The sequence below is a fragment of the Paraburkholderia sp. RL17-347-BIC-D genome (assembly GCF_046027915.1).
Lineage (GTDB): Bacteria > Pseudomonadota > Gammaproteobacteria > Burkholderiales > Burkholderiaceae > Paraburkholderia.
In genome coordinates, this window is the sequence record NZ_JARESS010000012.1 from 113,570 (window position 1) to 169,501 (window position 55,932).

Here is a 55,932-nt window from a genome sequence, read left to right on the forward strand (position 1 = left end):
CGGCACCGGCAGCTTATCGAGCATCGTCACGCGCACGAAGTCCCCGCGCAAACCCGCTTCGATCGCGCCGCGGTCGTGCAAACCGGCGGTGCGCGCCGGTTCGGCGGAGACCGTCGCCATCGCTCGCGGCAAGGTCCAGCCGGCTTTGTCGACCAGTTCGAACACGGCGGTCATCAGGCTCGACGGCACGTAATCCGACGACAGGATATCGAGCAAGCCGGCTCGCGCCAGTTCGAGCGCCGAGACGTTGCCCGAATGCGAGCCGCCGCGCACGATGTTCGGCGCGCCCATGATGGTCGAAATGCCGTGTGCGCGCGCGGCCTCGGCGGCGATGCGGGTGGTCGGGAATTCGGCGAGCACGATGCCTTCCTCCTTGGCCTGCTCGACGTGTTCGATCAGCGTGTCGTCGTGGCTCGCCACCGGAATGCCGAGGCGGTTGCAGCGCGCGACGATCTCGCGGCGGTGCGCATCGGCGTAACGCGCCTGTTCGACCGACAGTTCGGCCAGCGCGGTCGCGACGTGTTCGTCGCTCAGCTTGCCGTTGCGTTCCTGGAAGCGGCGCCATTGCTCGCGGTCGTGCCACTGACGCTGACCCGGCGTGTGATCCATCACCGAGGCGAGCCGCAGCAACGGATGCGCGCACAGCGAGTCGAACACTTCCACGACGTCGGCGGTGGCGATTTCACAGCGCAGATGCAGGAAGTGTTCGGCGCGCAGCAGCTTGCGCTCGGAAAACCGTGTGAGCGATGCCGCGCATTGCGTCTGCAAGTCGCGGCCCCGCAGTCCCACGTTCGTGCGCGAGCCGATGGCAAGCGCATCGAACACGGTGGTAATGCCGGCCGCGGCCACTTGCGCGTCGTGGATCACGAAGGCGGCATCCGTATTCCATTGCACGCCCGGACGCGGCGCGAGATGCTTCTCGAGATTGTCCGTGTGCAGTTCGATCAGACCGGGCAACAGATAGTCGCCGTCCCAATCTTCGGCTTCGCGCGCGCTGGTCGTGCCGCGCTCGACGTCGCGAAGCACGCCGTCTTCGACGCGTAGCACGCCGGTGAATACTTCGTCTCGCGTCACGATGCGAGCGTTCCTGATCAACATCGACTTGCTCCGTAGTCAGTCAGACTTGAGTGTGGCTGTGTGGTTGCTGTGTTGACGCCGCATGCGTCAGTGTAGTGCCGTTTGGTGTCACTTAGTGACGCAGTGGCGGCTGCAGTTCCAGGCGGCGCGTGGCCACCTTGCTGCGCGTATCTTCGTCGTGAAAGATCCCGACGATCGCCGCGCCGCGCTCGCGCGCTTCGACGATCAGATCGGCGACCACGTCGCGGTTTTCCGCGTCGAGCGAGGCCGTCGGTTCATCGAGCAACAGTAGCGGATGCTCCGCGATCAGACCACGCGCGATATTCACGCGCTGCTGTTCGCCGCCGGAGAACGTGGCGGGCGCGAGCGACCACAGACGTTCCGGCACATTCAATCTGGCCAGCAGCGCGGCGGCGCGCGAGCGCGCTTCGTCTTCAGGGACGCCGCGCGAGAGTAGCGGTTCGGCGACGAGCGTGAGCGTCGGCACGCGCGGAATCACGCGCAAAAACTGGCTCACGTAACCGACCACGCCACGGCGCAGGCGCAACACGTCGTGCGGTTCGGCGCCGGTGATCGACACGGGCTGGCCGTCATTCGCCGCATCGCGAATCGCAATCGAGCCGCGGCTTGCCAGGTAATTGCCGTACAGGCAGCGCAGCAGCGTGCTCTTGCCCGCGCCCGACGGTCCGACCAACACCACGCACTCGCCGCGCTCGACTTCGAGCGAGACGCCCGCGAGCGCTTCGATCTGCACGCCGCCCTGGCCATGCAAGATAAACGTCTTACCGATGCCGACCGCGCGCAGCATCAGCGCCGCGTTGTCGATGAACGCGCGCTCGCCGGCGCGCGCTTCACTGCTTGTTTCAATGGATCGCATTGTGAGCCTCAAACCGGCAGAACCGAGGAAACCAGCGTTTGCGTGTATGGGTGCTGCGGATCGTCGAGCACCTGATCCGTCAGGCCCGCCTCGACGACTTCGCCACCCTGCATCACCATCAACCGATGCGCGAGCAAACGCGCGACGCCGATATCGTGCGTGACGATCAGCACCGACAGATGCAGCGTGGATGTCAGCGTGCGCAGCAGATCGAGCAGACGCGCCTGCACCGACACGTCGAGACCGGCGGTGGGTTCGTCCATGAAGACGAGCCGCGGACTGGTGACGAGATTGCGCGCGATCTGCAAGCGCTGCTGCATGCCGCCCGAAAACGCAGCGGGAAATTCGTCGATGCGCGAAGCGTCGAGTTCGACGCGCTCCATCCACTGCGTGGCCGCGTAACGGATATCGCCATAGTGACGCGCGCCGACGGCCATCAACGGCTCGCCGATATTCGCGCCGGCCGAGACGCCGCTGCGCAGTCCGTCGCGCGGATTCTGCTGGACGAAGCCCCACTCGGTGCGCATCAGCAAGCGGCGGCGCGGTTCGGACAACGCGAGCAGATCGAGCTGGTCGCCATGCGTGGCCGTGTAGTGAAGCGAGCCGCTGTCGGCCGCGGTTTTGAGCGCGAGCGTGTTGAGCAGTGTGGTCTTGCCCGAGCCGGATTCACCGACAATGCACAACACTTCGCCCGGATACAGATCGAAGCTGACGTTTCTGCAGCCGTTGCGGCCGCCGTATTGTTTGGTGAGCGAGCGGGCGCTCAGAAGCGGCGTCATGCGGGCTCTCCTTTGCGTGCTTCGCGTGCCGGCAGATCGAGATCCGCGTCGCCGCGGCGTTCGTGGCAGTAGTCGCTATCGGAGCAGACGAACATGCGTTTGCCGGCGTCGTCCACGATCATTTCGTCGAGAAAGCTCTCCGTCGATCCGCACAGCGCGCACGCGTGCTGCCACTTCTGCACTTCGAACGGGTGATCGTCGAAGTCGAGGCTGCGCACCGGCGTGTACGGCGGAATTGCGTGAATGCGCCGTTCGCGGCCGGCGCCGAACAATTGCAGCGCGGGGTTCATATGCATCTTCGGATTGTCGAACTTCGGAATCGGCGAGGGCGAGGCGAGGTAGCGATGGTTGACGATCACGGGATAGTCGTAGGTGGTCGCGATGCTGCCGTGATGCACGATATCCTCGTAAAGCTTCACGCTGATCAGACCGTAGTCGGCGAGCGCATGCAGCTTCTTGCATTCGGCGACCCGCGGTTCGAGTCGAAACAGCGGCTCGGGCATCGGCACCTGATAGACGAGAATCTGCTTGTCGGTGAGCGGCGCTTCGGGAATGCGGTGACGGGTCTGGATGATCGTCGCGTCGACCGTGCGGCGCGTGGTCGCCACGCCGGTGGTGCGCGCGAAGAAGCGGCGGATGTTGACCGCGTTGGTGGTTTCGTCGGAGCCCTGATCGATCACCTTCAGCGTGTCGTGTTTGCCGATGATCGCCGCGGTCACCTGAATGCCGCCGGTGCCCCAGCCGAACGGCAGCGGCATTTCACGCGAGGCGAACGGCACCTGATAACCCGGCACGGCGACGGCCTTGAGCAAGGCGCGCCGCAGCATGCGCTTGGTCTGTTCGTCGAGGTACGCGAAGTTGTAGCCGTCGGCAGCGCTGTCGTATGACGCGGTGGACGCGGTGGCGAGAGATGTGTCGGGCGCGTTCATGCTGCCTGCTCCTGCTGAGCGTTGGGTTGGTCCTCACTCTGCATGGCGTGCTGCGCACGCAAACGGCGCACGAGTTCCAGCTCCGATTGGAAGTCGACATAGTGCGGCAGCTTCAGGTGCTGCACGAAACCGGACGCTTCGACGTTATCGCTATGCGAGAGCATGAATTCGATGTCCTGCGTCGGCGAGGCAAGCGTTTCGCCGAGTTCTTCGGCGCGCAACGCGCGGTCGACAAGCGCCATCGCCATCGCCTTGCGCTCCGAGTGGCCGAACGCGAGACCGTAGCCTTGCGTGAAGGTTGGCGGCACCGCGCCGCTGCCGGCGAACTGGTTGATCATCTGGCATTCGGTAATGTCGATGTCGCCGATTTCGACCGCTTCGCCTAGTTCGTCGAGTTCCATTTCCACGGCGATCGTACCGAAGCGGATCTCGCCCGCGAACGGATGGGAGTGCGCATAGCCGCGCTGCGTCGCGTAACCCATCGCGAGTAGGAAACCTTCGTCGCCGCGCGCGAGATTTTGCAGGCGTGTGGCGCGGCTCGCGGGAAAGGCGAGCGGCTCGCGCGACAGATCGCCGGGTTCAGGCGCATTCGGCGTGGGACGTTCCTGTTCGATCAACCCTTCCTTGTCGAGCAGACTGACGACGCGCGGCATCGCTTCCGTTTCCACTGCGGCGACTTGATTCGAAGGTGACGGCGCTACGCTAACAGCCCCATCGCTTTCAGCGAGCAACGCGAAATCCAGCAGACGCTGCGTGTAATCGTACGTCGCGCCCAGCAACTGCCCGCCGGGCACGTCCTTGAAGGTCGCCGAAATGCGGCGCTCCACCTGCATCGCTTCGGTATCGATCGGCTGCGTGTAGCCGAAACGCGGAAGTGTGGTGCGATAGGCGCGCAGCAGGAAGATCGCTTCCACCAGATCGCCGGCGGCTTGCTTGATCGCGAGCGCGGCGAGTTCCTCATCGTAGACCGAGCCTTCGGTCATCACGCGCGCCACTGCGAGGCGCAATTGTTCGCGAATCTGCGCGACGCTGAGTTCGGCCAGCCGCCTGTCACCGCGGCGTGCCTTGTCGAGCAGACGCCACGACGCTTCGATCGCGCGTTCTCCACCCTTGACGGCAACGTACATCAGTTCACCTTCGCTTGAGTTGTGCGCGGCAGGCCGATCAGGCGCGCGCCGCAGACGAGATAACAATCGACGCCGCAAGGAAAGAGCGGCGCGAGCGCGGCGCGTTCGCGCCAGAAATGCTCGGGCAGGCCGACCGGCGCAATCGTCGCCGTGTGCTGGATGCCGGGGCCGCTCAGCACGATCGGCGCGCCGCCCGTCAGCGCGTCGACGCGGATCAGCAGCGTGACCGATTGCTCGGGCGATTCCGCCGCGCCGAGCGCGAAGCTTTCCAGCGGCGGCAACGCGCTTGCGTCGTGGATATAGGCAAACGCGGCTTGGCCCGGTTCGTCGACGAGCGGCGCGCCGGTGTGAAAGCGCAATGCCGAACCCAGTGCCGTATCGGGTTGCGCGAGCCACACGGGCGTCGCGTAGTCGCAGAGCGCGAGCAGCGCGGCGAAGGCGGCGAGCTCGGCGCGTGTGGCCCGCCCTTCGGGCAGCACGTTCTCGATCACGCCGACCGTGCCCGGCCGCGACAGCGCGTCGAGCAGGGTGCGAAACACCGCCTGGGTGTCGTGCACCGGGTCGGCGAAACCCGGCGCTAAGGTGGATAACGCGGTAGACAATGCAATCTGTGAGTTTTCCATCAGTCGCCCCGGACCATCGTAAAGAATTCGACGCGCGTGGCCGCGGCGTCCTGTTGCCGCCCGGCGCGTTTCGCGGCCTGCTGCGTGGCAAACGGCTCGATCAGTTGCTTATGCAAGACGGCGTGATGCTCAGGCATTTGCAGGAGCGCGTCTGCGAACGCAGCCAATTCGGCGCGGCGGCGGTCGCGGCCCAGATGGCACGCCACGCCGACAGCAGCGGCGGCGTCGCCCGACACGCGCAGACGCAAGGTGGCGCGCGTTACCGTGGCTTCGCCGAGATTGAACGGATCGCCGCTGCCGCCGACGCGCCCGCGCACCATCGCAAGGCCGATCTCGGGTGGGCGCAGCCAGTCATACGTCGGAGTGGGGATGTCCCGCAGTGCGCGTTCGAGCGCGGCTTCGAGATCGGCGCGCGGCGTGCGGGCCAGGACGGCCATCCATGCGCGCCGGACAGCCGGTGGCGGAGCGGAGGAAGGCGAGGCGGAAGTGGCACTCATCGAATTTCCTGTTGATCCAGCGAGTAGACATTTGACCATCTATTCATCTAAACGTCTAGACGTTTAGGGGTATGCTTGTCGAGCCGTGTAGCGCATGCCGGCCGTTTCACATTTCCATCACGGCTTGCGCACTACAATGCACGTCATAGAGAATATTTGAACCCAAGGGAATGACAGCACCATGACATCGAACGACAACGCGACGCCGGGCACGATGCTCGAACGCGGCGCGGGCGTTGCCGTGTGGCGGCAGATCGAGCAGATCCTGGCGGCGGAGATCGCCGCCAGCGGTTTCGGCGAAGAAGGGCGCCTGCCGAGCGAGGGCGAACTCGCGAAACGCTTCGACGTGAACCGGCATACCGTGCGCCGGGCCATGCTGGGTCTCGCGGCGTTGGGCCTCGTCAGCGTCGAGCAGGGGCGCGGCACCTTCGTGCAGCCCGGCGCCATCGACTATACGATTGGCCGCCGCACGCGGTTTACAGAAAACTTGCGCCAGCAGCATCACGCCGCGGCGGGCACGATGTTGTCGGCCGCGCGCGTGAAGGCCGAGCCGAGCGTCGCGAAGGCGTTGAGCCTGCGGGCCGGCGCGTCGGTCTACCGGATCGAATCGCTGCATGAATCCGACGGCGTGCCGCTCACGTTCGCGCGCAACTGGTATCCCGCGGTGCGTTTCGCGGACCTGCCGGAGGTGCTGGAGCGCACCGGCGGCATCACCAAGGCCATGGCGGAATTCGGCGTGAACGACTATCTGCGCAAGTGGAGCCGTATAGGCAGCGTGCTGCCCGAGCCGGAGGTGGCGCGGCGTTTGAATATCAACCGTCAGCAACCGGTGCTGTGGGTCGAAAACGTCGATGTCGATCTGCAAGGCACGCCGGTCAAATACGGCTTCACGCACTTTGCCGCGGACCGTGTGCAACTGCTGGTGGAGCACGACTTATGAGCGGCGCCGCATGGGGTGCCGAAGCTCGTTTCGCTGTGTATTACGCGCCGTCGCGTGAATCGGCGTGGTGGCAGGCCGGCTCGGCGTGGCTCGCGCGCGACGCGGAAAGCGGCGAGCGCTGCGAATCTCCTCAACCTCCCGAGTTGTCGCGTCCACTCGCAGAACTCACCGAAGCGCCGCGCCGCTATGGTTGGCACGGCACATTGGTCGCGCCGTTTCGACTCGCCGACGGCGTGACGCAGGCACACGTATTGCAAGCCACGCGTGAGTGGGCGCGGAACCAAAGCGCATTCGCGTTGCCGGTGGAAGCCGCGACGCTCGGCGATTTCGTGGCATTGCGGCCCGCCGATGCGCAAGGCGAAGCCAGCATCCGCGACGTGGCCACGAGCGCGCTGCAAACGCTCGATGCCTTGCGCGCGCGGCAGTCCGCGGCCGATCTGGCACGCCGTTTGGCGGCCCCGCTCAGCGAACGGCAACGCGCGTTGCTGATCGAATGGGGTTATCCGTACGTGTTCGACGAATTCCGATTTCACATGACGCTTTCCAGTTCACTCGCCGACGCGCAGGAGCGCGCCACGCTGGTCGCATGGTGGCAGGCGCGAACGGCCGCGCTCGGGCCGCTGCTTGTCGATCACGCCGCGCTCTTCGTCGAACCGGCTCCCGGCGAGCCGTTCGTGCTGTGGCAACGTATGCCGTTCCGGACCGACGAGGTGAAATAACAATGACAGGTCGTTTGATCTATGTAATGGGGCCGTCCGGCGCGGGCAAGGATTCGTTGCTGGAGTTCGCGCGCAAGCACTTGATGGGCGAGCCGATTCTGTTTGCGCATCGCTACATCACGCGGCCGAGCGGCAATGGCGAGGCACACGTGGCGTTGAGCGTCGAAGAGTTCGCGGCGCGTTCCGTGCTCGGCCTGTTCGCGCTCGAATGGTCGAGCCACTCGCTGCGCTATGGCATCGGTATCGAACTAGATGTGTGGCTGGCACGCGGCTGCACGGTAGTCGTCAACGGCTCGCGTCAGCATTTGCAGCATGTGCTGGCGCGTTATCCGAATACGGAAGTGGTGCACGTGGACGCCGCGCCGCATATTCTCGAAGCCCGGCTCGGCGCGCGGGCACGCGAATCGGCGGAACAGGTGGCGGCGCGGCTCGCGCGCCGCGCGCCGTTCTCGTTGCCGGATGGCGTGCGCTGCACCACGATCGACAATTCCGGCGAGCTGAACGAAGCCGGGCATGCGTTGATTGCGTTCCTCAAGGCGGAAGCCGACGTTCAGTAAGCCGTATTATTCGGCCATCGCCATGCGTTCCCGCGTGGCGTCCTGCAGGCAGGACACGAACTGCAGGACGGCCGGCGTCGGCAGCAGGCCGCGCCGCGAAATGATGCTGAGATCGTAGTTCGGCAGCGCCTCTTCGATCTGCGCGACGCGGATGCCGAGCGGCGCGACCATCTGCGCGAGCGGCCGCGTGAAGCAGCCGATCACATCGGTTTGCGACACCAGTCCGAGCGTCACCGCGAACGACGACGGCGCGCGCACCAGCCGCTTCGGCACCGGCAGGCCGTGCGCGTTGAACATCGCCATCATCACGCTGTGCGGGAAGTGATCGGCGCCCACGGTCACGATCCACTCCGCGTCGAGCAGTTCATGCAGGCGCGTCACGTTGGCCAGCGGATGCCCCGCGCGCATGGCGACGACGAACTGCGTCGAATAGAGCGGCGCTTGCACCAGATCGCTGTCGAGCGCCTGCACGTGATGGATCGCCGCGATATCCAGCGCGCCGTTGCGCAAACGCGCGACGGCGTCCGGGATCGTCACTTCTTCCAGATGCAGATTGACCAGCGGCATCGCGCGGCGAAACTTCGAGACCGCATGCGGCAGCGCCGTGAGCGCGATCGACGGCATGGTGCCCACGCTGACCTTGCCGGCCAGTTCTCCCTTCACCTGTTCGACGGCTTCGACCGTGCGCCGCATGTCGCCCAGCAACTGCTCGGCGCGCGGCAGCAGCGCAAGCCCGCATGCCGTCAATTCGATGCCGCGCACGCTGCGCACCATCAACTCGGCATTCAGCGCGCTTTCGAGCTCGCGAATCGTATGGGTGACGGCCGGTTGCGTCACGCCGAGCTCGCGCGCGGCGGCGCGCAGACTGCGGTGATGGGCGGCGGCGACGAACGCCTGCAACTGCTGCGGTTTCATTGGGGTAATCCCGTATATAACGCTTGTTAATCGGGGTGAAAAAAACAGCATCTTATTCGAACAAAACGGCGTGGCTATAGTGCTCGCCTGTTGGCCGCGTTTTGATGCGGCCATGAATCCATGGAGTCCTAGAGATGAGCGAAGCCGCGCGTTTTACCGAAGTGTCCGACCTGGCGCCCGCCGCCGACAGCCTGCGCGAGATTCGCCATCACATTCACCACCACCCGGAACTGGCCTACGAGGAACACCAGACGAGCGCGCTGGTCGCCGAGAAGCTCGAGCAATGGGGCTGGCAGGTCACGCGCGGCGTCGGCCAGACGGGTGTGGTGGGCACGCTGAAGGTGGGCGACGGCAAGCGCAGCATCGGCATTCGCGCCGACATGGACGCGCTGCCGATCGTCGAGCAAACCGGCCTGCCGTATGCGAGCGGCACGCACGGCAAGATGCACGCATGCGGCCACGACGGCCACACGACGATGCTGCTCGGCGCCGCGCAACGGCTCGCGGCCACGCGCAATTTTTCCGGCACGGTGCATCTGTACTTCCAGCCGGCCGAGGAGAGTGGCATCGACAGCGGCGCGCTGAAGATGATCAACGACGGCCTGTTCGAGCGCTTCCCCTGTGACGCCGTGTTCGGCGTGCACAACCATCCGGGCGAAGAGCCGGGCGTGCTGCTGTTCCGCAAAGGGCCGTTCATGTCGGCGGGCGACAAGGCGATCATCACGATTGAAGGCGTCGGCGGCCACGCGGCGCGTCCGCATCTCACGGTCGATCCGGTGGTGGTGGCGGCGAGCATCGTGATGGCGTTGCAGACCATCGTCGCGCGCAACGTCGATCCGTCGCAACCGGCGGTGGTGACAGTCGGCTCGATGCATGCGGGCACCGCGAACAACGTGATTTCGAGCAGCGCGAAGCTGGAGCTGAGCGTGCGCTCGTTCAGCCCGGAAGTACGCGCGTTGTTGAAGAAACGCATTACCGAGCTCGCCGAAAGCCAGGCTGCGAGCTACGGCGGCAAGGCGGTGGTGGAGTACATCGAAGGCTATCCGGTGGTGGTCAATTCGGATGCCGAAACGGACTTCGCGGTGGAGGTGGCGCGCGAACTGGTCGGCGACGACAAGGTGGTCGCGCAGACCGACATCCTGATGGGCAGCGAAGACTTCGCCTTCATGCTACAGAAGCGGCCGGGCACGTTCCTGCGCATCGGCAACGGCGCGGGCGAAGACGGCTGCATGGTGCACAACCCGCACTACGACTTCAACGACCGCAATTTGCCGGTCGGCGCGGCGTTCTGGACGCGGCTGGTGGAGCGCTATCTCGGCCAGTGATCCGGTGCGGCGAGCCGCGCCTGAGTCGAGTCCCACAATCATAACGACGAGGAAGACCACGCGATGAGTACCACGACCAATGCGAGCCACGCCGTTCAGGCGAGCCGGCCCGCCAGCCGCGGCGCGATCGCCGCCGCGGTGATCGGCAACTGGCTCGAGTTCTTCGACTTCACCGTGTACGGTTTTTTTGCCGTGATCATCGGCAAGCTGTATTTCCCGTCGGCGGATCCGACTACGTCGTTGCTGCTGTCGGTGGCGACCTTCGCGGCGGGCTTCATCACGCGGCCGCTCGGCAGCGTCATGCTTGGCGTGTACGCGGACCGCAAGGGCCGCAAAGCCGCGCTCAATCTGACCATCATGCTGATGGCGGTGAGCACGGGCCTGATCGCGATCGCGCCGACCTATGCGCAGATCGGTCTCGCCGCGCCTTTGCTGATCGTGCTGGCGCGTCTCGTGCAAGGCTTCTCGCAAGGCGGCGAGTTCGGCGCGGCCACGTCCACGCTGCTCGAACAGGGCGGCGGCACGCGGCGCGGCTTTCGCGCGAGCTGGCAACTGGCCACGCAAGGCGGCGCCGCGCTGATGGGCTCGGGCATCGCGGCGGCATTGTCCGGCGCGTTGCCGAAAGACTCGCTGGAGAGCTGGGGCTGGCGCATTCCGTTCCTGCTCGGCGTGCTGATCGCGCCGGTCGGCATGTACCTGCGCCGCCGCTTGGCCGACGACGCCGCCAGCGCGCACAGCCACGCCATCGAGCGCGGCGTGCTGCATGAACTCTTCACTAGCCATTTGCGCCCGCTCATCCTGATCACGTTGACGGTGATGGGCGGCACGGTCTCGACCTACATCCTGACCTTCTACATGCCGACCTACGCGATCCACACGCTCGGCCTGCCAATGTCGCTGTCGATGCTGGTGGGCGTCGCCTCGGGCTTCGTGATGCTGATCACGTGTCCGCTCTTCGGCATGCTGTCGGATCGCATTGGTAGCCGCAAGCGGCCGATCCTGTTCGGACGCGGCGTGCTGGTGCTGCTGCTGTTTCCGGCTTTCATGCTGATCAACCGCTTTCCGCAGTTGCCCGTCATCATGTCGCTGACCGCGCTGATGCTGCTGTTCTACTCGATGGGCTCGGCGTCGGAATTCGCCTTGATGTGCGAGTCGTTTCCGCGGCGCGTGCGCGCCACCGGCATTTCGATCGCGTATGCGTTGAGCGTGTGCGTGTTCGGCGGGACCGCGCAACTCGTCGCGACCTGGCTGATCAAGCTGACCGGCAGCAAGCTGGCGCCGGCCGGGTATGTCGCCGCGTGCGTCGTGGTGTCGTTGATCGCGGTCTCGATGCTGAAGGAAACGGCGGACAAGCCGATCGATTGATTGCTCGAACAGGGCGCCGTCATGACGCGGCGCCCACGACCGGAATTACCCGCGCCGTGCCACCATCTCCGAGACGGTTTGCGCGGCGTGCTGCAGCGGCTCCAGAAACGCCTTCACCATCTGCTTGGCCGAATTGCGCTGCGCATTGCCGCTGATATTCATCGCGGCGATCACGCGTCCCTGGCGATTGCGGATCGGCGCGGACAGCGAAATCAGTCCGCCTTCCAGTTCCTGATCGACGATCGCCCAGCCCTGGCGGCGCACCTGCGCGATCAGCTTCTTCAACTCTTCCTTGTCGGTGACCGTGCGCGGCGTGTGCGCGTAGAGCGGCGCCGAGTTCAGGGTCGTCTCGAGCGTTTCCTCGTCGAGCGCGGCGAGCAGCACGCGGCCCATCGACGTGCAATAGGCCGGCAGCCGGCTGCCGATCGACAGGTTGATCGTCATGATCTTGTGAGTCGGCACGCGCAGCACGTAGACGATCTCGGTGCGGTCGAGCACGGCCGCCGAGCAGCTCTCGTGGACCTGCGCCGACAGTTGTTCCATCACCGGCTCGGCGAGGTTCCAGAACGGCATGGAGGTCAGATACGCGAAGCCGAGATCGAGAATCTTCGGCGTGAGGCGGAACAGGCGCCCTTCGGCCTCCACATAGCCGAGCGTTTGCAGGGTCAGCAAAATGCGGCGTGCGCCGGCGCGTGTGAGGCCGGTGGCGGCGGCGACGTCTGTGAGCGTCTGTTCGGGGCGCGTGGCGTCGAACGCGCGGATCACCGCGAGGCCGCGCGCGAACGACTGCACATATGAGTCGCCCGGTTTGTCCGGGGCCGGTTCGGCGCTGACGGGAACGGCGGAAGACGGCGGCAGGGCTTTGCTCATGGGCCTTGAAGGATGCATTCGAGGAAGGGCGGACCCGCGCCACGCTTGAATCCCCCGCGCGGCGCGCTAAAGGCGTGACGATAGCTTAAGCCTTCTGTTTCGCCAACTTTGCCGCCCGATGCACAAAAATCCCAGGGTTTGCATGGATGCAACCGGCATCTAAAATTTGTATGATGACCCGATAACATGATCAATCGAGGCATCGATGTTCGACAAGATTCCTGCGAGAGCGTTGAGCGACACCGTCGCGCAGCAGCTTCTCAAGCAGATCGACAAAGGCACCTTCGAGCGCGGCGGCAAGCTGCCGACCGAGGCCGTGCTCGCCCAGCAGTTCGGGGTGAGCCGCACGGTGATCCGCGAGGCGATCTCGCGGCTGAAGAACGAGGGCGTGGTCGAGCCGCGCCAGGGCAGCGGCGTGTTCGTCGCCGCGCACGGCACGGTCCGGCCGCTGCGGATCGACTACGCGGAAGCGGTCGAACCCGGCTCGGTGGTGCAGATTCTCGCGTTGCGGCGCGCGATCGAAGCGGAAGTCGCGTCGGAAGCCGCCATGCGTCGCAGCGACGCCGACATGATGTCGATCGACGCGGCGCTCGCGAAGATCGACGCGGCGGTGGCCGAAGGCGAGGACGGCGTGGCTGAAGACGTCGCGTTCCATCGCGCGATCGCGGCGGCCACCGGCAATCCGTATTTCCTCAAAACCCTCACGTTCCTGAATCAATACCTCGAAGCCGGCACAGTCGTCACGCGCCGCAACGAGGCGCTGCGCGAAGACTTTTCGCGTCAGGTGCGCGAAGAGCATGCGGCGATCGCTGCCGCGATTCGCGCAGGCGATCCGATGGCGGCGCGCAATGCGGCGCGAACTCATATGTACAACGCGGCACGGCGTCTCGCGGAAGCGGGGATTTGCTGAGCTTCATTGCTCAGATTCAGTGCTCAGTTTCAGGCGCGAGCGCCCAACGAATTCATAGAGGTCAAGCATGTCCAGAAATGTCGGTGTCATCGGTCTTGGTGCAATGGGCCTAGGTGTCGCGCGCTCGCTGCTGCGCGCGGGTCTGCGGGTCCATGCGTGCGATCTGCGGAGCGAGATCCTGAATGCGTTCGTCGCGCAAGGCGGCGTGGGTTGTGCGACGCCTGCCGAACTCGGCGCGCAGTGCGAGGTGGTCGTCACGCTGGTGGTTAATGCCGCGCAAACCGAGGCCGTGCTGTTCGGCGAGCAGGGCGCGGTCCCAGCGATGAAAAAGGGCGGCGTGGTGATCGCCAGCGCGACCGTGGCGCCGGACTTCGCGATCGAACTCGGCAAGCGGATCGAGGCGGCCGGTTTGCAGATGCTCGACGCGCCGGTCTCGGGCGGCGCGGCGCGCGCGGCCTCCGGCGAGATGACCATGATGACGTCCGGTCCTGCTGCGGCCTATGCCGCGTGCGAGGACGTGCTGGCCGCGATGGCCGGCAAGGTGTACCGCCTCGGCTCCGAGCACGGCGCCGGGTCGAAGGTGAAGATCATCAATCAGTTGCTGGCCGGCGTGCATATCGCGGTGGCCGCCGAGGCGATGGCGCTCGGCCTGCGCGAAGGTGTCGATCCGGATGCGTTGTACGAGGTCATCACGCACAGCGCGGGCAATTCGTGGATGTTCGAGAACCGCGTGCCGCACATTCTGAACGGCGACTACACGCCGCTGTCGGCCGTCGATATTTTCGTCAAGGATCTCGGCCTCGTGCTCGATACCGCGCGTCGCTCCAAATTCCCGCTGCCGCTGTCGGCGGCGGCGCATCAGATGTTCATGATGGCGTCCACGGCCGGTCACGGTGGTGAAGACGATTCCGCGGTGATCAAGATTTTCCCCGGCATCGACGTGCCGGCGGCGAAGTAAGCAGGAGACCGTCATGACGGCAAACACGAAACGCGCGCTACTCGGCTGCATCGCCGACGACTTCACCGGCGCCACCGATCTCGCCAACATGCTGGTGCGCGGCGGCATGCGCACCGTGCAAACCATCGGCGTGCCCGCATCGAGCGAAACGCTCGAAGCCGACGCACTGGTGGTCGCGCTGAAATCGCGCACCATTCCCGCCGCCGATGCGGTCGCGCAATCGCTCGCCGCGCTCGACTGGCTGCGTGCGCAAGGCTGCCGGCAGTTCTTCTTCAAATACTGCTCGACATTCGATTCGACCGACGCGGGCAACATCGGCCCGGTCACGGATGCGCTGCTCGACGCGTTATCCGCGAACGGCAACGTCAATGCGTTCACGATCGCGTGTCCGGCATTTCCTGAGAACGGCCGCACGATCTTTCGCGGCCATCTGTTTGTCGGCGACACGTTGCTCAACGCGTCGGGCATGGAAAACCATCCGCTCACACCGATGCGCGATGCCAACCTCGTGAGCGTGCTGCAACGGCAGACCCGATCGAAAGTCGGTCTCGTGCGTTATGACGCTGTAGCGCGAGGCGTGGCGGCCGTGCGCGAATCGTTCGATACGTTGCGCGATGAAGGCGTGCGCATGGCGATTGCCGACGCGGTGTCCGACGCCGACCTCTACGTACTCGGCGAAGCTTGCGCCGACCTCACGCTGATTACCGGAGGTTCCGGCGTCGCGTTGGGTTTGCCGGCCAACTTTCGCCGTGCAGGTTTGCTCGAAGAACAGGCCGACGCCGCGCAGTTGCCGCCGGTGGACGGACTGTCGGCGGTGCTGGCCGGCAGCGCATCGAAAGCGACCAACGCCCAGGTCGCGGAGTGGCGCGCCACACGGCCCGCATTTCGCATCGATCCGCTTGCCGCGGCGCGTGGTGAGAACGTCGTCGAACAGGCACTGGCTTTTGCGCAGCCGTACCTCGACAAAGCCGAGCCCATGCTGATCTATGCCACTGCCACGCCCGACGAAGTCAAGGCGGTGCAGCGCGAACTCGGTGTGAATGAAGCAGGACATCTGGTCGAATCCACGTTGGCCGCGATTGCTCGCGGTCTGCGCGAGCGCGGCGTGCGCAAGTTCGTGGTAGCGGGCGGCGAGACCTCGGGCGCCGTCGTGCAGGCGCTCGACGTGCACACGCTGCGGATCGGCGCGCAGATCGATCCCGGCGTGCCGGCCACCGCCACGACCGGCGCCGAACCGCTGGCGCTCGCACTGAAATCCGGCAACTTCGGCACGACCGACTTCTTCGAAAAAGCGCTGCGTCATCTGAGCGGAGCCGCGCAATGACCGGCACGCCCGCACTCCATACGACCGACGAAGCGCGCGTTCGCGAAGAAATCTGCGTGACCGGCGCGAGTCTTTATCAACGCGGCTACACGGTGGGCACCGCCGGCAATATCAGCGCGCGGCTCGACGACGGCTGGCTGATCACGCCGACCGATGCCTGTCTCGGCCGGCTCGATCCCGCCGATATCGCCAAGGTCGATCTCGACGGCAACGCGGTGTCCGGCAGCCGGCCGTCGAAAACGCTGGCGCTGCATCGCGGCATCTATGCGCGCAACGGCGAGACACGCGGAGTCGTCCACACTCATTCGACGCATCTGGTCGCGCTGACGCTCGCGGGCGTCTGGCGCGAAACCGACGTGCTGCCGCCTATCACGCCGTACTACGTGATGAAAGTGGGCCACGTCCCCCTGATTCGCTACAAGCGGCCCGGCGATCCGCAGGTCGCAGAACAGATCGCCGCGCTCGCCGACAGCGTTCGCGCCGTGCTGCTCGAACGTCTCGGTCCGGTGGTGTGGGAGCGGTCAGTGGCGCAAGCCGCGTATGCGCTCGAAGAACTCGAAGAGACCGCGCGTTTATGGTTGATGACGACCCCGCGGCCCGCACCGCTCGACGAAGCCGCACTCGAAGAACTGCGCACCGTGTTCGGCGCGCGCTGGTAGGGAAACCGACATAACAAAGCCCGGCTGCGCTCGTTGCGCCGCGTCGGGCCATTCATCAAGGAGACAATGCATGAGTTCGTATCAGGCCACACCCAGCCAACCAATTGCAGCCGACGCCGCCGGACAACCCGGCGCCGCCGAAGTCGAGCGCACGTATAAGAAAGTGTTCTGGCGCATCGTGCCGTTTCTGATGCTGTGCTATGTGGTCGCCTATCTGGACCGCGTGAATGTCGGTTTCGCGAAACTGCAGATGTCGCAGGACCTGGCGTTCAGCGAAACGGTGTTCGGCCTCGGCGCCGGTGTGTTCTTCATCGGCTATTTCCTGTTCGAGTTGCCGAGCAACATACTGATGCACAAGCTCGGCGCGCGGATCTGGATCGCGCGGATCATGATCACGTGGGGCTTGCTCTCGGCAGTGTTCGTGTTCGTGAAGACGCCGATGCAGTTCTACATCTTGCGCTTCTTTCTCGGCCTCGCCGAAGCCGGTTTCTATCCCGGCGTGATCCTGTACCTGACCTACTGGTTCCCGTCGCATCGGCGCGCGAAGATCATCGCGGTGTTCATGTCGGCGATTCCGGTGTCGGGCATCTTCGGCAATCCGCTGTCCGGCTGGATCATGCAGACGTTCCACAACAGCTCGGGTTTCGCGGGCTGGCAATGGATGTTCCTGATCGAAGCGATCCCCGCCATCGTGATCGGCATCGCCACGATCCTGTATCTCGACAACGGCATCTCCGCCGCGAAGTGGCTGAGCGAACGCGAAAAGCGCCTGCTCACCGATGAAATCGCCGCCGCGCAGCCGAAGGAGCAAACCCAGAAGCATTCGCTTGGCGCGGTGTTCCGCGATCCGCGCACGTGGTGGATGTCGCTGATCTATTTCGCGTTCGTCACCGGGCAATACGGCCTGACGTTCTGGATGCCGACGCTCGTCAAATCGACGGGTGTGACTGGTGCATTCAATATTGGTCTGCTGAGCGCGATTCCGTTTCTGTGCGCGATCGTCGTGATGAATCTGATGGGGCACAGCGCCGACAAGCGCCGTGAGCGCCGCTGGCATCTGATCGTGCCGGCGTTGTTCGGCGCGGTCGGCTTCACGGTGGCGGCTTCGTTTGCGGATAACACGGTGGTGTCGATCGCGTTTCTCTCGCTCGCCGCCGCCGGTGTGCTGACCTGCGCGCCGCTCTTCTGGTCGCTGCCCACCGCGTTCATGTCGGGCGCGACCGCTGCGGCTGGCATCGCGATCATCAATTCGATCGGCAATCTCGCGGGTTTCGCGAGCCCTTACATGATCGGCTATCTGAAGGACCTCACGCATAGCACGCAGACCGGTATGTACGTGCTGGCCGGCATGCTGGTGATCGGCGCGATCGCCACGTGGCTCACGCCGGCCAAACTGGTCAACCGATAAATCGACATTCACGCGCGGCATGGGTCGCTGCCGCGCGCCGCATCAAACCGTTTTTAAGGAGTCGCCGCCATGCCTCGCTTCGCCGCCAACCTCTCGATGATGTACAACGAGCACGCTTTCCTCGACCGTTTCGCCGCCGCGGCGCAAGACGGTTTCGAAGCGGTCGAGTTTCTGTTCCCCTACGATTTCCGCGCCGACGAGATCAAGGCGCGGCTCGATGCCAGCGGTCTCACACAAGCGCTCTTCAATGCGCCGCCCGGCGACTGGGCTGGCGGCGAGCGCGGCATTGCCTCGCTGCCCGGCCGCGAAGACGAATTCCGGCGCGGCGTCCAGACCGCGCTCGACTACGCGCGCGTGATCGGCAATCGCAAGCTGCATGTGATGGCCGGCCTGATCGGCGCGGATCAGCCGCGCGCGAAACATCGCGAGGTGTATCTGAGCAATCTCGCGTATGCCGCCAAGGCCGCGCAAGCCGAAGGCATCACGGTCGTGATCGAGCCGATCAATACGCGCGACATGCCAGGCTTCTTTCTGACCCGTCAGGACGAGGCGCAAGCGATCTGCGCGGAAGTCGGTGCGCCGAATCTGAAAGTGCAGTTCGACTGCTACCACTGCCAGATCGTCGAAGGCGACCTCGCGGTGAAACTCAAACGCGATATGGGCGGCATCGGCCACATTCAGATCGCGGGCGTGCCGGAACGGCATGAACCCGATACGGGTGAGCTGAACTACCCGTATCTGCTCGAACTGATCGACTCGCTCGGCTACGACGGCTACATCGGCTGCGAATACCGGCCGCGCGCGGGCACTTCGGCCGGCCTCGGCTGGTTCAAACCGTATCTGAACGCGACCCGCTAACAAGGACGAAACTCATCATGAAAGTACTGATTACCGGCGGCGCGGGTTTTCTCGGCCAGCGTCTCGCGCGTGAACTGCTCGCGCGCGGCTCCCTGAAAGACACGCAAGGCACGCCGCAAGCGATCACCGAACTGGTGTTGCTCGACGTGGTGCAAGCCAACGATTTCGGCGACAGCCGCGTACGCACGGAAGTGGGCGACATCGCCGAGCGCAGCGTGCTCGAGCTCGTGATCGACGACAAGACTTCGGCGATCTTCCATCTGGCCGCGATCGTGAGCGGTCAGGCCGAAGCGGATTTCGATCTCGGCATGCGTATCAATCTGGATGCGTCGCGGCTGCTGCTCGAAACCTGCCGGCAGCGTGGCCACCGGCCGCGCGTGCTGTTCACGAGTTCCGTGGCGGTCTATGGCGGCGAACTGCCCGCGGTCGTGCAGAACGATACCGCGTTGAATCCGCAGTCCTCGTATGGCGCGCAGAAGGCGATCGCCGAGTTGCTGCTCAACGATTACGCGCGGCGCGGTTTCGTCGACGGCCGCGTGTTGCGCCTGCCCACCATCAGCGTGCGGCCGGGCAAGCCGAATGCGGCGGCGTCGTCGTTCGCGAGCGGCATCATTCGCGAGCCGTTGAACGGCGAAGCGGCGGTGTGCCCGGTCGCGGGCTCGACGCGCCTGTGGCTGCTGTCGCCGCGCAAGGCGATCGAGAGTCTGATCGCCGGACTCGAACTCGATTCCGCCGCGCTCGGTAACCAGCGTGTGCTGAACTTGCCGGGTATTTCGGTAAGCGTCGACGAAATGGTCGCCGCGCTGCGCGAGGTGGCGGGCGATGCGGTTGCCGGGCGGATCGTGTGGGAACCGGATGCGCGCGTCGAAAAGATCGTGGGTAGCTGGCCGGGACGGTGGGATACGTCGCGCGCCGAAGGGCTGGGGTTGAGCGGCGAGCGCAATTTTGCCGACGTGATCCGCAGCTATATCGAGGACGAGCACATCCAGCTCCGCTAGAAACACCCCCACGCAGTCTCCAGCCCCGTGCCCGAGCCTTGGAAACAGGGCTGCGGGCACGGGCGCGTCATTCGTCTGATCCTTGGCAAGAACGGCCGCGGCTTGCACGTATTCCCTGGTGCGGGCCTGGCCGCGCTTGACATGCTTTCGGCCACACGCATATTATCGTGTCTAGTTGTTCGATACATGACCGTATGTTCGTATCAAGAACAAATTGCGGAATTCTCGAGCCCATCGTTCATCGTCCTGCGCTAAGCTGAATCGATGCGACGGCTGCCTTGCAGCCGCTTCCCGTCGCGCTTGCCGGTGCGTCCGGTGCGCGCCACGCCGGCAATCCGGCCGCGGCGCAGCGCATGCAGCACATCAACTGGAGACATCACATGACCGAAGCATTCCTGTGCGACGCGATTCGCACCCCCATCGGCCGCTATGCGGGTTCGCTGTCGTCGGTGCGCGCCGACGATCTGGGCGCCGTGCCGCTCAAGGCGCTGATGGAGCGCAACAAGGACGTCGACTGGAACGCAATCGACGACGTGATCTACGGCTGCGCGAATCAGGCCGGCGAGGACAACCGCAACGTCGCGCGCATGTCGCTGTTGCTGGCCGGTTTGCCGCAAGGCGTGCCGGGCTCGACGGTGAACCGCCTGTGCGGTTCGGGCATGGATGCGGTCGGCATTGCGGCGCGCGCCATCAAATCGGGCGAGGCCGCATTGATGGTGGCCGGCGGCGTGGAAAGCATGAGCCGTGCGCCGTTCGTGATGGGCAAGGCGCCCACCGCGTTTTCGCGTCAGGCGGACATCTACGACACGACCATCGGCTGGCGTTTCGTTAACCCGCTGATGAAGAAAATGTACGGCGTCGATTCGATGCCGGAAACGGGCGAGAACGTTGCGACCGACTACAACATCAGCCGTGCCGATCAGGACGCGTTCGCCGTGCGCAGCCAGCAGAAAGCGGCGCGCGCGCAACGCGACGGCACGCTCGCGCAGGAAATCGTCGGCGTGACGATCGCCCAGAAGAAGGGCGATCCGATCACGGTGCTGCAAGACGAGCATCCGCGTGAGACGAGCCTCGAAACGCTCGCCAAGCTCAAGGGCGTGGTGCGTCCGGACGGCACCGTTACGGCAGGCAACGCGTCGGGCGTGAACGACGGCGCTGCGGCACTGTTGCTCGCGAATGAAGAAACGGCGAAGCGCTTCGGTCTCACGCCGCGCGCCCGCGTGCTGGGTATCGCCACCGCCGGCGTCGCGCCGCGCGTGATGGGCATCGGCCCGGCGCCCGCCACGCAAAAACTGCTGGCGCGTCTGAACATGACCATCGATCAATTCGACGTGATCGAACTGAACGAAGCGTTCGCGTCGCAAGGTCTCGCGGTGCTGCGCGCACTCGGCGTGGCCGACGACGACGCCCGCGTCAATCCGAACGGCGGCGCGATCGCGTTGGGCCACCCGCTCGGCATGAGCGGCGCGCGTCTGGTGACCACCGCGATGTATCAACTGCATCGCACGCAAGGCCGGTTTGCGCTGTGCACGATGTGTATCGGCGTCGGCCAGGGCATTGCGATCGCGATCGAGCGGGTGTGATGGTTTAGCGGCTTGGTCCGCGCTACGGTTGAAGCTGGATGAACAGCCTCGTCGCTCATGCGACGAGGCTGTTTCTTTTTGTGCGGCGAGTATATCGAATGCGTGTCTAATTCGATCTAAAGACGCTTTTGATTATGGCGGAATACCGGAAAACATCGATTGCCAATTCGGCCGCCACACAGTCTGCATTTAATGCTGTCTGCATTTAAGAATGGGCGTGAGAATATCCTTGCTCGGCCGGCTGGCAGGATGCCGCTGTGACGCGATGCCGCGGCGCTTTAATGGCCGCGCGCATTCATTTGAAAATCACAATTCAATCAATTGCGGGTTGTTGTCAGGCATGTAAAATCGTTTGCGTCGTACCTTTTGAAAACTACCATCCTGAAGATATACAGGCACTCATGGCGTTAAGAGTCCGCATTCCGCGGTTTCAGCTCGCCGTTACGCTGGATCGAACAAACTCTCAAGGAGCATGCAAATGAAGGCAGCGACGATTGGAGCAGCGTTGATGGTCGCGGCGTTTGCCGCAGCCCAGCCGGCATGGGCGCAAGATGCCATGGCCAGTGCCGCGCAAGGCATCGTCGGCGCGGTGGAGCCGGTGCATATGAAGGCGCAGATCGTCGGAATTGATCCGGGCACCCGCACGCTCACGCTCAAGGGGCAGGGCGGCAACGTGGTGGTCGTGCTCGTGAGCCAGCAGGTGGAGGGATTCGACAAGCTGACGGTGGGTGACCAGGTGGACGTGCTCTACAAGAATGCGCTCCTTGTGAAGGCCGAGAAGGTCACCGGCAAGGACAAGGGCATTCGCGCGCGTGTCGACACGCAGGTGTACGCCCCGGCCTCGGGCGGCTTCGAATCGGCGCGCCAGATCGAAGTGCTCGCTACCGTGCAGAAGATCGACCGCAAGAAGCGTCTGGTCACGCTGCGCGGCGCGTACCAGACGCAAACGCTCGAAGCCGGTCCCGACGTCGATCTGAAGGACGTCAAGGTCGGCGATACGATCCACGCGGTATTCGTGTCGGCGGCGGCCGTGCAGGTGACGCCGAAATAACGTCGGGCAATCGGCAGCCACAAAAACACCCCTTGTATTAAGGGGTGTTTTGCTTTTTTTGCCACGAACACAGCTCGCCTTCACGTGCGCGGCTAACGCGGCGCAGGCGGCCCCAGACTCAACCACGCGAGCCGTCCCAGCCAGCGTCTGAGCAGGCCGCCTCGCGCCGGGAGCGCGTAGCTCAGCGACACGCGCGCGGCGCATTCGCCATCCGTACTGAGCCACACACGCTCGCCGCGTTGCAGCTGGAATGTGTGGCCCGGATCGAGCCAATGATCGTAAGGTGAACTGACGCGTGTGAGCCAGAGGCGCGCGCCTTGCACGGCGAGCGTGCCATCGGCTTCGACACGCCAGGTCAGCGTCGCGCCTGGCATGACTGAAAAATGCAGCACCAGCTTCGGCAGACGGTCGTCGTGCCGATACGCCACCAGACTCGATTCATCATCCATGCACTGCGGGCTTGCCTGATCCATCTCGTTCTCCGTCATCAAGCCGGCTGACGGAGGCGCCCACAAAACAAAAGGCCCCTTCCGTTACCGGCGGGGCCTTGGGGATGTCTTACGCAGATTCAGACTGCTAACGCGCACGCACTCCCAATGGCCAGCCGATGATGGCTCGCTTCGGGTGTGTAATCGCATTTGCGATGGAGATGTGCGTCAACATGAGATCGAGTGTGCCGTTTTGCCGCAGGTCTTGTCAATCAAAAAATCGCCATTCATTTGAACGGGTGTGCGAACCGCTCGGGATCCTTCGCAATGCGTAGTGCTTGCGTCGCCAGCCTATGAGGCGACATCCCATGCCTGCGTTCATGGTGGGTTACGAGATCACGTAGTGAAGACGTCGACCACGCGTCGACGCTACGGATCACGCTGACAGCCGGCGCTTCAGCGTCGATGCGGCGCGACGATACCCAGCGACGCAATGCGTCGATACAAGGTGGCGCGCGACATGCCGAGCGCTTGCGCCGCCGCGTTCGGCCGCCATTGATGGCGCGTGAGCGCATCGATAATGCGTGCGCGCTCTTCACGCGGGTCCTGCCGCGCATCCCGTTGCCGGCCGTCATGTGGGTGAATCCGCAATAACGCCGGTTTGTGCGCGGCTTCAGGCGCGAGCAACGCCGCTATATCCGGCGCGACATGGCGCAATTCCACCCGTGCGCCGTCGCAGATCGCGCACGCGTAGCGCAGCACATTGCGCAACTGGCGAATGTTGCCCGGCCATGCGAACCCCATCAGGCGCTCGGCAAGGTATGGGTCCAGCGTGAGCACGTGGCCGGCCATTTGCGCTTCTTCGTCGAAGACCGCGTCGATCACGTCGCGGATATCCGCGCGCTCGCGCAGCGGCGGCATCGGTAAAGACGCGCCGCTCAACCGGTAATAGAGGTCTTCGCGGAACGTGCCGGCCGCGACCATCTGCGCGAGACCGCGGTGCGTAGCGCAAATCACGTCGATATTCACGCGCACGGGCGCATCGCCGCCGAGCGGCGTCACTTCGTCTTCGGCCAACACGCGCAGTAGCCGCGTTTGCAGATCGAGCGGCATGTCGCCGATTTCATCGAGAAACAGCGTACCTGTATGCGCCTGCGCAATCTTGCCGCGTGCGCCGCGGCTGCGTGCGCCGGTGAAGGCACCGGGTGCGTAGCCGAACAATTCGCTTTCGATCAGCGATTCCGGAATCGCGCCGCAATTCACCGCGATAAACGGCCTCGCGCGCCGTGCGCCCGAATCATGCACCGCGCGCGCGAACACTTCCTTGCCGACGCCGGTCTCGCCGAGAATCAGAATCGGCAGACGTTTGCCCATCACGCGCAAAGCAACGGCCGCGTTATGCGCGATCTGCGGATCCGCGCTGTGTAGAAAACATCCGAGCGCACCGAGTTGCAGATCGTTTTGCGACGCGGTTTGCGCCGATCTTGCGGCGCCATCGTGCATCGTGGACGCCGAGCGCGGCATACGCCTGAGCGGCGCGCGAATACGCGCATACAACGTCGTCCCGGTCGCGCGCAGGCGCAAGCCGACAATCGCATCCGTGCGCGCGACGTCGTGCAGGTGCGAGCCCGACGTGTCGAATACGTCGTCGATGTGACGCGGGCCGTTCAGCGCCGGAATGCACTCGCGCGCCTTGCGATTGGCGGCAACGAGATTGCCGCATTCGTCGAAGGCGATCAGCACTTCGGGCTGCGCCTCGACAAAGTTGCGGCTCGAATGGCCGAACAGAATCCAGTGCTGGGTCGTTTGATTGAGGAAGTAGCCGTCTTCGATCAGGCCAGCGCTTTGCCGCACCAGTTGAAACACGAGCCGCTGACTGTCGCGGTTATCCGGCGACTGCACGGCGGAGGCATCGAGCACGCCGATCATCTCGCCGGTCGGCGCGAAGATCGGCGCCGCGCTGCAGGTGAGCGTGGTGAACGCCGCGCGGAAATGATCGGTCTTGTGCACGATGATCGGCGCGAGATCGGTCAGCACGTTCGCCACGCCGCACGTGCCTTCTTCGCGCTCGGACCAGCACGACCCGATATACAGGCCCGCATGCTTGAAATCGCTGCGACGTTCGCGATCGATCCGGTAGTCGATGGTGACGCCGTGCGCGTCGGTGAGCATCACGCAATAGTCGGCGACGCGAATCATGTCGTGCAGACGTGTCAGGCATTGGCCCGATGCACGCAGAAAGGCTTCTTCCTTGCCTTGCACTTCGCGCAATTCCGCCGACGTCAGCACGCGCGGTCCGATCACGGCGCCGGGGTCGAGCCGGTACTGTTCGAACGAACGCTGCCACGACGATACGAGCCGCGGAGAATCGGCGGGCGCGGGCAGGCGTCCTTCAATGGCGCCACGCACGCGGTCGATGTGCTGGGTCTGCGAGACGTAAGGCATGGTCGGCTCCAGGCGAGCGACACACAGTGAGATCAGGGTGTTCTTGTATCACATCCCGGTTGATGAATCACATTGCAATGCAGCACGCGAGACGCGTGAGACGATTGTCTCAGTCTCAGGTGAGACGGTTGACCTTGTCGCGCAGATCGAGACGGGTAAAGGGTTTGCGACGTGTCTTCGTATTGCTCGGCCACGCTGCGAACGTTGCACGCGCCGGGCGTGAGACGCCTGGAACGCTGCGTCGCGTGGTGCCGGCTCACCATCCAGATTTGCATCTCGATGCGAAAAGCCCTTTAAACAGGGCACTTTCGCGCGGCGGTGTGATTTCTCAGCAGATTGGCACACCCTTTGCAGTGTCCTACGCATGACAAAGCGCCATCGTTTGACGACGGCGAAACAGGAGACAAGCACAGTGCCATCGCCCATCACCGTCGGCGTGATCGCGAACCCTGCGTCGGGTCGCGACATTCGCCGCCTCACTTCCTATGCGTCGGTGTTTCCGACCTCCGAAAAAGCCAACATGGTGGTGCGCTTGCTGGCCGGGCTCGGCACGCTCGGAGTAACGCGCGTGCTGTGTCTGCGCGACCGGACCGGCGTGGCGGCGCTGCTGCTGCGCGCGCTCGACACGCACGACGCCGTCGCCGCGCAACAGCGCTGGCCGGAAGTCGAGTTCATCGAACAGCCGATCACCGACAGCGTCGCCGATACCCACGCGGGGGTCGCCGCGATGCTGCGGGCGGGCGTCGAGTTGATCGCCGTGCTCGGTGGCGACGGCACGCACCGCGCCGTGGCCGCGCATTGCGCAAGAGTGCCGCTGCTGACTTTGTCCACCGGCACCAACAACGCCTTTCCGGATTTGCGCGAAGCCACCGTGGCCGGCCTCGCCGGCGCGCTCGTCGCGTCGGGCGCGGTGCCGCCGGATGTCGCGCTGATGCGCAACAAGCGGCTCGTGGTGCGCTGCACGGCCGGGCCGAATCGCGGCCGCGAGGAGATCGCGCTGGTCGATGTCTGCGTGAGCCGTCAGCGCTTCGTCGGCGCGCGGGCCGTCTCCGATCCGGCCGATATCGAAGAACTCTTTCTCACGTTCGCCGCGCCCGACGGCATCGGCCTCTCGTCGATCGGCGGAGCGTGGGCGCCCGTGGAGCGCACCGCGTCGCACGGTTTGCATCTGCGCTTTGCAGCACCCGGCGAATCCGGCGTGCCGCTAGTGGCGCCCATTGCGCCGGGCCGCGTCGAGCGCGTGCTGATGCGCACGTGCGAACGCTTCGAAGTCGGCGTGTGGAGGACGCTGGAAACCGAGCACGGCACGCTCGCCTTCGACGGCGAGCGCGAAATCGAACTGGAGCGTGGCGACCGCTATGAGATCGCGCTGGATTGGGAAGGGCCGCTGACCGTCGACGTCGAACGCACGCTGCGTTTCGCGGCGTCGCGTCAACTGGTGCGGGAAGTGGCGAACGTGGTTGCGCATCAAGGGTAGGTAGTGGGCAGGCAGTGCATTTATTCCAAGGAGACACACCATGTCGGTTTCAACTGAGTTGAGCAAGGAAGAGCTACTGAAGGCGTATCGCATGATGCGCACGATCCGCGAGTTCGAGGAGCGTCTGCACGTTGAATTCGCGACCGGCGAAATTCCCGGCTTCGTGCATCTGTACGCGGGCGAAGAAGCGTCGGCGGTCGGCACGATGCTGCATCTGAACGACGCCGACTATGTGGCGACCACGCACCGCGGCCACGGTCATTGCATCGCCAAGGGCGTGGATGTGCGCGGCATGATGGCCGAGATCTACGGACGCAAGACCGGTGTGTGCCACGGCAAGGGCGGTTCGATGCATATCGCCGACCTGTCGAAAGGGATGTTAGGTGCGAACGGCATCGTCGGCGCGGGCGGCCCATTGATTTGCGGCGCGGCGCTGGCGGCGAAGTACAAGAAGTCGGGCGGCGTCGGCGTGTGCTTCTTCGGCGACGGCGCGTCGAATCAGGGCGTGATTTTCGAATCGTTGAACCTGGCCTCGGTATGGCGGCTGCCGGCGATTTTCGTGGCGGAGAACAATGGCTACGCAGAGGCGACATCTTCGACGTGGTCGGTGGCGACCGACAACATCGCGGATCGCGCGAGCGGCTTCGGCATGCCGGGCGTGATCGTGGACGGGTTCGACTTCTTCGCCGTGCATGAAGCGCTCGGTGAAGCGATCGAACGGGCGCGCAAAGGCGGCGGTCCGACGCTCGTCGAAGTGAAGTTCTCGCGCTATTTCGGCCACTTCGAAGGCGACGCGCAAACCTATCGCGCGCCCGGCGAAGTGCAGAAACTGCGCGACGAGAAGGATTGCCTGAAGCGTTTCGAAGAGCGCGTGGTGCGCGCCGAAATGCTGAGCGCGGATCAGTTGCGTGGTGTGGATGCCGAGGTGAAGAGTTTGATCGAGAGTGCGGTGACGGAAGCCAAGGCTGCGCCGTTGCCGACTGCTGAAGACCTGCTGAGCGACGTCTACGTGTCCTATCCGTAACGCACGCGTTGCATACCTAAACGATTGGAGACAGACATGGCACGCAAGATCACATTCTCTCAGGCAATCAACGAAGCACTGAGTCAGGAAATGGCCCGCGATGAAACCGTCATCGTGATGGGCGAGGACAACGCGGGCGGCGCGGGATCGCCCGGTGAACAGGACGCGTGGGGCGGCGTTCTCGGTGTTACGAAGGGACTGTTTCACAAGTATCCAGGACGTGTGCTGGACACGCCGCTCTCCGAAGGCGGCTATATCGGCGCAGCAGTCGGCGCGGCGGCCTGCGGCATGCGGCCGGTCGCGGAGTTGATGTTCATCGACTTCATGGGCGTGTGTTTCGACCAGATCTTCAACCAGGCCGCCAAGTTCCGCTACATGTTCGGCGGCAAGGCGGTCACGCCGGTCGTGATTCGCGCGATGCAGGGTGCGGGCTTGCGCGCGGCGGCCCAGCATTCGCAGATGCTGACTTCGTTGTTCACGCACATCCCCGGACTGAAAGTGGTCTGCCCGTCGACGCCATACGACGCCAAGGGACTGCTGATCCAGGCGATCCGCGACAACGACCCGGTCATATTCTGCGAGCACAAATTGCTCTATAGCCGCGAGGGCGACGTGCCCGAAGAGTCGTATGCGATTCCGTTCGGCGAGGCGAACGTGGTGCGCGACGGCGACGACGCCACCATCATCACCTACGGACGCATGGTGCATTACGCCACCGAAGCCGCCGAAAAACTCGCCAAGGACGGCATCCAGGTCGAGGTGATCGACTTGCGGACGACCTCGCCGCTCGACGAGGAAACGATCCTCGAGAGCGCGAACCGCACCGGGCGCGTGGTCGTGGTCGACGAAGCGAATCCGCGCTGCTCGATCGCCACCGACATTTCCGCGCTGATCGCGCAGCGCGCGTTCCACTCGCTCAAGGCGCCGATCGAAATGGTGACCGCGCCGCATACGCCCACGCCGTTTGCCGGTGTGCTCGAAGACATGTATATCCCGTCGGCCGCGCAGATCGCCGATGCTGTGATGAAAGTGAGGGCTTGAGCGATGCCGATCCATATGATCACGATGCCCAAATGGGGCTTGTCGATGGAGCAGGGGCAGGTCAACGGGTGGCTCAAGGCCATCGGCGACAAGGTAGTGAAGGGCGACGAGATTCTCGACGTGGAAACGGACAAGATATCGTCAGGCGTCGAGTGTGCGTTCGAAGGCATCCTGCGCCGGCAGATCGCCCAGGAGGGCGACACGCTGCCGATCGGCGCATTGCTGGCAGTGGTGGCGGACGCGGAGACGCCGGACGCGCAGATCGACGCCGAGGTCGAAGCGTTCCAGCGCGACTTCGTGCCGGCCACGTCGGCGGCGGGCGACAGTGGCCCGCAACCGGAGAAAACGCAGATCGGCGGACGCACCGTGCGCTATCTGAAACTCGGCGAAGGCGGTACGCCCGCGCTGCTGATTCACGGCTTCGGCGGCGATCTGAACAACTGGTTGTTCAATCACGCCGACCTTGCCGCGCATCGGGCAGTGTGGGCGCTGGATCTGCCGGGTCACGGCGAATCGGGCAAGACGCTCGACACCGGCAGTGCCGACGAACTCGCGGACAGCGTGATCGCCTTCATGGACGATCGCGGCATCGACAAAGTGCATCTGATCGGACACTCCATGGGCGCACTGATCGCGATGACCGTGGCGGCGCAAGCGCCGGGGCGGGTAGCGTCGCTGGCGTTGATCTCGGGCGCGGGTCTGGGCAAGGAGATCAACGGCGACTACATCCAGGGCTTCACTGAAGGCAGCAATCGCAATGCGCTCAAGCCGCAGTTGGCGAAACTCTTCGCCGACCCGAGTCTCGTGACGCGTCAACTGGTGGAGGACATCGTGAAGTACAAGCGGCTCGAAGGCGTGCCCGAGGCGCTGCGCAAGATCGCGGCGTCGGCCTTCGACGGCAACGTGCAACGCGCGAGCTATCGGGACCGGCTGGCGGAACTCGCGCCGCGCAGTCTGGTGATCTGGGGCGCCGGCGATCAGATCATCCCGGCCGGGCATGCGCAGGGTCTGCCAGGCGACATCCGCGTTCATGTGCTCGACGGCAACGGGCATATGGTGCAGATGGAGGCGGCCTCCGAAGTGAATCGTCTGCTCAACGATTTTCTGGGAGGCTGAGATGGACGCCGCATTGCATGCTGACAGCGTCACCGCGCTCGGTCAGCACGGTAAGCGCAGCGCTGACAAGCTCGCGCGGATTCCGGTGAAGATCGTGCCGGCCACGCACGGCGAAGTCCTGCCGAAGCCGCCGTGGCTGCGCGCGAAACCGATGATGAGCGAGACCGTCGCCGGCATTGCGGCGATCCTGCGCGAGCACCGTTTGCATTCGGTCTGCGAGGAGGCAATGTGCCCGAACATCGGCGAATGTTTTGCGCGGCGCACCGCGACGTTCATGATCATGGGCGGTATCTGTACGCGGCGCTGTGCGTTCTGCGACGTCGCGCATGGCCGCCCGGCGCCGCTCGACGAGGCCGAGCCCGCACGGCTTGCCGATGCCGTGGCGGCGCTCGGGTTGCGCTATGTCGTGTTGACGTCGGTGGATCGCGATGATCTGCGCGACGGCGGCGCGGCGCATTTTGCGCGCTGCGTGACGTTGCTGCGCGAGCGCGTGCCGGGCATTCGGGTCGAAGTGCTGACGCCGGATTTTCGTGGCCGTATTGAGCGGGCGTTGCAGGCGCTCTCGGGCGCGTGGCCGGATGTGTTCAATCACAACCTCGAAACGGTGCCCGCTCTCTATCGTGCCGCGCGTGCGGGCTCGGACTATCAGGGCTCGCTGCAACTGCTCGCGCGCGTCAAAGAGGCGAACGAGGCGATGCTGACCAAATCAGGATTGATGGCCGGATTGGGGGAATCCGACGAAGAACTGCTCGGCGCAATGCGCGATCTGCGCGCGCATCGCGTGGACATCCTGACGATCGGGCAGTACCTCGCGCCATCGCGTTTTCATATGCCGGTGCGGCGGTATGTGACGCCACAACAGTTCGACGCCTGGCGCGAGGCCGGCTTGGAGATGGGCTTTCGCGAAGTGGTGGCGGGGCCGCTGGTGCGCTCGTCGTATCGAGCGGACCAAATTGCCGATATCGCCATGGCACGCGCAACGCAATGATATGAAGAACGGTTGCCGCCCTCGCTTGTCGTTATAGACGACAGCGAGGAGCGGCACCGTCGCCGTTTAAAAGCAGGCGCGGCTCGTCATTTCGCTTGCAACAATCTATGTCGGAATATGTCACGCAGCGCGAAAAACGCCCACAAACCCTTGTCGCGCGGGCCTTCCTCGTGGTGAAACAGGGTGACATATCTTCCCTGTCGATTGTGTCGGTGCGTCCTTCTATAGTCCGTTCTGTCGCCACGCAGCAGTGACAGAAGTGGCCCGAATCCAAGAAGGACATACCGTGAAAAATCATTCGTTCGTCGTCCCGGCCGCCGCCTCTGCCTTTGCCTCTGCGACCGACTCAGTGTCGAGCGCCTCATCCGCACGCGGCGCGCTGCGCAAGCTCGTCCTCTCCGCCACGGTCGCCGTGCTCGCGCTCGGTAGCGCATCGGCGTTCGCCTGGTCGCAACACGGCACGGCGTACACCTCGCGCGGCACCTATAACGGCGCGCGTTACGGCTCGTGCGGCGGCAGCAGCTGTTCGCATGCGGGTGGCGTTGCCGGCCCTTACGGTGGCCTCGCGACCAACACCGGCACGGTGACGCGCGATGCGCCGGGCCAGTTCTCGAATTCGGGCACCGCGACGGGGCGCTACGGCAACTCCGTCCAGCATGCAGGCGACACCAACTGCGCCGGTGGCACGTGCTCGCACACCGGGACGTTGACGGGCCCGGATGGCAAGACGGCCACCACTTCCGGCGATGTCACGAAGACCGGCACGGGGCAGTATTCGTCGTCGGGATCGGTGACGGGTTCGAACGGCAACACGGTCAACCATTCGGCGTCGACGAATTGCTCCGGCTGGACGTGCTCGCGTTCGGGCACCGTGACGGGTTCGGATGGCGGAACCGTCAACCACTCCGGCTCGGCCACGCGTGTGGCACCGGGTGTCGTGACGACTTCGACGAGCGTGACGGGCACGCACGGCAATACGGTGACGTCCAGCGGGACGGTCGTGGCGACCACGGGTGTCGTCGCGACGGGCGGCACGAGGGTGGTGGTCGCGCCGAAGCCGGTTGTGGTTGCGCCGCCGGTTGTGTACGTGCCGCCGCCTCCGGTCGTGGTGACACCTGCGCCAGTTGTCGTGACGCCTGCTCCGGTGGTGGTTGCGCCTAAGCCTGTCGTGGTCACGCCGCCGGTTGTCTACGCACCGCCGCCCCCGCCGCCCGCCGTGTATGTCGCTCCGCGGGTCGTGTATGTCGCGCCGGCGCCGCGTCCGGTCGTGTGGGTGCCGGGTCACTGGATTGGGCGCGTCTGGGTGCCGGCGCATTGGTCCTGATGGGCGCGGCCATGCGAGTCAAATCCCGCGTGACAGTAGTGCAAGGTGGGGACATGGTGCGCCGATCGTCTTTCGATGCTTCATCGACACGGCGGTTTTATCAAGCAGGCGCGTTGGCAGCGATGGTGGTTGCCGCGGGGGTGGCGATTGCAATGAGCCGCTTCGTGGCACCAGCGGATACGCGCGGGGCGAGTGGATCGTCGCAAGAATGTTCCACTCGCTACGCCGCGTTGCTCGATCTTGCGGAACTGGCGAGACGCGACGGCAAATCATCCGAGGTGGTCGTGCGCGGGCTGCGCGACAGAGGCGGTGTGATGAGCGGATGTTTGTTGGTGGGCGGCAGGGCTAATGCGGATTAGCGTTCTGATTGCTGCTCACGCTGCTCACGCCACTCACGCCACTCACGCTACTCACGCCACAAAAAAAGCGCTCCCGGTTCCAGAACCGGGAGCGCTTTTTGCCATGCGCGGCGTAGTGGCGCTTCCGCGCTACCGCCCTTGCTGCTGCAAATACTGCCTGACATCGCTCAGCGTCACGCTGCCTTTATGGCTCGTGTCGATCTGATCGAAGTGCTTCGCCACAAAGCCGAGACCCTGGGTTTGCGCCTGCGCTTTGGTGACCGACGCGCCATTGCTGAGCGCCGAGTTCGCCCCGAGACGCGCCTCGAGCCGTTGTTGCGCTTGCTGCTGCAATGCCGTGCCGGTCGATGGCGCAATCGGTGCCGCCCGGTTTTGCGGGAAGAACGGACCGTCGACGCCGCGTGCGCCATTGGGCGGCGTCGCGGGCGCCACCGCTTGCGGCGGCAACGCATATGCACTGCCGACCAGGCAGCCGAGAGCAATCAACGGGGAGACACGCCGTAACTTATCGATAAGAGACATGATGACTCGCATGGATTGAGTGAATAGGGTATCGCGAACGAGGTTCATCCGATCGGTTCCTTGAACGTTCCATGAGTGCGCGGTCAGGGCGCCGTCACTTGCGCCGTGGCCGTGGCGGTCGGCTCGCTGGCGGGACTTTCGTCGCGCCACGGCGCCGGCAGCGTCCAGAGCGCGAGCGCATCGGGCAGCGGCGTGCCGCGATAGAAGCGCACGAGGTCGCGCTTCATCAGCGGACGGGCGACGTCGTCGAGATAGATCATGTGGCCACCCTGGAAGAAATTGACCTGCAAGTCAGGATTCAGGCCGGGCACGGTCTGCAACCGCGCCAACTGCTTCTCGGTATTGAGGAACGGCGTGGCCAGATCGTGGAAGCCGTTTTCCGAGAGCACCCTGAGTTGCGGATTGAGCGTCAGCGCACCGAGCAGGTCGGGGATCGTGTCGGGCAACGCCTGTCCGTCGTGCGAGAAATCCCACAGCTCGATGATGTTGTCGTTCAGCGGCATATAAGTCGCGTTCGGCGCCGTGTACCCGAGATAGTCCGGCATCTGGGTGGCGAGCGCCGTGGTGAATGGCTGCGAGATCAGGATGTCGGACGGATCGGAATCGCTCTGCAGACGCGGATCCGAATTCGGCAACGACACGCGCCCGTCATAGCGGCCAATCGTCGTGCCGGGCAGCAGGCTCGTCGAGAACGGATTGCGGTTGAAATAGCCCTGCAATGCCTGCACGGTCAAACCCGACGGCAGGGTCCAGGAGTCGAGCGTTTTCGCATTGGGGAAGACGGGCTTGCCCAACGCGTCGGGTATGCCGAGCTGGCTGAGCACCCATGATTGCGAGTAACGCCTGAACTTCTTATATTCCGCCGTGACGAACAGGCTGGTCTGCAACGCATAAAGATCCTGATTGAGCGGCGCGGGCGACGCCTGGTTGTAGTACGCCGCGACCTCCGCATAGCCGGGGAAATAGCCCGCCAGCGTATCCGTATCGAGCGCCAGCTCTTCCGACGACGCCGTGATGGCGACGGCTTCGATCGCATCGGCGAAATAGTTCAGGATTGCCGATTGCAGCACGATGCCGGTCAGATGCACGCCGGCGGATTCGAGCGCCAGCGCCAGCATGTCGGTACGCGGCGTGCCGTACGACTCGCCATACAGATAGATCGGCGAGCCGCTGCGATTGTTGACGGCTAGATAGCGCTGGATGAAGTCGCGCATGATGTTGACGTCGGCGTCGGTCGTCCAGTACTTCTTGTTCGTGTTCGGCAGAATCGCTTCGGAAAGCCCGGTTCCGGGCGGGTCGATGAAGACCATGTCCGTGGTGTCGATCAGGCTCTCCTTGTTATCCACGAGCGGATAGTTCGGCCAGTTGCCGAACACCGGGTCGGGCGTGGCCACGCGCGTCGGCGCGAATGAGCCGAGCCGCAGCCAGATCGAGGAAGAGCCCGGGCCGCCGTTATAGACGAACGTGACGGGGCGCGCCGCGCCGTTCACGCCCGGCGCGGTGTACGCCACATACGACATGGTGGCTTCGGGGTTGCCGTTCGCATCGGCCGCCGTCAGATGGCCGGTGGTGGTGGTGTAGTTGATCGGCGTCTTGCCGAGCGTCCACTGGTAGTGCATGACCGCCGCCTTCTCCGCGGCCTGGGCCGGCGCGAGACCGTCGTTGGCTTTGGCCGAATAGGCGACCAGGTCGATATAGGTTTGATTGGCGGTCGGCGCCTGCGGCTGCGAAGCGGCCTGGGCGCTGAGTTGCTGATTCGCAGCGGTCTGCTGCATGCTCACGGCCGTGCCGGAGGACGAACTGCCGTCCCCGCCGCCGCATCCGCCGAGCAGCATGACCGTTGCTGCCATTGCCATTGTCAGGGTTCCTGGAGCCGGCAGCTTGCGCTGACGAAAAGGGCTATTGCCTCGAAGACGCTCGTCTCGTTTCATCTCTATCCTCGGTGGTGGATTCAGATACCTTTTCACAAAGGCCGCTGTAGCGGATGAAGATGCATCGGAGTTCGAAATATTCTGGATGCATCGCCGCAATGCAGCGGTGGAGACCAATTTTGTTAAAAATGCATAGTCATTTCCCTGCTATGCGGGATGCGTAGAATAACTAAATATTGTGATTGAATATTCCGGTTATCTCGGCATGTTTTTCCGTTTTTCCGCAATCGAATATTCGTATATTGGCGGCAGATAAAAAATAGGTGACGCCGTAGCCCTTTGTCAAGGACGCGACGAATTTCCGTAATGACGGCTTCGGAATGCTACGCGTGGATTCGTGCGGAAGTGAGTGCGTACGGGCTTTACGGCGCAATTAATTCGCTGATTATTTATTACAAAATGGAAGTTTTTGTTTGCTAAACGTAATGATTAATTTGTGTGGATTGCCCGGTTATGCCAATTGATTTTCCGGGTGAATCAGATTGAGTTCCAGAAATACCGCGCCGGCAATCGGATTGAAGACATAAGCCGGAATCCGTTCGAAACCCAGCGATGCATAAAGCTCGAGCGCGGCTCGCATGGTCGGCAGCGAGTCGAGGCGAATGCGGTGATATCCCGAGTCTCTCGCGATATCGCAAATGCGCGTCGCCAATTGCCTGCCGGCCTGCAGACCGCGTCCCGCTGGACGAACATAGAGCCGTTTCATTTCGCACGTCGTGTCGTCGAGAGGCCGCATGGCGACGCAGCCAACGAGTTCTTCATCGTTGTGCGCGAGAAGCACCCGGCCTCGCGGTGTCGCGAATGTGCCGGGCAAGTCGGCGAGTTCGGACTCGAAGTTCTGGAAGCCGAGATCGATGCCCAGGCTCTCGGCGTATTCGCGGAAGATGGCCCGGACCGCTTCCAGTTGCTGTGGGAATTGGGCGGTCGTGATCTGGATCATGGGTATTCGTGGGTCGTGCGGTCCTATTGCGGTTCCACTAGCACCAGCGGGAAACGGATCTCGAACGTAGTCCCCACCCCTTCGCGCGAGACGAAATGGATGTGTCCGTTCAACACGCGGCACAGTTCCTTGACGATGGCGAGACCGAGGCCCGTGCCGGGAATATCTTCACCCGCGGCGCGCTCGAATTCGTCGAACACGCGGTCCGCATCCGAAGGCGCGATGCCCACGCCGGTATCCGCGACGCGAATCGACCAGTGCTCCGCGTCGGCCATTGCGAAGTTCAATTCGATTTCCCCCGACTTCGTGTACTTGGTCGCGTTGGAGAGCAGATTGACGGCGATCTGTTTGAGCTTGAGACGATTGGATGTGACCGCCGTCAACGCAGGATCGAATGCCGCGCGCAACGTGAGTCCTTTTGCCTCGATCGAAGGACGCGACGAGGTGACGAGCTCGTCGTACAGCTCGCGCAGTTCAACCTGTTCGAATGCGAACGGGGCGCCGTCGCCGAGCACCATGGAATACTCGACCATCTGCTCGACGAGCTGTTTCATATCGGCCGCCTGGCGGTTCGCCAGCGTCAACGCCGTTTCGGCCCTGGCAGGCGCACGCGAGATCAATTGCAGCGCGATGGAAAACGTGTTCAGAAAATTGCGCAGATCGTGGACCACGCTGCGTGTGATCTGCATGCGCGACTCGTACAGGTCGCTCACCAGCCGCTGCTTCAGCATCAACTCGTGATTGGCGCGCTCGAGCCGGCCGGTGTACTCGTCGATCTTGCGGTCCCGTTCGCTGACCACTTCCCTGATCGACGTGAGCGTGACCATGCTGAAGGTTTCGGCGATCAGGCGCCGTGCGCGGCTCTCATGGCGGCGCGTGAAGGTGCTGTCGAGACTGGCGAATTCCTCGAGCGCTTCGGCCAGCACCTGATCGAAGAGATCGAGTTCGCGCACCAGTTCCTCGATACGATAGCCCTGGCGCCAGCGGACCTTGCCGTGTTTTCTCGCATTGCGCTCGATGGTCGTCTCGACCCGTTCGAGATCTTCGACATCGAGCGCCGCGCACAGTCCTTCGAGAATCTCCGGCAGATGATCCGCCAGTTGCTGATAAGTGAGTTTGTCCGCTTCGACGAGGTCGGTGTCGCCGAATACGGCGTTCATCCATTGCTCGGTGAGTCGGGTCCGTTCCGCGCGAACGAAGTCAGCAAAATTGCGCAGCGGGCTAACACGTGTGTCGGTCATGATGGCGCATTGGGGTGAAGTTTCTACAACGTACAAAGGCGCGAACTACCCACGCGCGTCGGACCGGAGGCGCATGGCGTGCCTCACAGGACAGGTACGTTCGGCTGGAGTCAATTAAAGGCCTGGCCGGCAAGCTCTCTGCCCTCGCGTGTCCCGAAAGCGTCGCCGCAGCCGATTATTCGCACCATTATCGCCGCAATCGCGGATTGTGGAACACCTCTTGCGGCGCTGTAGTCGGATGACAATAACGCTAACTCGAACGTTTAACCCGGCGGCCTCTGATGCACTCAATCTTGCTGGTGGACGACGAGCCGGAAATCCTGGCGGCGTGGCGCCTGATACTCGAGAACGAAGGTTACGAAGTCGGTTGCGCGAGCAACGGCGCGGAGGCGGTCGCGCGTGCCGCAACCAGCGTTCCCGCCCTGATCATCACCGACTGGATGATGCCCCTAGTGGACGGCGCTGAATTGTGCCGTCGACTGAAGGCGATACCGGAACTCGCCAACGTGCCGATTCTCGTGCATACCGCTGTTCCGCCGCCCGAGGGCGCGGTCAAGAACTGGGATGTCTGCCTGAGAAAGCCGGTAGGCGCGGAGCTTTTTCTGACGACGGTCGCGCAACTGTGCAAGCAGCGGTATTAGCTGTTGATCGTTTGAGCGCACAACGGGCAGTTTCTTCCGATTCTCGCGTGCCGCACTTTGATGACCGGCAATATTGTCTCGCGCATTTCTCTGCGCCTCGCATCAATCCGAATTGAGCACCTTCAAAAAATCGACGAATGCGCGCAACGGCGCCGGCAAATGACGATGCCCCGGATAGTAGAGAAACGGCCCTGAAAAACGCTGCCACCACGGCTCCAGAATCGGCTCCAATGCGCCGCTGTCGAGATGCGGGCGAAGCATGTCTTCGAACAGATGAATGACACCCACGCCCGCGACGGCCGCGCTGACCGCGAGATCGATTGCCGCGCCGGGCCGCACCAGCAGCGGTCCCGATGGATTCAACTGCAACACTTCGCCATCGCGCTCGAAATACCAGATCGGCATGGCGCCGCCGGCGAACTGTCCGCGCAGGCACGCATGCGAGAGCAACTCGCTGGGATGATCGGGACGGCCGTACGCGTCGAGATAGCCCGGCGCTGCCGCCGTGGCGAAGCGTTGCACGCGCGGTCCGATCGGAATCGCGATCATGTCCTGTTCGAGCCGCTCGTCATAGCGAATGCCGGCGTCGCAGCCGATCGACAGCACATCGACGAAACCATCCTCGACCACGACCTCGACGCGGATGTCCGGATACGTCTTCAGGAAGGCAGCGACGATGCTCGGCAAGACGATCCGGGCGGCGCTCGACGGTACGTTCAGTTTGAGCGTGCCGGCCGGCTTGTCCCTGAACACGTTCAGCACGTCCAGCGCCGCTTCCATCTCGCTGAAGAGCGGCGTCAGCTTCTCGATGAGACGCAAGCCGGCCTCGGTCGGCGCCACGCTGCGCGTGGTGCGGTTGAGCAGGCGCAGACCGAGCTTGGCCTCGAGGCGGCGCACGGCGATGCTCAGACTCGACGCCGACACGCCGCTGATGCGTGCCGCGTCGCGAAAGCCGCCCGCGCGGGTGACCGAGACGAAGGCGGCCAGATCGTTCAATTCCATGGCGATTGTGCAGAATTTTAAACAACCCGTACACGTTAGACGGCTTTATTTAACAATGCAACCACGTCCATACTGGCGTTCAACCACTCACCAAGGAGCGCGTCATGTCGAATCTCATCACCACGGACACCTTTCCGCTCGCCGGCCGCTCGGTACGCCGCATGGGCTACGGCGCCATGCAACTGGCCGGCCCCGGCGTATTCGGGCCGCCGAAGGATCGCGATGCAGCGCTCGCCGTGTTGCGCGAAGCGGTGGCGTCGGGCGTCAACCACATCGATACGAGCGACTTTTACGGGCCGCACGTCACCAACCAGTTGATCCGCGAAGCGCTGCATCCTTATCCCGGCGACCTCGTGATCGTCACCAAGGTGGGCGCGGTGCGCGGCAGCGACGGCGCGTGGCTGCCGGCATTCGAACCGGACGATATCGAGCGCGGCGTGCACGACAACCTGCGCAATCTCGGCCTCGATGTGCTCGAGGTCGTGAACATGCGGATAATGGGCAGCGTGCATGCGCCCGCCGAGGGTTCGATCGAAAAGCAGGTCACGGCACTGGCCGAACTTCAGCGACGTGGACTCGTGCGTCATATCGGCTTGAGCAACGTGACGGCGACGCAGATAACGGAGGCGCAGCGCATTGCCGAGATCGTCTGTGTGCAGAATCACTACAACCTGGTGCACCGGGAAGACGACGCACTGATCGAGGAACTCGCGGGGAAGGGGATCGCGTATGTGCCGTTCTTCCCGCTTGGCGGGTTCACGCCGATTCAGTCGTCAGCGCTGTCGGACATTGCACAAACACTCGGCGCCACGCCGATGCAAGTCGCGCTCGCTTGGCTGTTGCAGCGGGCACCGAACATTCTGCTGATTCCCGGCACGTCGAGCGTCGGGCATCTGCGTGAAAATCTGCGGGCGTCGCAACTGAAATTGTCCGCCGAGGTGTGCGCGAAACTGGATGCGATCGGTCTCGCCAACGGCGAAGCGTGATCGCAAAGCATTGCGATTTCACACCGAATTCGCGATGGTCTCCCGCAGCCACTGATGTGCCGGATCGCGGTGTGAGCGCTCATGCCAGAGCATCGCGATCTCGTAGCCCGGCACATCCAGTGGCGGCTCCACCACCCGCAGCGCGCTGTTGTCGCGTACCAGCCGTTCCGGAAGCATGCCCACCAGGTCGGTGCTTGCAAGAGCCGACAGCATGAACAAAAAGTGCGGCACGGACAGCACGACCCGACGCGTCATGCCGGCCTTCGCGAGCGCTTCGTCCGTCGCGCCGGCAAACCCGCCGCCGTCCGGCGATACGATCACGTGCTCCAGTTTGCAGAACTGCGCGAGCGTCGGCCGGCGCTTCAGACGCGGGTGACCCGCGCGGCCCACTAGAACATAGCGCTCGGCGAACAGCACCCGGTGGCGCAATCCTTCTGGCGCGCCTTCGCTGGTATGAAATCCCAGATCGATCTCCCCTTGTTCTGCTTGCCGCGCAATACGTGGCGGAGCCAATTCGACGACGGCGAGGCGCGTGCCCGGCGCCGCCGCGCGCAAGCCGGCCAGCGCGGGCAGGATGATCGTCAATTCGACGTAGTCGGTCGCGGCAATGCGCCAGCTTTGCGTTGCTTCGGCGGGATCGAAAGGGCGCGCCGGCGCCACCGCGCGTTCGAGTGCTTCGAGCGCTTCGCGCAAGGGTTCGCGCAACGCCTCGGCGCGCGCGGTGGGCCGCATGCCGCGCGGTCCGGGCAGCAACAGCGGGTCGCCAAGGACATCGCGCAGTTTGGCCAGATGCACGCTGACCGACGGCTGCGAGAAGTTCAGCCGCTCCGCCGCGCGCGTGACATTGTGCTCCGACAGCAGCACGTCGAGCGTGACGAGCAGGTTGAGGTCGAGTCTCCTGAGATTATTCATGGCTATACCTGACATATTGGCAATTCATTTCCAATATACCGGAGCGCGGTCTATCTTTGGTTTCTTTCAACCATGAAGGCCATGTGATGAACGTTCTTCTTGTTTATGCGCACCCGGAACCCAAGTCGTTGAATGGGGCGCTCAGGGACTTTGCGGTCAAACGTCTTGAAGATGCCGGACACACCGTTCAGGTATCCGACCTGTACGCAATGCAGTGGAAAGCATCGCTCGATGCGCACGACAGCCTCGCGAAACAACCCGGCGAGCGCTTTGATCCGGCGCTCGACTCGAAGCATGCGTTCGAGAACGGGCTGCAGAGCAAAGACATCGAACTCGAACAGGAAAAGCTGATGTGGGCGGATGCAGTGATCCTGCAGTTTCCGCTCTGGTGGTTCACCATGCCGGCCATCCTGAAAGGCTGGGTGGAGCGTGTGTATGCGTACGGCTTTGCATACGGCGTCGGCGAGCATTCCGATGCGCGCTGGGGCGAGCGCTACGGCGAGGGCAAACTCGCCGGCAAGCGCGCGATGGTGATGGTCACGACGGGTGGTTGGGAATCACACTACAGTCCTCGCGGCATCAACGGTCCGATGGACGACGTGCTGTTCCCGATTCAGCACGGCATTCTGTATTACCCCGGCTTCGACGTGTTGCCGCCGTTCGTGATCTACCAGACGAGCCGCATCGACGAAACGAACTATCCGGAGGTGCGTGATGCACTCGGGCAACGGCTCGACGATCTTTGGACCACAGCGCCGATTCCGTTCCGGCCGCAGAACAGCGGCGCATACACGATTCCGGAACTGACGCTGCGGGCCGATATCGAGCCCGAAAAGGTCGGGTTCGGTGCGCACGTCGAATAGGATCCTGACGGGGCGCGCGTAGTAGGTTCTTCATACAAGGAGGCGCGCCTCTTGTCGCGACCCCAAGCTGACGGGATCGTATGTTTCGCTGAAATTTGGTTGTAAGTCGCCGTTGCTAGAGTCGTCCACAGAATTGTGCCGCCGTATGCCGGACAGTGGACACCTGGAAAGGGAAGAGCGACAAACCATGAATAAAGCTCGTGCGTTCTGGCTCATTCTGACGCTGCTTTTTATGACGCCCGCCTGGGCGTTTCAGTCGCGCGTCGTCACCATTCCGAGCGCGGCCATGCATAAGTCGCTCGAAGCGACCGTCGTGCTGCCCGATCAATATGCGCGCGGCAAAGCGGACGACCGCTTTCCGGTCGTCTATCTGCTGCACGGCTCGGGCGGCGACTACACCGACTGGACCTCGAATTCGCAGATCGGCAAGCTGGCCGACCGCTATCACGTGATACTCGTGATGCCCGATGGCGGCCACGAAAGCTGGTACATCGACAGTCCGGTCGATCCGCACAGCCGCTACGAAACCTATGTGGGCACTGAGGTGGTGGGTTACGTCGACGCGCATTTCCGCACGATCGCGACGCGTCAGGCGCGCGCCATTACCGGCTTGAGCATGGGCGGCTTCGGCGCCTTGCATATCGCGCTGGACCGGCCGGACGAGTTCGGCGCCGCGGGCAGCATCAGCGGTGCTGTGGATCCGCGTGGCTGCGAGGACGAGCCGGGCATCGACCAGGTATTCGGCGATCCGATGCGGCATGCCGACTTCTGGAACAACGAGGCGATCGTCGAGAATGCGCGCAGTTTCGGCAACGCGCATATCGCGCTCACGATCGACTGCGGGGTGAACGACTCGCTGGTGCAATCGAACCGCACGCTGCACGAGCGGCTGGTCGAACTCGGCGTGCCGCACGACTACGCGGAGCGGCCCGGCGGCCACACCTGGAAGTACTGGGCCAACGCGGTGCAGTATCAGGTGCTGTTTTTCGCCGGGACGTTCAAGCGCAACGGGGCCACTACTGCGGCAAGCGCCGCAGCTTGAGGCTGTGCCCGCGCGCAGCGGGGCGGTTTCAAGCCGCCCACTTTTCCATCAATCGATGCCGTGAAACACCGCATCGTCCGGGCCGAGATAGGCGGGCGGGCGCCACGCCGCATCGCGCATGGAGTGCTGGACCAGTTTCTCGACGCCCAACAGCACCGCGAAAATCGCCATCCGCACCGGAATGCCGTTATCGGTTTGCCGGAAAATCGCCAGCCGTGAATCGTGATTCAGGTCCACGCTAAGATCGTTGGCGCCTGGCCGGCTGTCGCGCGGCAGCGGGTGCATGATCAGCGTATCGGCGCCGCACACGCCATCCACCAGCGCCTGATTGATCTGGAAATCCGGCGTGTAGCCTTCGAACGATTCGTCGGTGAAGCGCTCTTTCTGGATGCGCGTGGCGTACACCACGTCGGCGCCGCGCAGTCCGGCGGTCAGATCGTGGGTCTGCTCGATCACGTGGTCGTTGCGCGAAATCTGCTCGATGATATAGCTCGGCATTTCGAGCATGGGCGGCGAGATCAGCGTGAACTTGATGCCGCGGTAAAGCGCCAGCAGCTTGACCAGCGAGTGCACGGTGCGCCCGTATTTGAGGTCGCCGACCAGCGCGATATGCGCGCCGTCGACGATCTTGCCGAGGCGCGAGAACTCGCGCTGAATCGTGTACAGATCGAGCAGCGCCTGGCTTGGGTGTTCGCCCGGGCCGTCGCCGCCGTTGATCACCGGCACGTTGGTGGCGCGCGCGAATTCGGCCACCGAGCCTTGCTCCGGATGGCGGATCACCAGTGCGTCCACGTAGCCGCTCATCACGCGGCTGGTGTCGTAGATCGACTCGCCCTTGGCCATCGACGAAAACGTGAAGCCGGTGGTGTCGCAGACCGATCCGCCCAGCCGGCAGAACGCCGCGCCGAAGCTCACGCGGGTGCGCGTGCTGGCTTCGAAGAACAGATTGCCGAGCACCGCGCCTTCCAGCACACGGGAGATTTTGCGGCGCCGGGCGATCGGCTGCATGATGTCGGCCACGCGAAACAGCGCCTCCACCGAGTCGCGCGAGAATTGATCCACCGAGAGCAACTGCGGCTTGCCCTCAAACAGCATCTGGCTGGCGAGCGACTGTGAGTCTACGCTTTGCGTATACTTATCGCCCGGCTCGCCGTTCACCACGATTTCCGACACGAAGCGCTCGACGATCTCCGGCATGGCCCGCGATTCCTGCGAGTCGTCCGGCAGGAGCCATGTATCGAGCGCCCGGCGCGACACGCCGATGCGGCTCGCGAACGTGTCGCGCGTCATGTTCAGGCGACGCATCGCATCGCGTAGGAAGGCTTGTTGCGGGACGCTCATGGGGCACCTGTCTGAAGAGGGGATGGCGGGCTGATGTACGCGGTGCGTATATTAGTTTTCCTGCGGCAGAAGTCAAGCAATTTCGCGATGGACTTTGCCAAGCCGCGCCGGTCGCGGTTACACTGCGTCTCATGCATTCCGGCCCAACGCTCAGACTCCGCCCGTCGACTTCCGCACGTCTCGCTCACGCGAGCGTCGCCGTCGCACGCGCGTGGGGTTCGAACGCCGGCGCCAAAGCCAAAAAACAGCCGCTCATCTGACCGGAGCTCGCTGTTCCGTCAGATGTGCGACGGAACAGCCGGTCAACGCCCGCCTGGGCACTTTCCTGTCTTTCCTCCCTCGCACTGCCTGACGGAATCGATACGGTCGTCATCGAGGTAAAGACATGTCTATTTTTTCGGGTATCTGGGTTCCGCTCATCACGCCATTCGCCGACGGCGCCGTCGATCACGCCGCCTTGCGCGCGCTGGTGCGCCGCTATACCGGCGCGGGCATCGCCGGGCTGGTCGCGCTCGGCACGACCGGCGAACCCGCCGCGCTCGACGCCGCCGAACAGGACGCCGTGCTGGCGACGATTCTCGACGAAGCGCAGGCCGCCGCCCATCTCGCGCAGGATGGGCGAGCGTTGCCGGTGCTGGCCGGCGTGTCGGGCAATCACACGGCGAGCATGCGCGAGCGCATCGAGCAATTGAACGCGCTGCCGGTTGCCGGCGTGCTGATGGCCGCGCCGTATTACATCCGGCCTTCGCAGGCGGGGATCCTCGGCCATTTCATGGCACTTGCCGATGCCAGCGAGAAGCCGGTCGTCCTGTACGACATTCCGTATCGAACCGGCGTGCGGCTCGAACTCGACACGCTGCTCACGCTCGCGGCGCATCCGCGGATTCAGGCGGTGAAGGATTGCGCCGGTTCGCTCGACACCACGCTCGCGCTGATTCGCGACGGCCGCTTGCAGGTGCTCACCGGCGAGGACATCAATATCTTCAATACCTTGTGTCTCGGCGGCAGCGGGGCGATCGCGGCGTCCGCGCATGTGCGGCCCGAGCGCTTCGTCGAGATGTATCGCGCGCTCGCGGCGGGGCGGCTCGCCGAAGGCCGGCGCATTTTCCATTCGCTCGCGCCACTGATCCAGGCGCTGTTCGCCGAACCGAATCCCGCCCCCGTCAAGGCCTTGCTGGCCGCGCAAGGCCTGATACGCGACGAACTGCGCATGCCGATGACGCGCGCCAGCGGTGCGCTGATCGAGCGGCTCGAAGCGCTGGCTGAACGGGAGCGGAGCGAGTCGCAGGAGACCGAAGTATCGGTTTGAGTGAGGCGATTCATTCAATATTCCGGTCGTTTTCCCGGTCGACGCACCGGGATTTCTGGCCGGCATCGAGGACGATGGGTCGAGCGGCGCCCGCCCACATCATGAAGGCCCACATCAACATGGGCGGTGGCCGCGACGGCGACGAGGTGGCGGCCCGGACCAGCGCGGACGTCAACTTCATGGACCGGCAGATCGGGGTCGGCGTCCTCGACGGCAGCAAACGTGAGGACGACCCTGCGCGCCGCGTGGCCAGGGAAATTCGCCGGGCCCGACGATCTCGCCGCGCATCGATAAGGAAAACGAAGACTATGTGTGACGTTCAATCGCCGGGCGCTCGTGGGGAATACCGCCTCGCCACGATCGCGACGTGAGGCTCTCGCTTCAAGGTTGAACCTCATACGGTGGACATGTGGACAGGCGCTGATCGTCTACCGCACCGCCGACGGTGAAGTGATACAGGCTTTGCCAGGTGTGATCCGCTACGCCGAGCAGTGCGTGCATTTCATCGTCGAAGAAGCAGCCAATCCCTGTCGCGCGCACGCCGGCGGCTTCGGCTTCGAGATAGAGCGCCTGGCCAAGAATGCCGCATTCCCAGAACAGATGGCGATAACGCCACGGCTGCTTCAACGCGGTTCCGAATTCCGCGATCATCCCCAACGCAAAGCAGGAATCGGCGCCGATATCCTGGTGACAGCAGATCAACTTTGCCGTCGCGCGCAAATCGTAAGGCAACAGAAGATAGAGCGGCAGATGATCAGGGCCGGTCTTTTGCCACAGCCACTCTGGACGTAGGGACCGCTTGAGATCCGGCAGCGCGCCCGGATTTCTCACGAACATATACAGACCCGGCTCCAGCTCGCCCACGCGATGCACCATTAGCGCTGCATGCACTGCTGCGGGAGACATCAGCGCATTCCACGGCGGCGTGTCATGACGTGGCAACAGGCACGCCAGCATGCTGAAAAACGCCGCCTCGGCGATGCGCGTCGTACCGTCGAAATTCACCGCGCTGCGGCGCTGCCGTGCGATCCTGGCAAAGCTGCGATCAAGGGCGGGCGACGTGGGTGACGGGTGCTCTTCCGGATTCGGCAAGGTCGCCTCGCGAGTATTGGGCTTATGAGTGGCGCGATGGATCGAATCGATATCCGGCCACTTCACATGTCCCGGACTCAGCTGATTCGCGTGTCCGTGCCACTGCGCGTTATCCAGGACGATCAGCATGCGCTCAAGATCAGGCCGCAATTCAGGGTTGCCGATCCAGAGCAAGGCATCCGGCGCTTCTGCCTCTGCCTGCCCGAAATCTTCTCCGCGGTTCAATCCAAGCAGGTTGGCCACTGCGTCGTCCGCAGCCGCCTCAATCAGCCGCGTCTGCCAGCCAAGCGCTGCCGCTGCGTAACTCATCGCGGCGATGACATGGCCGCAATCGTGCTGGCAGTAGCGCCAGGCGCGCATGCCGTACTTCCACGCCTCGCGCCAGAAAATCGAGCTTATGCCGACCAGGACGCCACCTGGCGGGAACGCCTCGGTCCATCGTTCGTCATCCACGGCAGCGCGACATTCAAGGGAGTGGTCACGGCTCTGGTAATGGTAGATCCCCGCGGACAAGCCGGGCAGCGTCGGACACAGAAGATAGCCCTCGGTCGGATGCAGATTTCCGCTCGAAGGGTTGCAGCGCAGTGCCCACCGCTGGGTGTCGTACGATTTCCACGCCGACAGGCCAAGCGAAACTTCGAACAGAATTGCCAGACTGGCAAGATCGAATCTGCGCGCGGGCGGCAAAGCGCCGCAGCGTAGTTCGTTGTAGTGTGTGGTGAGGCTATCCGCGGCCAACGGCAGACCAATGCGCGGTGCGCCGTGAAACACCCGGAACGGATCCGGTTGGGTTGCCCAGTCGAGTTTCCCGGGGCCAGGGGCATAGCCGCTGACGCGGTGCTTGCTGCGCTCGTGATATTCAAGCATCGCATGCTGTAACCGGTCCATGTTCCCCTCAGACCAGGAATATCCGCACATGCGACTGTACAAAGCCGGCTGGCTCGACGTTCGGGCGCGGTCGTCATCAAGTCGTGGAATGGAACGCGCTTCGGCAATTGCTATTGCGTTCGACGCCTCCTGTGCGATGCCCCGGCTATCGAGTTGTCTTCACGAAAGCAGGGGATGTTTTCGGCGCATATTTCACCCTTCAGGTGTCTTTGAAGGTTTTCGGGACCGCCGACTTCAAAAACTCGTGACCATCCCAGCTTAGCCGCCAGTCGCTACCCGTCGAGCGGACGAGATTTGCGTCGGCAAGCAGGCTCAACTGATACCACACACCCCGGTTTGAAACATCGAACGCATCCTTGAGCGCGCTTTCAATGTCAAATTCGCTGAGGTGCGGGGATTTGTTTTCCTCGAGAGTCTTCAGTATTGCGAATGCCAGATTCATATCGCGCTTCACGATCCCCTCCTGTCGCAGATAGGACATACCTCGAAACGGCGCCGCGGGTATAAGGTCCGCAATCATGCCGGGTGTGGCTTGCTGCACGGCTCTTTGCGCTTTCGCACAGTTCCACGAAAAGGGTGGCACGACGCGAGCCTCGCAGATCCACGACCGAGGTTCATTAGATGGAAAGCCAGCGAACGTCCCATCTAACTGGGAGGTTGTGGCCGACCAGCCATGGTCCCGTGCGGTCGTCGGGCATCGTGAGCCTGATTGCTTTGTTGTGCTGGTCGCGAGTGCGCTCTCTGGGATTCAACGCTTCGGTCCCCTCATACCCTCGTTTTCCATCGCGGCATGTCGCTCTTCGCTGGCTTCAATGGGTTCCATGGTCTCGTCGATCGAAGCTGTCGCGCGTTCTGTGGCCGCCTTCGTTTCGTCGACGGCGGAACCGAGTCCTCCGTCGTCGTCGCTCGGGGGCTCCAGCATGTCTCGAAGCATGGCCGCCAATTCCGGCGTGTTCCACGGTGCGCCATGCTGCTCTTTCTTCTTTATGTAGTGCCTGACTTCTGCGTCCTGCTCCGGCGTCAGGGGAAGACCTCGAAATGTGCTTTGAGGGGTAGCGTCGGTCATGGTATTGCTCCGGAATTTATCCCATTTTGAGTGTAGCCCTGTTGTGGCCAGCGAGCCTCAACTATCGGTCTGCGTATGGACTGATCCGTCCATTCGCATCGGCCCGTCCAGCGAGCAGACATTGCTGTTGGCACAGATACGAGCTCGGCGATTTGCGCAATTGCTGCTGATAGGGCACCTTGGAAACAAGCCCCAGGCGGGACAACGTCACGCGATGACATGGTTCAGCGCAGGGGTCTTGCGCAGATGGGACATATCTCAAGCGTGGCTTAGCGTCTTTTTGCGGCACCTGCAGGCGGTTTCGACCGCTCATGGCGATGCGCGCACCAATGCAAATTGCGACGGGTCATGAAGCGTGGCGGGAGCTATGACAAAACTGTCCGGACATCTTTTCATCGAGCGCGTGCACGAAAGCTGTACGCTGGTGGTTCCCGACTGCGACCGGATCGGACCCAGATAAGCACACGACATTCGGTTTTCACAACCCCAGGCGCAACTGCGACGGACTCGGGCACTGCGTCACGTTCTGGGATTATGGCGACGTCGTGAAGGGGAGCACGAATATCGGTGTCGAACAGACGGAAGGGCGGAAGATGCAACTGATCGAACCTGATGAACGCCAGGCTTTCCTGGCGACCAGAAGGTGAATTCGAACTGCTGGAAACGGATATGACTGACCCCAAGGGTGACGAGAACGTCATCTGTTCGGCGATGCCGACGCGGTAACATAATTTGCTCGATGAGCAGCATGATCGTCGGTACGGGTTGGCCACGCGGTGGGACTCAGGGATTCGCCCGACGCAGCGGTCCAGTTTCATACTGACGTGAAACGCCGTCCAGGCCGCAGCGATAAAATCGGCGATGCGGCAGCGATCGATTTCGCCAAATCAAGGGGGTATTGGTTATGGAGTGGATGGACGCGCGACCCGTAGTGCCGGGCTACTATTGGGTGCGATTTACGGACGACCGAACGCCGAAGCAGACCATCGCGGAAGTCGCGGAAGTGCCCGGGAACGGTTCACAGCAGTTAGTCGTGATCCTTCTGGGCGACGATGAAATATTGGAACTGGACGATTCGTTCTTCGACCGCGCACTGTTTGCTGGACCGATGGAACCTCCGCCGATGGAGTGACCGCCATAGCCGGACCGGCTGCCACTCCATCCGCAGAACTTCAAACCGTTGCAGTTCGTGCCGTATGGCGAAGACACCTCTAGAAGCCGCCCGAAATGACTGCGCGATGCGTGCGTGATACGAAATCCAGTCGGCTCGGGCTAAGGCGGTGATGACCTATTCAGCTTGACCGACGCGCCCCGCGTCTGAGCGCCTCTCCTCCGAAGAGCCATTGACGGCCCGGAGCTGATTTGCGCGCTGACGCACAATCATCTGACAAAAAGTAAAAAAACTTACTAAGATGAGAATTCGGGGGTGGCGGCGTACGCGTAGCCACCAGGCAGACTCGCACCTGAAACTGTTTGATTTGCCGAATGCGGCTCACGCCGTCTGCGTGACAGTGGTCGTTCATCCCGTCCGGCGCCTTTGATCCTGCTCACCTCGGAGACGCATATGCTGAGCCCCCATGAATTTGCGACCTTGATGCTCGTCAAGGACACCTCCGATCCAGCCGGACTGGATCGCGCGGAGTTGGACGCCCTGGTGGAGCACCAACTCGTCGCGCTGGAAAAACTTGCTTCCGGAGGAGAGCGTTTTTCCATCACCTGCGATGGGGATTCCATTCTTCAGGCCGTCGCCCGGATCAGTTGAACGACTGCCGCACCTGTCGTACCGCCTGGACAGAAGCGGTGGCGTGCGTTTGAGCCTGTGCAGAAAAACCGGTGCGACGCCCACACTTTTGTCGATCTATTCACGCGATCCTGCCTGCCCGTCCGTGGAACCTGTGTCGGATCGCCATTCAGGAGCTTCATGATGAATCTGTTGACACCTGAACAAGTCGCTGCGGCCCAGCGAGCCAACCTCGGCGTTCTCTTCAGCCTGACCAGTCAGTTTGTCGAGGGTACCGGGAAGCTGGCAGCGCTGCATCTGACAGCGATCAGGTCGAGCCTGGCGGAAACCCGGGAGATCGCGGTAAAAGCGCTTTCCGCCAACGGGCCGCAGGAGTGGTTCGCGCTGCAGGCCGCCATCGCCACGCCGATGGCGGAAAAAGCGCAATCGTACAGTAGTCACGTGCTCGAGATCGTCTCGGCTACGCAGGCCGAATGTCTGCGCATTGCGCAGACATCGCATGAGGCGTACAACGGCCGCGTGCAGGCGCTCGTCGAGGACGCCGCCAGGAATGCACCGGCGGGCTCCGAGGCCGCCATCGCCGCGTGGAAGTCGGCGATTGCTACCACCAGCACGCTGATCGAAACGTTGCAGAAAACAGGCCAGCAAGCGGTACAACTCGCCGAAAGCAACTTTGAGGCTGCGACGGCCGCGGCCTCGAAGGCTGCCCGACGCACCACCGAGCAGGCGTCGGCTGGCGCGAAGCGGTAACGCCCGACGCGGGCTGCACGCCCGCATCCGTGAGCAACGTCATGCAAAGGACGTCCGATCGACATCGGCTCCGCTGAATGATTCCCGGACGGACGTCGCCGCTCTCCTTATGAGTGCGGCGCGACACGCCTCCCCGACGTCGACGAATCGACAACACGATACGAGCCGCGCAAGCGGCCGGATTGAAGCCATGCCCGACGGTACGGGCCATTTTCGACGGCCTATTTCATCGCGTCGATGCGGCGCTCCGCGTCGACGCGAGCCTGTTCGATTGCCTGCTCTGGCGTTCCCGCAGGCGTCTCCGGGTTTTTCCAATAGATGGGCGGTTTGGTCAACGTGTATGCCCAGTCCCACCTGCCGTCCTTCTGTTGGGTCACATAAACGCTGTAGTTGACCTCGTGGTACGAGTAATTGTGGCTGGCCATGAAGGTTTCTCTCGGAGTCTTTGAGAAATCCTAGCATGAAGGAACTATGTGTAAGCCGGCTCCCCGGCGCAGGTGAATCAGTGCTGCCCCGCGTTCAGGAACATCCAGAATTGTCGCGCCGGCCGCACCGGGGAGTGCGCGCAAATACGCCGCAGCAGTAACCGCAGGTGCAGTCCTCTTCGATGCGCGCATCGGGAGGCGACGCGTCGACGCGGAACTCTCTATCGTCGAACTTCGTGGCCGTCTCCGAAAGGGCGCGCTACTCGTCGTCGCGCTGGACCAGTTGCGGGCGTCCTGCCGGGTCTCGACCTATGTCCGCGAGCTTGTTCCGGTAGTCGCAGCCAAGACAAATGAAAAAAAATCCTTCCTCATCGATTTGGGGCTCGACCTCATCGACGGCGAACCGCGCATTGCAGTTTCGGCAAGTCCACATAGCTGTCTCCATCGCCGTGTTCGACGCTTCGCCGGATATCGAGGTTCGCAGAGGCGAGGCGGTAATTCATAACTTATGCTCTTTAAGCAACTTGCTGGCAAGAGCGAGCGCTGCATCTCGTGCCCGATCCTCACGCGCGAATTCCTGTTCAGTTTCGTGCGGATCGTCCGACTCAGGTTCAGCTCCCACTCGCCGCGGATGCACGATTCCCCGATAGTAGCCTGTCACAGTCTGCATCACGCGAACTCCCGTCACATGCGTGTGAGTTTCGTATATCTAACATTCCACAACAATGGGCGCGTATGCAAGCCGAAAGCGATTCGCGCGAGGGCACATCGAAGCGGATCTTCTGCACCGGGTAGTCGCAATACATGACCGAGCAACCGCCGATATTTGCCCAGTCCCGTTACCACTTCATCAACGTGACTGTGCCGGTCCGAGTAGCGTTTCATTCGTCGCGTTTCCCTTCGCAATGCTCAACAGTCAGCCGATGGTTTTCTATTCGCCGTCGCAGATCGTGCAGGATGCCACGCGCCATGGCGTGAAGGTGATTTGTAATTGCCGTTGAAAGTCAATTGCCATCTGAGCGCCGCGAGTGAATATCAACGTCCGTACGCACCGCCGCCTCGCAATGCGAACCTCAGGTAGCTCAAATACGGATCGCACGGAATAAACACGCGTGCTTGATCGTTCAATGCGCAATGACGACGAACCGCCGACGCGAAGGTCGAGGGGCAAGGATGCCATCCACGCCGCTCGCGGGTTGGTGCGCTCGTTCAGAACAGAAACGGGTCGACGCGCGTCGCCAATGGTTATGCCGCGCGGGGACTATAGGCAAATCATCCAAAGATCAGGAGGTGACATGCATAAGCTTGCAACTGTTTTCTCGCTTGCTGGAGCGGCCACGCTCGCACTTGCTGCGTGCGGCGGCAATTCAGACAACAATATGCCCACGCCGACCGCCGGTACATTCAAGTCGACCATTCTCGTGTCCGACGGCAGCGTCGCCGCGCCGCACGTCGACCCCAATCTGCAAAACGCCTGGGGCATTGCGTTCGGTCCGACCACCCCGGTCTGGGTATCGGATAACAATACACAGAAGTCGTCGCTGTATGACGGTAATGGCGTGGTGCAGTCGCTCGTCGTCACGCTACCGCCGGCCGCAAGCGGTCAACCCGCGAGTCCGACCGGTATCGTTTTCAACGGCACCACGGACTTCGCCGTCACGGCGAATGGCGCAACCGGCAACGCGGCATTCATTTTTGCCACCCTCGCCGGCACGATCGCGGCCTGGTCGCCCAAGGTGCTGCCGACGCAGGCTGTCACCGTTCACGATGACGGCGCGGGCGCAGCCGAATACACAGGCCTTGCGATTGCCAGCAACGCCGGCGCAAGCATGCTGTACGCCGCCGATTTCCATAACGGCAAAGTCGATATGTTCGACAAGACTTTCACGAAGGTCACGGTTGCCGGCGCCTTCAGCGACCCGAACGTACCTGCGGGTTTTAATCCGTTCGGCATCCAGGCCGTCGGCACTACGATTTATGTGGCGTATGCGAAGCTCGGGCCCGATGGTCACAGAGATCAAAGCGGTGCGGGCAACGGCGTGGTGGATGCGTTCGATACCGCCGGCCACCTGCTCAAGCGCATCGCCTCAAACGGGCCGCTCAATTCGCCGTGGGGGATCGCCATGGCGCCCGCCAATTTCGGCGCGTTCAGCAACGATCTGCTGATCGGCAACTTCGGCGACGGCACCATCAATGCGTTCGATCCTGCGACTGGCGACTCGAAAGGGCCGCTCACACAGGCCGATGGTTCGAAGGTGACGCAGCCAGGGCTCTGGGGCCTGGCGTTCGGCAACAACGCCGACAACCAGCCTTCCAACACGCTGTTTTTCGCGGCAGGTCCGACGGCGACGACGGGTGTCTATGGGCGCATCGATTCGTCGATGTAGCCGGCTGAAGGTCCAGGCGCTCGATGCGGGATTGTCAAGCATGGCGCCTGAGAAGGCGAGCGGTCCCATTCAAACGCCCATAGTGGAAACGAGATCCAGCGCCGGCCGCGGTGCGGCCGGCCGCATGGCCGTGCCGCGCCGCGCGCTTCAGACGATAGTCAGGCTCACGCGGCCACCATTCTTTCCCGCAGCAGGTTGCCGAAGTCGTCGGCGCTGAGCGGCTTGCCCAGCAGGAACCCCTGCATCTCATCGCACATCATCGTCTTGAGCATGTCGAGTTGCGATTCGGTTTCGACGCCCTCGGCCACCACGTCCATTTCCAGCGAGTGCGCGAGCGCGATGATCGCCGACACGATCGCGCTGCCTTCCGGGCCGTGCGCGTCGAGGCCGTTGGTGAAGAAGCGGTCGATCTTCAGTTGCTTGACGCGAAAACGCTGCAGATAGGCGAGGCTCGAATAGCCGGTGCCGAAGTCGTCGATCGCGATCTCGAAGCCGCTCGCCTGGAATTCGCGAATCATTTCGATGGTTTTGGGCGCGTCCTGCATGGCCACGGTTTCGGTGATCTCGAACATGATCTGCTCGCAGGCCACGCCTTCGGCCTCGACGATCTCGAGCATGCTCGCCACCAGGTTCGGCTGCAGCAACTGGCGCGGCGACAGGTTGATCGCCACTTTCATCGACGGCAGGCCTTGCGAGACCCATTGGCGAATCTGCCGGCAGGTTTCGCGCACGACCCAATAGCCGATCTGCACGATCTGCCCCGAGCGCTCGGCGATCGGAATGAACTCGAGCGGCGTCAACGTGCCGAGTTGCGGATGATGCAGACGGATCAGCGCTTCGGCGCCGGCCAGCGAGTTGCCGCTGCCATGAAACTTCGGCTGGAAGTGCAGCGAAAAATGACCGGCGGCGAGCGCGTCGTGCAACGCGTTCTGAATCTGCAGCGTGCGCGTGGCGGCTTCGTTCATGCTGCGTTCGAAGAAGCGATAGGTGCTGCGGCCCGCGCGCTTAGCCTCGTACATGGCGGCGTCGGCGTGCTTCAACAGCGTTTCGACGGTGTCGCCGTCGTGCGGATAGAGGGCGATGCCGATGCTCGGCATCACCTGCAGCGGTTGCGAGTCGGTCCACACGCCGAGGCGCATGCGCTCGAGCACGCCTTCAGCGAGCGCGCCGGCGTCTTCGCGCGAGCCGAGGTTTTCGGACAACACCACGAATTCGTCGCCGCCCAGCCGCGCCACGGTGTCGCTCGAGCGCACGCACAGCAGCAGGCGCTGCGCGAACGCGGTCAGGACCTGGTCGCCGGCCGAGTGGCCGAGCGAATCGTTGATGGTCTTGAAGCCGTCGAGGTCCATGAAGAGGATGGCGAACAGCGTGCGTTGCCGGCGCGCGCTGAGGATCGCGCGTTCGATGCGGTCGGTCAGCGTGCTTCGGTTCGGCAATCCGGTCAGCGTGTCGAGCGTGGCGAGCCGCACGATCTGGCCGTTCAGCTTCGACACCGCGCCGACCAGAAAGGCTGTGCGCGCATCGAAACGCGACAGCATCAGCGTGACGATCAGAATGGCAAAGGTAAGCAGGATCACCGAGGTCGCGAGCCACGTGGCGTTCACGCCTTTGGCCGCGCCGCAGACGGCGCCGAGCGGAAACTCCGCGGCGGCCATGGCGGCGTAATGCATGCCGGTGATCGCAACGCCCATCACCAGCGCCGCGGCCAGACGCTTGCGCACCACGTGGCGCGCGTCGTCGTTGCTGAGCGCGCGGGCCATCCACAGCGCGGCGGTCGACGCGCCGATCGCGATCGCGAGCGATGCCGCAAACCACGCCGGCCGATAGTGGATGCCCGGCGCCATCTGCATCGCTGCCATGCCGGTGTAGTGCATGCCGGCAATGCCGAAGCCCATCACCACGCCGCCCGCCAGCAGGCGGCCGGCGGTGAGCCGCACACGCGTCGTGACGTACAGGGCCAGATAGGAGGCGCCGATCGCGAGGCCGAGCGACGCGGCGGTCGTCGCGAAGTCGTAGCCGAGCGGAATCGGCAGCGAAAAGGCGAGCATCGCGATGAAGTGCATCGACCAGATGCCGACGCCGAGCGCCGCGGCGCCGCCCAGCCGCCAGACGTGCCGCAGCCGCGCCGATGCCAGCAGGAAAATGCGGCCGGTCAGATCGAGCGCCGTGTACGACGCGAGCGTCGCCACGACGAATGAGATGGTGACCAGCCAAAGGTTGTATGAGCTCTGCATGTTCAGTCCAACCGCCAGGAGGGAAGCGGCTGAACATGTTATCGACAGTTCGGGGCTTTTATTTAATT

The 55,932-nt window shown here is 63.5% G+C and carries 54 protein-coding genes (1 of these 54 running past the window's edge); 30 read left to right on the top strand and 24 right to left on the bottom strand.

The genetic code is table 11. From position 1 onward, the window contains the following. The 7 genes from P0D96_RS18395 to phnG all read right to left on the bottom strand — a co-directional run. Positions 1-1,098, bottom strand: partial view of an alpha-D-ribose 1-methylphosphonate 5-triphosphate diphosphatase gene (locus P0D96_RS18395; protein ID WP_408314677.1) — the 5' portion only. Its footprint begins 36 nt before the window's first position; 1,098 of the gene's 1,134 nt are visible here — the first part of the coding sequence; it begins with the start codon at positions 1,096-1,098; its stop codon lies off the left edge, out of view. Between the two features lie 91 nt (positions 1,099-1,189). Continuing rightward, on the bottom strand, positions 1,190-1,954 hold the full coding sequence (gene phnL, locus P0D96_RS18400) for a phosphonate C-P lyase system protein PhnL (RefSeq protein WP_408314679.1): 765 nt from the start codon (positions 1,952-1,954) through the stop codon (positions 1,190-1,192). 8 nt (positions 1,955-1,962) lie between these two features. Continuing rightward, entirely contained in the window at positions 1,963-2,733 is a 771-nt protein-coding gene (phnK, locus tag P0D96_RS18405) for a phosphonate C-P lyase system protein PhnK (protein ID WP_132382240.1), read from the bottom strand. Continuing rightward, entirely contained in the window at positions 2,730-3,662 is a 933-nt protein-coding gene (locus P0D96_RS18410) for an alpha-D-ribose 1-methylphosphonate 5-phosphate C-P-lyase PhnJ (RefSeq protein WP_408281829.1), read from the bottom strand. The genes phnK and P0D96_RS18410 overlap by 4 nt, the downstream gene beginning before the upstream one ends. Next, on the bottom strand, positions 3,659-4,789 hold the full coding sequence (locus tag P0D96_RS18415; RefSeq protein WP_408314681.1) for a carbon-phosphorus lyase complex subunit: 1,131 nt from the start codon (positions 4,787-4,789) through the stop codon (positions 3,659-3,661). The genes P0D96_RS18410 and P0D96_RS18415 overlap by 4 nt, the downstream gene beginning before the upstream one ends. Next, entirely contained in the window at positions 4,789-5,412 is a 624-nt protein-coding gene (phnH, locus tag P0D96_RS18420) for a phosphonate C-P lyase system protein PhnH (RefSeq protein WP_408314682.1), read from the bottom strand. Before phnH ends, P0D96_RS18415 begins: the two co-directional genes overlap by 1 nt. Beyond that, positions 5,412-5,909, bottom strand: coding sequence for a phosphonate C-P lyase system protein PhnG (phnG, locus tag P0D96_RS18425; RefSeq protein WP_408314683.1), 498 nt, complete (start codon positions 5,907-5,909; stop codon positions 5,412-5,414). The genes phnH and phnG overlap by 1 nt, the downstream gene beginning before the upstream one ends. A gap of 181 nt (positions 5,910-6,090) precedes the next feature. Between phnG and phnF the strand changes: the two genes are divergently transcribed. Genes phnF through phnN form a run of 3 tightly spaced genes read left to right on the top strand, consistent with a single transcriptional unit; the run spans position 6,091 to position 8,125 of the window. Continuing rightward, positions 6,091-6,849 carry a phosphonate metabolism transcriptional regulator PhnF gene (gene phnF / locus P0D96_RS18430; RefSeq protein WP_408177031.1) on the top strand — a complete coding sequence of 253 codons (759 nt, stop codon included), beginning with the start codon at positions 6,091-6,093 and terminating at the stop codon, positions 6,847-6,849. Further along, positions 6,846-7,568: a DUF1045 domain-containing protein gene (locus tag P0D96_RS18435; protein ID WP_408281824.1), complete on the top strand. Its 723-nt coding sequence runs from the start codon at positions 6,846-6,848 to the stop codon at positions 7,566-7,568. The genes phnF and P0D96_RS18435 overlap by 4 nt, the downstream gene beginning before the upstream one ends. A 2-nt stretch (positions 7,569-7,570) precedes the next feature. Beyond that, positions 7,571-8,125 (top strand): phosphonate metabolism protein/1,5-bisphosphokinase (PRPP-forming) PhnN, encoded by a 555-nt coding sequence (gene phnN, locus P0D96_RS18440; RefSeq protein ID WP_132382253.1) that lies wholly within the window; start codon positions 7,571-7,573, stop codon positions 8,123-8,125. Positions 8,126-8,131: 6 nt separating this feature from the next. On the opposite strand, the gene P0D96_RS18445 is transcribed toward phnN, so the two are convergent. Next, positions 8,132-9,040 (bottom strand): LysR family transcriptional regulator, encoded by a 909-nt coding sequence (locus tag P0D96_RS18445; protein WP_132382255.1) that lies wholly within the window; start codon positions 9,038-9,040, stop codon positions 8,132-8,134. A 134-nt stretch (positions 9,041-9,174) separates the two neighbouring features. On the opposite strand from P0D96_RS18445, the gene P0D96_RS18450 reads away from it, so the two are divergent. Beyond that, positions 9,175-10,365: a M20 aminoacylase family protein gene (locus P0D96_RS18450; protein ID WP_408177033.1), complete on the top strand. Its 1,191-nt coding sequence runs from the start codon at positions 9,175-9,177 to the stop codon at positions 10,363-10,365. Between the two features lie 63 nt (positions 10,366-10,428). Beyond that, positions 10,429-11,730, top strand: coding sequence for an MFS transporter (locus tag P0D96_RS18455; RefSeq protein ID WP_408314685.1), 1,302 nt, complete (start codon positions 10,429-10,431; stop codon positions 11,728-11,730). A gap of 45 nt (positions 11,731-11,775) precedes the next feature. Here P0D96_RS18455 and P0D96_RS18460 read toward each other — a convergent pair whose 3' ends face one another. After that, positions 11,776-12,600, bottom strand: coding sequence for an IclR family transcriptional regulator (locus P0D96_RS18460; protein ID WP_132382367.1), 825 nt, complete (start codon positions 12,598-12,600; stop codon positions 11,776-11,778). Between the two features lie 205 nt (positions 12,601-12,805). On the opposite strand from P0D96_RS18460, the gene P0D96_RS18465 reads away from it, so the two are divergent. The 7 genes from P0D96_RS18465 (at position 12,806) to denD (ending at position 19,715) form a co-directional block, all read left to right on the top strand. Beyond that, on the top strand, positions 12,806-13,510 hold the full coding sequence (locus P0D96_RS18465) for a FadR/GntR family transcriptional regulator (protein WP_132382369.1): 705 nt from the start codon (positions 12,806-12,808) through the stop codon (positions 13,508-13,510). Between the two features lie 67 nt (positions 13,511-13,577). Next, positions 13,578-14,468, top strand: coding sequence for an L-threonate dehydrogenase (gene ltnD, locus P0D96_RS18470; RefSeq protein ID WP_408314687.1), 891 nt, complete (start codon positions 13,578-13,580; stop codon positions 14,466-14,468). Between the two features lie 13 nt (positions 14,469-14,481). Continuing rightward, positions 14,482-15,792, top strand: a complete 1,311-nt coding sequence (gene otnK, locus P0D96_RS18475; protein ID WP_408314689.1) for a 3-oxo-tetronate kinase — start codon at positions 14,482-14,484, stop codon at positions 15,790-15,792. Continuing rightward, a complete protein-coding gene (gene otnC / locus P0D96_RS18480) occupies positions 15,789-16,451 on the top strand; it encodes a 3-oxo-tetronate 4-phosphate decarboxylase (RefSeq protein ID WP_408314691.1) in 663 nt (220 codons plus the stop codon). Before otnK ends, otnC begins: the two co-directional genes overlap by 4 nt. Before the next feature lie 70 nt (positions 16,452-16,521). Further along, positions 16,522-17,859, top strand: a complete 1,338-nt coding sequence (locus P0D96_RS18485) for an MFS transporter (protein ID WP_165924022.1) — start codon at positions 16,522-16,524, stop codon at positions 17,857-17,859. A gap of 69 nt (positions 17,860-17,928) precedes the next feature. Continuing rightward, entirely contained in the window at positions 17,929-18,717 is a 789-nt protein-coding gene (gene otnI / locus P0D96_RS18490) for a 2-oxo-tetronate isomerase (RefSeq protein WP_408281809.1), read from the top strand. A 17-nt stretch (positions 18,718-18,734) separates the two neighbouring features. Then, positions 18,735-19,715 (top strand): D-erythronate dehydrogenase, encoded by a 981-nt coding sequence (gene denD, locus P0D96_RS18495; RefSeq protein WP_408314692.1) that lies wholly within the window; start codon positions 18,735-18,737, stop codon positions 19,713-19,715. A 251-nt stretch (positions 19,716-19,966) separates the two neighbouring features. On the opposite strand, the gene P0D96_RS18500 is transcribed toward denD, so the two are convergent. Further along, positions 19,967-20,092, bottom strand: coding sequence for a hypothetical protein (locus P0D96_RS18500; protein ID WP_279388644.1), 126 nt, complete (start codon positions 20,090-20,092; stop codon positions 19,967-19,969). Between the two features lie 3 nt (positions 20,093-20,095). Here P0D96_RS18500 and pcaF point away from each other — a divergent pair, with 3 nt between their 5' ends. Both pcaF and P0D96_RS18510 read left to right on the top strand, forming a co-directional pair. Beyond that, a complete protein-coding gene (gene pcaF / locus P0D96_RS18505) occupies positions 20,096-21,298 on the top strand; it encodes a 3-oxoadipyl-CoA thiolase (RefSeq protein WP_408314694.1) in 1,203 nt (400 codons plus the stop codon). A 478-nt stretch (positions 21,299-21,776) separates the two neighbouring features. Next, the gene (locus P0D96_RS18510; RefSeq protein WP_408177044.1) at positions 21,777-22,349 is read left to right on the top strand and encodes a hypothetical protein; all 573 of its coding nucleotides are present in this window, start codon (positions 21,777-21,779) and stop codon (positions 22,347-22,349) included. Positions 22,350-22,441: 92 nt separating this feature from the next. Here P0D96_RS18510 and P0D96_RS18515 read toward each other — a convergent pair whose 3' ends face one another. Together P0D96_RS18515 and P0D96_RS18520 are read right to left on the bottom strand one after the other, a co-directional pair. Continuing rightward, on the bottom strand, positions 22,442-22,822 hold the full coding sequence (locus P0D96_RS18515; protein WP_132382387.1) for a DUF2917 domain-containing protein: 381 nt from the start codon (positions 22,820-22,822) through the stop codon (positions 22,442-22,444). A gap of 411 nt (positions 22,823-23,233) precedes the next feature. After that, positions 23,234-25,222 carry a sigma-54-dependent Fis family transcriptional regulator gene (locus tag P0D96_RS18520; protein ID WP_408314695.1) on the bottom strand — a complete coding sequence of 663 codons (1,989 nt, stop codon included), beginning with the start codon at positions 25,220-25,222 and terminating at the stop codon, positions 23,234-23,236. A gap of 412 nt (positions 25,223-25,634) precedes the next feature. On the opposite strand from P0D96_RS18520, the gene P0D96_RS18525 reads away from it, so the two are divergent. The 6 genes from P0D96_RS18525 to P0D96_RS18550 all read left to right on the top strand — a co-directional run bounded on the left by P0D96_RS18525 (position 25,635) and on the right by P0D96_RS18550 (position 32,192). Continuing rightward, positions 25,635-26,699, top strand: coding sequence for an ATP-NAD kinase family protein (locus tag P0D96_RS18525; RefSeq protein ID WP_408314697.1), 1,065 nt, complete (start codon positions 25,635-25,637; stop codon positions 26,697-26,699). A gap of 40 nt (positions 26,700-26,739) precedes the next feature. Continuing rightward, positions 26,740-27,723, top strand: a complete 984-nt coding sequence (locus P0D96_RS18530) for a thiamine pyrophosphate-dependent dehydrogenase E1 component subunit alpha (RefSeq protein ID WP_408314699.1) — start codon at positions 26,740-26,742, stop codon at positions 27,721-27,723. Positions 27,724-27,759: 36 nt separating this feature from the next. After that, positions 27,760-28,764: an alpha-ketoacid dehydrogenase subunit beta gene (locus P0D96_RS18535; protein WP_408177048.1), complete on the top strand. Its 1,005-nt coding sequence runs from the start codon at positions 27,760-27,762 to the stop codon at positions 28,762-28,764. 3 nt (positions 28,765-28,767) lie between these two features. Then, on the top strand, positions 28,768-29,880 hold the full coding sequence (locus P0D96_RS18540; protein ID WP_408314701.1) for an acetoin dehydrogenase dihydrolipoyllysine-residue acetyltransferase subunit: 1,113 nt from the start codon (positions 28,768-28,770) through the stop codon (positions 29,878-29,880). A gap of 1 nt (position 29,881) precedes the next feature. After that, the gene (gene lipA, locus P0D96_RS18545; protein ID WP_408314703.1) at positions 29,882-30,868 is read left to right on the top strand and encodes a lipoyl synthase; all 987 of its coding nucleotides are present in this window, start codon (positions 29,882-29,884) and stop codon (positions 30,866-30,868) included. Positions 30,869-31,154: 286 nt separating this feature from the next. Next, entirely contained in the window at positions 31,155-32,192 is a 1,038-nt protein-coding gene (locus P0D96_RS18550; RefSeq protein WP_408314705.1) for a hypothetical protein, read from the top strand. A gap of 488 nt (positions 32,193-32,680) precedes the next feature. Here P0D96_RS18550 and P0D96_RS18555 read toward each other — a convergent pair whose 3' ends face one another. From P0D96_RS18555 to P0D96_RS18570, 4 genes are all read right to left on the bottom strand, one after another. Beyond that, complete coding sequence (locus P0D96_RS18555) at positions 32,681-33,073, bottom strand: 2-oxoglutarate dehydrogenase (RefSeq protein ID WP_243658530.1); 393 nt, start codon at positions 33,071-33,073, stop codon at positions 32,681-32,683. 83 nt (positions 33,074-33,156) lie between these two features. Next, positions 33,157-35,004, bottom strand: a complete 1,848-nt coding sequence (locus P0D96_RS18560) for a S10 family serine carboxypeptidase-like protein (RefSeq protein WP_408314707.1) — start codon at positions 35,002-35,004, stop codon at positions 33,157-33,159. 451 nt (positions 35,005-35,455) lie between these two features. Further along, positions 35,456-35,944, bottom strand: coding sequence for a GNAT family N-acetyltransferase (locus tag P0D96_RS18565; protein WP_408314709.1), 489 nt, complete (start codon positions 35,942-35,944; stop codon positions 35,456-35,458). A 23-nt stretch (positions 35,945-35,967) separates the two neighbouring features. Beyond that, positions 35,968-37,185 carry a sensor histidine kinase gene (locus P0D96_RS18570; RefSeq protein ID WP_408314711.1) on the bottom strand — a complete coding sequence of 406 codons (1,218 nt, stop codon included), beginning with the start codon at positions 37,183-37,185 and terminating at the stop codon, positions 35,968-35,970. Positions 37,186-37,466: 281 nt separating this feature from the next. Between P0D96_RS18570 and P0D96_RS18575 the strand changes: the two genes are divergently transcribed. Then, positions 37,467-37,826, top strand: coding sequence for a response regulator (locus P0D96_RS18575; RefSeq protein WP_243658532.1), 360 nt, complete (start codon positions 37,467-37,469; stop codon positions 37,824-37,826). 102 nt (positions 37,827-37,928) lie between these two features. On the opposite strand, the gene P0D96_RS18580 is transcribed toward P0D96_RS18575, so the two are convergent. Beyond that, entirely contained in the window at positions 37,929-38,828 is a 900-nt protein-coding gene (locus P0D96_RS18580; protein WP_408314713.1) for a LysR family transcriptional regulator, read from the bottom strand. Positions 38,829-38,932: 104 nt separating this feature from the next. Between P0D96_RS18580 and P0D96_RS18585 the strand changes: the two genes are divergently transcribed. Further along, positions 38,933-39,814 (top strand): aldo/keto reductase family oxidoreductase, encoded by an 882-nt coding sequence (locus P0D96_RS18585; RefSeq protein WP_408314715.1) that lies wholly within the window; start codon positions 38,933-38,935, stop codon positions 39,812-39,814. Between the two features lie 18 nt (positions 39,815-39,832). Here the strand turns inward: P0D96_RS18585 and P0D96_RS18590 are convergent, their stop codons facing one another. Next, entirely contained in the window at positions 39,833-40,741 is a 909-nt protein-coding gene (locus P0D96_RS18590; RefSeq protein ID WP_408281774.1) for a LysR family transcriptional regulator, read from the bottom strand. Positions 40,742-40,812: 71 nt separating this feature from the next. On the opposite strand from P0D96_RS18590, the gene P0D96_RS18595 reads away from it, so the two are divergent. Together P0D96_RS18595 and P0D96_RS18600 are read left to right on the top strand one after the other, a co-directional pair. Next, positions 40,813-41,589 (top strand): NAD(P)H-dependent oxidoreductase, encoded by a 777-nt coding sequence (locus P0D96_RS18595; protein WP_408314717.1) that lies wholly within the window; start codon positions 40,813-40,815, stop codon positions 41,587-41,589. A 187-nt stretch (positions 41,590-41,776) separates the two neighbouring features. Continuing rightward, on the top strand, positions 41,777-42,631 hold the full coding sequence (locus P0D96_RS18600) for an alpha/beta hydrolase (RefSeq protein WP_408177066.1): 855 nt from the start codon (positions 41,777-41,779) through the stop codon (positions 42,629-42,631). Positions 42,632-42,679: 48 nt separating this feature from the next. Here the strand turns inward: P0D96_RS18600 and P0D96_RS18605 are convergent, their stop codons facing one another. Then, positions 42,680-43,972, bottom strand: coding sequence for an aspartate carbamoyltransferase (locus tag P0D96_RS18605; RefSeq protein ID WP_132382421.1), 1,293 nt, complete (start codon positions 43,970-43,972; stop codon positions 42,680-42,682). A gap of 385 nt (positions 43,973-44,357) precedes the next feature. Here P0D96_RS18605 and dapA point away from each other — a divergent pair, with 385 nt between their 5' ends. Both dapA and P0D96_RS18615 read left to right on the top strand, forming a co-directional pair. Then, positions 44,358-45,281, top strand: coding sequence for a 4-hydroxy-tetrahydrodipicolinate synthase (gene dapA / locus P0D96_RS18610; RefSeq protein WP_408281766.1), 924 nt, complete (start codon positions 44,358-44,360; stop codon positions 45,279-45,281). 101 nt (positions 45,282-45,382) lie between these two features. Then, a complete protein-coding gene (locus tag P0D96_RS18615) occupies positions 45,383-45,652 on the top strand; it encodes a hypothetical protein (protein WP_408177070.1) in 270 nt (89 codons plus the stop codon). 10 nt (positions 45,653-45,662) lie between these two features. Here P0D96_RS18615 and P0D96_RS18620 read toward each other — a convergent pair whose 3' ends face one another. The 3 genes from P0D96_RS18620 to P0D96_RS18630 all read right to left on the bottom strand — a co-directional run bounded on the left by P0D96_RS18620 (position 45,663) and on the right by P0D96_RS18630 (position 48,327). Continuing rightward, positions 45,663-47,261: a SagB family peptide dehydrogenase gene (locus tag P0D96_RS18620; RefSeq protein WP_408314719.1), complete on the bottom strand. Its 1,599-nt coding sequence runs from the start codon at positions 47,259-47,261 to the stop codon at positions 45,663-45,665. 199 nt (positions 47,262-47,460) lie between these two features. Beyond that, positions 47,461-47,715: a hypothetical protein gene (locus tag P0D96_RS18625; RefSeq protein ID WP_408177073.1), complete on the bottom strand. Its 255-nt coding sequence runs from the start codon at positions 47,713-47,715 to the stop codon at positions 47,461-47,463. Positions 47,716-48,009: 294 nt separating this feature from the next. Further along, positions 48,010-48,327, bottom strand: a complete 318-nt coding sequence (locus P0D96_RS18630) for a hypothetical protein (RefSeq protein WP_132382427.1) — start codon at positions 48,325-48,327, stop codon at positions 48,010-48,012. A gap of 913 nt (positions 48,328-49,240) precedes the next feature. Here P0D96_RS18630 and P0D96_RS18635 point away from each other — a divergent pair. The 3 genes from P0D96_RS18635 (at position 49,241) to phaP (ending at position 50,818) form a co-directional block, all read left to right on the top strand. Continuing rightward, positions 49,241-49,459, top strand: coding sequence for a hypothetical protein (locus P0D96_RS18635; protein ID WP_132382429.1), 219 nt, complete (start codon positions 49,241-49,243; stop codon positions 49,457-49,459). A 432-nt stretch (positions 49,460-49,891) separates the two neighbouring features. Next, entirely contained in the window at positions 49,892-50,089 is a 198-nt protein-coding gene (locus P0D96_RS18640; RefSeq protein WP_408177074.1) for a hypothetical protein, read from the top strand. Positions 50,090-50,251: 162 nt separating this feature from the next. Continuing rightward, entirely contained in the window at positions 50,252-50,818 is a 567-nt protein-coding gene (gene phaP, locus P0D96_RS18645; protein ID WP_408314793.1) for a TIGR01841 family phasin, read from the top strand. A 221-nt stretch (positions 50,819-51,039) separates the two neighbouring features. Here the strand turns inward: phaP and P0D96_RS18650 are convergent, their stop codons facing one another. Then, positions 51,040-51,243, bottom strand: a complete 204-nt coding sequence (locus tag P0D96_RS18650) for a hypothetical protein (protein ID WP_408177077.1) — start codon at positions 51,241-51,243, stop codon at positions 51,040-51,042. A gap of 1,295 nt (positions 51,244-52,538) precedes the next feature. Here P0D96_RS18650 and P0D96_RS18655 point away from each other — a divergent pair. Beyond that, on the top strand, positions 52,539-53,630 hold the full coding sequence (locus P0D96_RS18655) for a TIGR03118 family protein (RefSeq protein WP_408177079.1): 1,092 nt from the start codon (positions 52,539-52,541) through the stop codon (positions 53,628-53,630). A gap of 164 nt (positions 53,631-53,794) precedes the next feature. Here P0D96_RS18655 and P0D96_RS18660 read toward each other — a convergent pair whose 3' ends face one another. Then, positions 53,795-55,870 (bottom strand): putative bifunctional diguanylate cyclase/phosphodiesterase, encoded by a 2,076-nt coding sequence (locus P0D96_RS18660; RefSeq protein WP_408314795.1) that lies wholly within the window; start codon positions 55,868-55,870, stop codon positions 53,795-53,797. Positions 55,871-55,932 lie beyond the last annotated feature (62 nt).

Excerpts from the sequence above, each read along its gene's own strand:
- phnL (WP_408314679.1), bottom strand. The coding sequence starts at position 1,954 with ATGCGATCCATTGAAACAAGCAGTGAAGCGCGCGCCGGCGAGCGCGCG.
- phnK (WP_132382240.1), bottom strand. The coding sequence starts at position 2,733 with ATGACGCCGCTTCTGAGCGCCCGCTCGCTCACCAAACAATACGGCGGC.
- P0D96_RS18410 (WP_408281829.1), bottom strand. The coding sequence starts at position 3,662 with ATGAACGCGCCCGACACATCTCTCGCCACCGCGTCCACCGCGTCATAC.
- P0D96_RS18415 (WP_408314681.1), bottom strand. The coding sequence starts at position 4,789 with ATGTACGTTGCCGTCAAGGGTGGAGAACGCGCGATCGAAGCGTCGTGG.
- phnH (WP_408314682.1), bottom strand. The coding sequence starts at position 5,412 with ATGGAAAACTCACAGATTGCATTGTCTACCGCGTTATCCACCTTAGCG.
- phnG (WP_408314683.1), bottom strand. The coding sequence starts at position 5,909 with ATGAGTGCCACTTCCGCCTCGCCTTCCTCCGCTCCGCCACCGGCTGTC.
- phnF (WP_408177031.1), top strand. The coding sequence starts at position 6,091 with ATGACATCGAACGACAACGCGACGCCGGGCACGATGCTCGAACGCGGC.
- P0D96_RS18435 (WP_408281824.1), top strand. The coding sequence starts at position 6,846 with ATGAGCGGCGCCGCATGGGGTGCCGAAGCTCGTTTCGCTGTGTATTAC.
- phnN (WP_132382253.1), top strand. The coding sequence starts at position 7,571 with ATGACAGGTCGTTTGATCTATGTAATGGGGCCGTCCGGCGCGGGCAAG.
- P0D96_RS18445 (WP_132382255.1), bottom strand. The coding sequence starts at position 9,040 with ATGAAACCGCAGCAGTTGCAGGCGTTCGTCGCCGCCGCCCATCACCGC.
- P0D96_RS18450 (WP_408177033.1), top strand. The coding sequence starts at position 9,175 with ATGAGCGAAGCCGCGCGTTTTACCGAAGTGTCCGACCTGGCGCCCGCC.
- P0D96_RS18455 (WP_408314685.1), top strand. The coding sequence starts at position 10,429 with ATGAGTACCACGACCAATGCGAGCCACGCCGTTCAGGCGAGCCGGCCC.
- P0D96_RS18460 (WP_132382367.1), bottom strand. The coding sequence starts at position 12,600 with ATGAGCAAAGCCCTGCCGCCGTCTTCCGCCGTTCCCGTCAGCGCCGAA.
- P0D96_RS18465 (WP_132382369.1), top strand. The coding sequence starts at position 12,806 with ATGTTCGACAAGATTCCTGCGAGAGCGTTGAGCGACACCGTCGCGCAG.
- ltnD (WP_408314687.1), top strand. The coding sequence starts at position 13,578 with ATGTCCAGAAATGTCGGTGTCATCGGTCTTGGTGCAATGGGCCTAGGT.
- otnK (WP_408314689.1), top strand. The coding sequence starts at position 14,482 with ATGACGGCAAACACGAAACGCGCGCTACTCGGCTGCATCGCCGACGAC.
- otnC (WP_408314691.1), top strand. The coding sequence starts at position 15,789 with ATGACCGGCACGCCCGCACTCCATACGACCGACGAAGCGCGCGTTCGC.
- P0D96_RS18485 (WP_165924022.1), top strand. The coding sequence starts at position 16,522 with ATGAGTTCGTATCAGGCCACACCCAGCCAACCAATTGCAGCCGACGCC.
- otnI (WP_408281809.1), top strand. The coding sequence starts at position 17,929 with ATGCCTCGCTTCGCCGCCAACCTCTCGATGATGTACAACGAGCACGCT.
- denD (WP_408314692.1), top strand. The coding sequence starts at position 18,735 with ATGAAAGTACTGATTACCGGCGGCGCGGGTTTTCTCGGCCAGCGTCTC.
- P0D96_RS18500 (WP_279388644.1), bottom strand. The coding sequence starts at position 20,092 with ATGTCTCCAGTTGATGTGCTGCATGCGCTGCGCCGCGGCCGGATTGCC.
- pcaF (WP_408314694.1), top strand. The coding sequence starts at position 20,096 with ATGACCGAAGCATTCCTGTGCGACGCGATTCGCACCCCCATCGGCCGC.
- P0D96_RS18510 (WP_408177044.1), top strand. The coding sequence starts at position 21,777 with ATGAAGGCAGCGACGATTGGAGCAGCGTTGATGGTCGCGGCGTTTGCC.
- P0D96_RS18515 (WP_132382387.1), bottom strand. The coding sequence starts at position 22,822 with ATGGATCAGGCAAGCCCGCAGTGCATGGATGATGAATCGAGTCTGGTG.
- P0D96_RS18520 (WP_408314695.1), bottom strand. The coding sequence starts at position 25,222 with ATGCCTTACGTCTCGCAGACCCAGCACATCGACCGCGTGCGTGGCGCC.
- P0D96_RS18530 (WP_408314699.1), top strand. The coding sequence starts at position 26,740 with ATGTCGGTTTCAACTGAGTTGAGCAAGGAAGAGCTACTGAAGGCGTAT.
- P0D96_RS18535 (WP_408177048.1), top strand. The coding sequence starts at position 27,760 with ATGGCACGCAAGATCACATTCTCTCAGGCAATCAACGAAGCACTGAGT.
- P0D96_RS18540 (WP_408314701.1), top strand. The coding sequence starts at position 28,768 with ATGCCGATCCATATGATCACGATGCCCAAATGGGGCTTGTCGATGGAG.
- lipA (WP_408314703.1), top strand. The coding sequence starts at position 29,882 with ATGGACGCCGCATTGCATGCTGACAGCGTCACCGCGCTCGGTCAGCAC.
- P0D96_RS18555 (WP_243658530.1), bottom strand. The coding sequence starts at position 33,073 with ATGTCTCTTATCGATAAGTTACGGCGTGTCTCCCCGTTGATTGCTCTC.
- P0D96_RS18560 (WP_408314707.1), bottom strand. The coding sequence starts at position 35,004 with ATGAAACGAGACGAGCGTCTTCGAGGCAATAGCCCTTTTCGTCAGCGC.
- P0D96_RS18565 (WP_408314709.1), bottom strand. The coding sequence starts at position 35,944 with ATGATCCAGATCACGACCGCCCAATTCCCACAGCAACTGGAAGCGGTC.
- P0D96_RS18570 (WP_408314711.1), bottom strand. The coding sequence starts at position 37,185 with ATGACCGACACACGTGTTAGCCCGCTGCGCAATTTTGCTGACTTCGTT.
- P0D96_RS18575 (WP_243658532.1), top strand. The coding sequence starts at position 37,467 with ATGCACTCAATCTTGCTGGTGGACGACGAGCCGGAAATCCTGGCGGCG.
- P0D96_RS18580 (WP_408314713.1), bottom strand. The coding sequence starts at position 38,828 with ATGGAATTGAACGATCTGGCCGCCTTCGTCTCGGTCACCCGCGCGGGC.
- P0D96_RS18585 (WP_408314715.1), top strand. The coding sequence starts at position 38,933 with ATGTCGAATCTCATCACCACGGACACCTTTCCGCTCGCCGGCCGCTCG.
- P0D96_RS18590 (WP_408281774.1), bottom strand. The coding sequence starts at position 40,741 with ATGTCAGGTATAGCCATGAATAATCTCAGGAGACTCGACCTCAACCTG.
- P0D96_RS18595 (WP_408314717.1), top strand. The coding sequence starts at position 40,813 with ATGAACGTTCTTCTTGTTTATGCGCACCCGGAACCCAAGTCGTTGAAT.
- P0D96_RS18600 (WP_408177066.1), top strand. The coding sequence starts at position 41,777 with ATGAATAAAGCTCGTGCGTTCTGGCTCATTCTGACGCTGCTTTTTATG.
- P0D96_RS18605 (WP_132382421.1), bottom strand. The coding sequence starts at position 43,972 with ATGAGCGTCCCGCAACAAGCCTTCCTACGCGATGCGATGCGTCGCCTG.
- dapA (WP_408281766.1), top strand. The coding sequence starts at position 44,358 with ATGTCTATTTTTTCGGGTATCTGGGTTCCGCTCATCACGCCATTCGCC.
- P0D96_RS18615 (WP_408177070.1), top strand. The coding sequence starts at position 45,383 with ATGAAGGCCCACATCAACATGGGCGGTGGCCGCGACGGCGACGAGGTG.
- P0D96_RS18620 (WP_408314719.1), bottom strand. The coding sequence starts at position 47,261 with ATGGACCGGTTACAGCATGCGATGCTTGAATATCACGAGCGCAGCAAG.
- P0D96_RS18630 (WP_132382427.1), bottom strand. The coding sequence starts at position 48,327 with ATGACCGACGCTACCCCTCAAAGCACATTTCGAGGTCTTCCCCTGACG.
- P0D96_RS18635 (WP_132382429.1), top strand. The coding sequence starts at position 49,241 with ATGGACGCGCGACCCGTAGTGCCGGGCTACTATTGGGTGCGATTTACG.
- P0D96_RS18640 (WP_408177074.1), top strand. The coding sequence starts at position 49,892 with ATGCTGAGCCCCCATGAATTTGCGACCTTGATGCTCGTCAAGGACACC.
- phaP (WP_408314793.1), top strand. The coding sequence starts at position 50,252 with ATGAATCTGTTGACACCTGAACAAGTCGCTGCGGCCCAGCGAGCCAAC.
- P0D96_RS18650 (WP_408177077.1), bottom strand. The coding sequence starts at position 51,243 with ATGGCCAGCCACAATTACTCGTACCACGAGGTCAACTACAGCGTTTAT.
- P0D96_RS18655 (WP_408177079.1), top strand. The coding sequence starts at position 52,539 with ATGCATAAGCTTGCAACTGTTTTCTCGCTTGCTGGAGCGGCCACGCTC.